Here is a 57005-nt window from a genome sequence, read left to right as displayed (position 1 = left end):
TGTGGACCTGGCCGGCCGGAGACAGGTGCACGGAAGGGGACATCGCGCGGGCCTTCGCATCCGTCCAGCCACAGGTCGCCGCGCCAGGACCGACCGCCGACGGCCCCTTTTCCCTCGGGCGGTCGATCCGAGCGGGTCTCGTCGGGACGGCGGCGTGCACGATCGTCACTGGCGAACCGAGGGCTGAACTGCTCAGTGCTCTGCGGGACTCGGCGCTGCCCATGCGGCTCACCCTAGTGAGTATCGGGCCGCACCGACCGGCAGAACCCGTGGTGCGGTGGGTGCGAGCGCGGGGCGCCTCCCTCATCCACGCCGTCGACGCACGCGGGGCGATCGCCCAGTGGACGATGAGGATGGAGGCGTCTCGATGAGTAGATCCTCATTCCGTCGGCTGCCCGCGCTAGTCCTGGCGACCGTGGCCTCCGGCTTCGTCTTCGGTGCAGCTTTTCCGTACGAGGCCTTGGCCGCTCCCGTTCTGGTCGCCGCTGTCGTACCCGCATCGGCCGTAGCTGTCCTCCGGCGACTGCGACCGGCATGGGGGCCGGAGGTCGATCTGCCCCTGTTAGCCGTCCTGGGATGCATGGTGGGCACCGCACTGCTCTTCCATGACGTCCTGACCGCGCAGGGACTTCTGCGAGCAGCACGGGAGGCCGCGTCGGCCGAAGCCGGTGTGTGGTCTCGACTCGGTGTCAGCCTTCCGGCCTCCGCTGACGCAGACGCCCTGGTCGCCCCCTTCTCGCTGACCTGGGCCGTCACCGTGGCAGCCGTGGAACTGCGCCTACGGGCCGAGGCGGGCGCTCTGGCCCTGCTGCCGCCAACGGGAGCGATGGTCGTCGGCATGCTGATGTGCGCGCCGCAGACCGCAGGTGGGACCGTTCCGGCGATCGTCTTCGCTATCGCCGTCGCGGCCGACCTTGCGAAGTCTGACGGCGACCGCCTATCAAGGGGCTCGCAGCAGCGATGGGGAACGGCTACGCTCGCCACCGGATGCGTGGTCCTGGCGACAACGCTCCTCACCAGTTCCTCCTGGCTCACTGAGCGGCTGCCCTACGACATCGTCCGCCGCACCGGGGGAACCGCGCCGAGTGCCCTTGACCCGCTGGCCCAGGCGGCGGCCTGGGCGTCCCGACCGCGCGAGACCCTGTTCCGTGCAACCGGCGCCGCTCCGACCACCTGGGTACTGGCCGACCTTGACCGTTACGACGGAGTCGCGTGGCAACCCTCGGGCCGATTCGTCTCCGCGGCCTCCCTCTCCTATCTGTCGGAAAGCAGACCCGCCGCGTCCGACGTGAGCGCCACCGATGTACGCGTTGAGGGGATGACGGGACCGTACCTCCCCTTGCCGAAACACGCGGTGTCCGTCGAAGGCGTGCCCGTGACCGTCAGCAGGCACGACGGCACGGTTCTGGCGCAGCATCCTCTGCGGCGGGGGAGCCGCTATCGGGCCAGCGTGCCGCGTCAGCCGGACGACCCGAACAACCTGGACGACGTCCTGGTCCCCGACCTTTCCGATCCGACCACCCTGGCTGTCCCGGTTAACGTTCCCGCCGACCTGGCCAAGCTGGTCAGCGTCAGCACCTCGGCGCTGCCCTCCTCGGCGACGTCCTACCAGCGGGTGGGTGCGCTCGCTCGCCGTCTCACTTCGCACTACACCTACCGCACGGGCGAGGCGGCGGACCAAACGCTCGGCGGAGCCGCTCGACTGCTCGCCACCGGACAGGGCTCGGCGGCGGCCTTCGCCACCGTCTTCGCACTGGGAGCACGCCAGTTGGGCGCGCCCACCAGGGTCGCCGTCGGCTTCACCGCCGGCAGCGGACATCGAGACGGCTCCCGCTCCTTCACCGGGGCGGATGTCGAAGTATGGGGAGAAGTACGCTTCGTGGGGCTCGGCTGGTTGCCGTTCGACATCCTGCCCCGGCCGACCACCGGTCCTGCCGCGGCTGTTCCGCTACCCACGCGTCGGCCACCCAGCCCGACAGCCACCCCGACCGCCACTTCCAGCCCCAGTCGGCTGCCCTCGCCCACGGCCCTGCCCATCCCGCCGTATCCCACCCCCACCGGCGTCACCGGACAGCCCGAGCGGAACACCGTGTCCTGGACGGCCTTGCTGACGGTCCTCGGCGTCGCCACTCTGACGGCTGTCGCCTGGCCGCTCGTGTTCGCCCCCCGCCTCCGCAGACGCCGGGCCAGACGACGCCCCACCCCCGCCGGACGTGTCGAGGGCGCTTGGGAGGTGACCACAGCCCAGCTCGCCAGGCGGCGGCTGCTCGCCCGCCGGGCACCCCGTCTGCCCCAGTACCTCGCGGACGCTCTGCGCCCGGAGGCACAGGAAGCGCTGGCGCCGCAACTCACGGCACTGGGAGTGCTGACGACGCAGGCCCGCTACGGCGAACCCGACGCCGACGAAGCCCAGCGCCATCCCTACTGGCCCCGGATGTCCGATGCCGACGCCGACGGGGCCTGGCAGCTGGAGGCGGAGATCACCGACCGCTGCCGCGCACTGGTCCGACAAACCCGTGCCCGGGCGCTACGGCGTCTGTTGCGCCGGGCGACGGATCCGCGGACTCACGTAATGGACAAGCAACGACAAGGAGGCCCGCGGTGACGGACCCGATCGGTGTGCTCGCTGCAGCACGGGCCCACGCCCTTCTGATCGGCTGCGGCACTTACGAAGCGGAAGGCTGGCCGCCGGTCAAGGCCGCCGAGCCGACCGTGCGCGACTTGCAGTCGGTACTGCGCCGCCGCTGCGGCATGGCGGCGGACGCCGTCACCACGCTGCTCGACCCCGAAGACCCCGAGACACTGCTCGCCGCTGTGGACGAGGCCGTCCGGAAAGCGAAGGGAGGCGTATTTCTGCTGTACTTCGTCGGTCACGCTGCATCGGGCGACAACGGACGGCTACGGCTGATGACCAAACGGTCAGCGCCTCCGAACTCGTTCGGCCCTCCGGCACACTACTCGCAGGTCACATTCGAACATGTGGTGGACGTTGTCAGATGGGGTGACCCGCAGCCGAGAGCCCTGATAGCGATCCTCGATTGTTGCGATGCCAACCGGGGAGCAAGGGATTTCGACGGGATGGAGTCGTACTACCTCCTTGCCGCCGCCACCACGGACAAGCGTGCGCTGGCACCACCGGACCAGGAACACACCGCCTTTGGCGGCCGGATCATCGACCTGCTGGAGCGCGGAACCCCCGAGTTCGGACCGACCGTCAGACTCGACACCTTCGGCGACACCCTGCGCAGAACGACCCCTCTCGGGATGCCGACGCCCAGTGTCAGCGGACCCGCGGGATACCTGGTGCTGGCCCCCAACCCGCACAGCGAGGCGCTGGAACAGGAGAGGCGCTCGGCAGGCAGCAGCGTGATTCCGAGCGGGGTGTGTCCCTACCCCGGACTGGCGGCCTTCACCGAGCAGGAAAGCGAATGGTTTTACGGCCGCGGCGACTACGCCGACGCGCTGGCCTTCAACCTCACCCCGATCACCACCCCTCGCCTGCCGCTGATCCTCAACGGCCCCTCGGGATCAGGCAAGTCGTCCTTCATCCGTGCGGGGCTGCTGCCCAGACTGGCCGACCTGCCGCCGGAGGGGGCGGCGACCTCGCGAGTAGCCGCCGTGCTGGAGCCCTCGACACCACGTCCGCTGCACGGCCTTGCACGTCACCTCGCCGAACTGGGACACGGCATCGACATCGCCGACATCGAGTCGCGGCTGCGCTCCGGAGAACAAGGCGTACGGTCGGTCGCCAGAGAGGTGATGACGAGCAACGCCACCCCCGACGGGCCCTTTCCCGAACTGCTCGTGATCGTCGACCAGTTCGAGAAGACCTTCGATCCGGACACCGAGCCGGGTGAGCGTGCGGCCTTCATCGCCGCTCTGTGCACCCTGGCACGAACCGACATCTCCCCTGAGCGGCGTCCCGTTCAAGGAGATCCGGACAGGGACAACACACGCGTACGAGTGCTGCTCGCCGTCCAGTCGGAGTTCGCCGCCCTGCTCACGGATTCCGACGACAGCCTCCGGCACGCCTTGGCGGTGAACCAGCACATCCTGCCGCCATTCAACGACTCGGACGTGTGGCAGGCGGTGGTCAGACCTGCCGAGATGGAGGGTGTCTCGCCGGATGACGACTTCGTCGCCCGTATCTGCGCCGACTTCGCCGCTGCGGCCCAGCCGCCCTACGCCGACGCAACCTCCGACCTGACGCCGTCCCGCCTGCTGCCTCACCTGGCACAGGCGTTGCGGGTCACCTGGGACCGGTCGCCGGCCGGTCGTCTGACCCTGGAGGCGTACCAGAGCTGCGGCAGGCTCATGGGTGTTATCCAGCAAACCGCCGATGAGTGCTTTCGCGAGCTTGACGAGTCCGCTCGGGACGTCGCGCGGGTGTTGCTGCTCAGCCTGGTGAACCACAGCGGGCAGCGGCCGTTCGACCTGAAGACCATCCCGAAGGAGACCCTGCTCGACGGTGCGGCCGGCGCCGTCGAGCCGCCCGATCACGACCTGGCGGCCCGCACCTTCGAGACGCTCAGGAAGCATCTGCTGGTCGTGGACAACGCGTCCGGTGTGTCCTTGGCACATCTGATCCTGCTCACTGCATGGCCGCAAATGATCGAATGGGTGCGGGAGGACCGCGAGTGGCAGATCGTCCGAGAACGTATCCAGGACCAGGCCGCGCGATGGCGCGCTGCCGGTTCGAGCCACCGGCACTTCACACCGGACATCTTTCTGCCCGACGACTTTGCCGAGGCCGTCCGCAGACGGGGCAGGAGCGGCCTTTCGCCCAGTGACTGGGAATACCTCAAGGCCACCATGGCCTGGTGGACCAGGCAGGCGCGCCGCCGTCGCCTTTTCGAGGGCATACACCGGTTCAGCGCCGTCGTGGCCGTCCTCGCATTGCTGGCGGGAGGGGCGGGGCTCGCTTACGGACGTCATCAGCGTGCTACTGCCCAGCAGGCTCAATCCGATCACACCGCCGACAGGCTGGTGTCGGCGGTGAACTCGGTGTGGGCGGACCATCCCGACCTCGCTGCGCGGCTCGCTGCCACGGCCTATCACACGGCACCCGGTCCGCAGACCTGGAACGCCCTGCTGCACACAGCGGTCGAGGTTCGCCCCACCAGCGTCTCCGACGGCCTTACCAGCCATTTGTCCGGCGCACAGGTCGGCATCAGCGACCAGTGGATCGCTACCGCAGGACCCAGCGGGGCCATCGCGGTTGCCGCCCTCAGCGACGGTCACCGGGTCGCTACCCTGCCCGCCAGCCGCGGATTCACGACGGCCCTGGCCTTCGGCCACAGTGGTGATCTGCTCGCCGGTGCGAACGCAAGCGGGGTCGTGAGGCTCTGGAACCTCGGGGCTCCCAAGGCACAGCCCCGCTCCATGGTCACCACCGCCCTGGGCGAGGTGGATCCCGACACCTCGTTCGCGCTGACGTTCGCAGCGGACGACACCCTCCTCGCGATCGGGGCCGAGACCAGCGAAAACGGTGGCACGGCGACAAAGGACGGCACTGAAGTGTGGCGGACGGACGGCGGCCCCCGACCCGCCAGGGCCGTGACGCTTCCGGGATCGTTCGCGCGATTCACCGGGGACGGGACGACTCTGGCCATCCGCGATCCGCAGGGAGCGTGGACACTGAGCTCCATCGACTCGCACGACGAAGTGATCCGCGCGTCGGACGGGCGGACCGCGAAGCCGCCGCTGAGCAGAAAATTCCCCGCGACGAGTGTCTGCTTCAGTCCCCGGGGCGGCCTGTTCGCCCAGGTCGCCGCTACCACCCGGGTCTGGGCCGCCTCCGGCGGGACGACAAGGCAGACCGCCGGTCTCGCTGCCCATGGCACATCCTGCGCCTTCTCGGAAGACGGCGGCATGCTGGCCATCTTCGGCACCGGCCTTGAACTCTGGAATCTGGACGCGCGTCATGGCGCAACGCGCACCTCCGTAGTCAGCGCTCCCACCGGCGAGATACACGGTTCCAGGACCGGGCAGTTCAGTCCCGACGGTCGTCTTCTCGCTGTGCCGGGCGCCCCGCCCCGCGTCTGGGACCTCACCGGTCTGCGACAGCCGGGTCTCGTGGCGGAGCTTCCGGTGACGTCGGTCCCGGGCCCAGTCGCCATCGACTCCTCCGGTACCATCGCCGCCGTCGGTACCCGCGGCGGCGGCGTGGACCTATGGGACATCCGTGAATCCCGTCGCCCGAAGCGCCGACCAACCCTTGCCGCTCCAGCGGGAGCCGGGTCCGTCACGGCACTGAGCTTCGCTCCCGGCAGTGAACATCTCACGGCGACCTACGCTGGCCCGCTACGCAGAACGTGGGATCTGACCGGGGGCATCGCCATCCCCGCACCCACTCCCACCACGCCTCTCGACCCAGGCGTCGCCTCCGCCTCCGGTACCCACGGCCATCTGACGGTGACAAGTGACGGCCCAACCGTCACGCTCGCCAGTGGTCCGGATGGCAGCACTGTCACCCTCACAGTGACCCCCGAACCCGGGGCGAACGTCTCCGCCCTGGCTCTCAACCAGGACGACACCGTCCTAGCCGTCGGCAACGACCAAGGAGGTGTCACGCTCATCCAGCTCGACGGCCACTCCGCGCCGGCGACCGCGATCGACCTACCATCCAGGGCGGCTCGCATCACCGGAATCGCCTTTGGGCCGGGAGACAAGCTCCTGGTCGCGGCCGAAGACGGTACGGCCCTGCTCTCCGACCTGACCCCGGCCTCGCTCATCGACCGAGTTTGCGCGGCCCCGCTGACTCCACAGGTCGCCGCACTGTGGCCGCACTATGCCCATGGATCCGCGGAATCGGCCTGCCACAAAACCTGATGGCCCCTCATCACCAGCACTGGAGAACAGACATGAACTTTCTGATCGAGCAACTCAAGGATGACTCCGACGACTTGCGTCATCTGCGGCGCACCCTCGGAAAGGAGTCCGTGGTCGACAGAGTGGACGAGGTCCGGGCACCCGTCCCCGAAGGCGCTTTGGGCGGTGAACTCACCGGTCTCCTCGTCCACGTCGCACCCGAAGTCTGCACCATGCTCACCAGCGTCCTGGTCGGCTGGCTGCACATGCGGCGCGGGCGGCTGCGCCTCACGTTCAAGAAGCAGAGCGACGGCTCGGCTGTCGTGATTCTCGACAGCAGGAGCTTGCCGAAGGAAACCACCGCTGCTGTGCAGACGTTCCTGACCACGGTGCAGAAGGCGACTGAGTCGACAGACCCCGCCGCCGTCACCGGGGATTCGAGTCAGCAGCCCGGACCTGCCGCTTGATCGCGCGAGGTCGGTCACACCTAAAACCTGCGTCACTGGGACCTCTAGCAACCGCCACACACCGGCCACGCGAGCCCTTCCGGGAACCGTCCCGCAGCACCCGCTGACCCACGCATCAGCTCACCTGACTGAGGTAGCTGTGGGGGGCAGGTACGGCTCCAGCCCTTTCAAACGGGTGGCGTAGTCGGGGTGTGACGCCAGCCCCTGGCCGAGCCGGTCCCGGGCGGTGCCGGCACGGGGCAGTGACTTGGCGGCTGCGTGTTGCTGCTGTTCTTCATGATGCAGTCGCGTCAGGAGCTGGGTCAGGGCCGGGCCGAACCCGAGGTGGGCCGCGTAGCGGTCGGCGCGCAGCTCGGCCCGCCGCCCCGTGTAAGCGAGGGCGTACGGGACAACAAGCATGATCACAGGAAGGCCGTAGGACACCAGGGCCAGGCTAAGGAGCAGTGAGCCGAACATCGCCAGGACCAGCCCCATGCCGATGAAGCCGAACACGCGGGCCATCAGGAACACGACCCTCGCCACAGCACGGGTGATACGCCAGACGATGCGACTGGGCAGGGCGTACCAGTAGCCGAGCAGCGAGGCCCAGGCGTGACCGCCGATGTGATGACCCAGCTCGTGCGCCAGGACGGCGGCCAGCTCATGGGAAGGCAGCTGTTTGATGGCGAAGCGGGTCACGCACACGAGGTGGCTGGCGGTAGCGATCCCGTTGGCGAGGTCGCTGTTCTCCACCCATAGTTCGTAGCTTGCTTGCGCCAGGCCGGCGCGGGCGAGAACCTCGCGCCACACCGGATCCAGGCGGGCCAGCTCTTGCGGGGTGGGCTGGCGCAGCCCCATGAAGCGCCGGGCGATGGCTCTTTCCGTGGGCCGGTGGAATACCAGGGCACCGCTGGCCACCCAGAGAAGGATCACGAGGACGGCATACCGGCCCAGAAATGAGGCGGCCACACACAGGACACTGAGGCTGCACAGAAAGTTCGGCAGATACAGCAACAGCGTTCCCAGTGCCGTGACATCAGGAGGCCGGGCCGCGGAAACTGTCCCGACCCAGCGCGTCCGAACGGATCCGAAGATCACGTATCCGACGGCTGCTGCCGTGATCATCAAAGGCGTGAGCCAGATCCAGGCCGGGACGTCGTGCGGAGCCGAGACGGGCATGCGTCCCCGAGAGGCTGCACTGATGTACCGCAGGCCAGCTACGGCACCGATGCAGGTGATCACAGCTGCGACCGCGGCCGTGGTCATCAACGCGGCCCGCAGCACCTGTACACCGCGCGCGATATGCACACCCACGGTCCCCAGTCGTTTGCCCATACTTTCGGCGACCTCGTGCTGAGTGAACCCCAACGCTTTGGCCGCATAGACCGCCCTCCGCTGCTGCGTGGGCAGTTGCGCCAGCGCACGCTGCACGTCGCATACCGCGATGACCACCTCCTCCACGCTGCTGACCGCTGACGAGGCGGGTAACTCGGCCAATTGGTGGGCCCGTTCGGCACGCTCCTGGAGTTCCTGAAGCCGGTTCTTGATCACCTTGTAGAGATAGGCCCGCGGCCACACGATGCGCTGCGGACTACGGAAAGCCTCCGCGAAGGCGTCCTGGACGACATCTTCCGCATCCACGTGGGACAGCGGCGTCCCGGCTTCTCGCAGCCGTCGACCGGCATAGCCGACCATCTCCCCGTAGTACCGCTCGTACACGGCCTCCAGAGCCAAGTCCTCCACCGGCTCAGACATCACGCCCCCGCCCCCTCTGCCCAGACCCGCGCCGGCCGAGCCTGGCCCGAACCACTTCTGCCTCCCCGTAGGCGCGAATCCGCTGTGCTGCCGCATGATTGCGATCCGCCACGCTGCGCAATAGCTCAACGACACTCGGCAGCAGGAAGCCCAGCACCACCAGTACCAGAGTCGTAAGATCCATTTCTCCCCCTTCGTGCCACGGCCTGCCTGCCCCCGCCTTGAGAGCAGCCGTCACACCTGGAGAGGGATCAACTCCGGATTCTCTTTACTCGGCTGAGAAAATCTCTGGCCGTACGCCCTGCTGATCGTTGCTGCGGCGCTCGCCGTATCGATCTTTAGGGGTCGTTTTCTCCCGTTGATTTGTACTAGTATGCGGGCTTCATCGGGTGATGTCGGTTCGCGCCATGGCCAGGTGAATCATGGCTTCGGAGCGAAGCGGGTGGGTTTCGTAGTCGCGGACCAGGCGCGGTGCAGCATGAGCCAGCCGTAGGTCCGCTCCACGGCCCAGCGTTTCGGGATCGGGGTGAATCCCCTGTTCCCGCGGGCGCGTGGGCATTCTTGAGGTCGATGCCGAGGGCCGCGGCGTGCTCGACGATGCTCTCCAACCGGGCTGTCGCCATCCGCTTCGGGATAGGGGACCGGCGCCTCGACGAGGTTCGTAAGCGGATCGGACTGCCCTCGTACATGCGCGGCTGGCGTTCGGCCTTCAGCTCCTGGGAGCAGGCGTTCGACAAGCAGTCCCGGAGGGGGCGTGCCGCGCTCCCGACCCGGGTACCGCAATGACATGCGGACGTGGGGGAACCGCGCAGGGGGCTGGTGGTTGCTCGTCTTGGTCGCCGTCGGTGTGTCGGGCGTTTCCTGGCTGGCTCGGCTGCTGCCGGGTGTGGTGGGCGGTGCCATGGTCGCCGTCGCCGCGACGGTCGGCGCTGCGCTGTCGCAGCGCGGGCAACGGCTCATAGAGGAGACACCCCGGCACCGCTCCGACGCCGGGGACGGACTACGACGGGACCGGCGGGGCCGGCTTCCCCGCATCCGCGACATCGATGACCTGCTCTCGATAGGTGTCCACCCTGCCGCCCCGGCGGATGACGGGCACGCGGTCGGCTCACGCGTGCCTCCCTTCGTACGTCGGGACCGCAGCGCCGAGCTGGAGGAGGCGCTGCGCAGGGAGCGCTTCGTGCTGGTCGTCGGCGAATCCACGGCCGGCAAATCACGGGCGGCGTTCGAGGCGGCGCGAGCGGTCTTTCCCAGAGCCGCCCTCGTCCTGCCCGACCCCACTGAGCCGGCTCTGCGAGCCGCCGCGGCCGCGGTCCGGGGCGAGAGCCACTCGGTCGTGTGGCTGGACGACCTGGAGCGCTACCTCGGCGCAGGCGGCCTTTCCCTGCACCTGCTGGAGCGACTCGCTCCGCCGGGCTCCATGGTCCTCTCGACGATCAGGGCACAGGAACGGGCCCGTTACCTGGAGGCACAGGACTCGACCCGGAACTCCGGTTCGAACAGGTGGACACGGCCGGACGTCCTGGCTCTCATGCACGAAATCCGGCTCGACAGGCAGTGGCACAGGGAAGAGATCGCACGAGCCCGGCAGTTCGGCGACGACCGTCGCCTGGCGCGCGCTGTCGACAGCTCCGAGCTCTACGGCGTCGCCGAGTTCCTCGCTGCCGGTCCCCAACTGCTGACGGCCTGGCAGGACGCCTGGGCGCCCGAGGGACCACACGTCCGCGGCGCGGCCCTCGTCAGCGCGGCGGTGGAGGCACGCCGGGCAGGCTGGAGCGGACCACTCCCGGTCGCACTGCTACGCGACCTGCACGAGCGGCACCTCTCCGCGCGCGGCGGGGTCAGACTGCGGCCCGAGAGCTGGGAAGAGGCCCTGGAGTGGGCGACCAGACCGCTCCACGCCACGAGCGGGCTACTCATTCCCCAGGACCCGGACACATACTCCGTGTTCGACTATCTGCCGGACGCCGTGGACGTCCCGGTCCTCGACGACACCTGGGCCCGGCTAATCGAGGCGGCGGAGCCTGAGGTGTGCGTGGACATCGGGTGGTCGGCGATCACGCACGCGAGGCGTGCGGCCGCCCAGGCGGCCTTTCGGAAGGCGCTGGACAACGGGCTTCTGGCCGCCGCGATCGGAGTGGCGCAGATCCATGGCAGCGTGTGGCGGCTGCGGGAGGCCCGCGACGCGCTGCGTACGACACTCCGCTCGGCCCCGGCCGACACCAACCCCGAGGCCTTGTTCGACCTGCGGTCAGCTCTGGTCTACTGGACCGGCATAGACGGCTGCAATGAGGAGGCATTGGAGCTGGCCACCGAACTGCACGAGGAGTGTCGCCTGAGGTACGGGGCCGACCACCCGGAGACCATTCTCGCTGCTCTCCGCGTCACACGAGGGATGGTCCACACAGGCCGCCCCGCTGAGGCGCTGAGCCTGGCTCTCGACACCCAGGAGTGTTCTCTGCGCACCCTCGGTGCGACGCACCCCGTCACCCTCGGATGCAGGTTCGAGGTCGCCGTCGGCACTCAGGAGTGCGGGCGGACGGCCGAGGCGGCCTGGCTCTGGGGCGAGTTGGCCGACGACGCGACCAGGCTGCTGGGCCCGCACAACGGATTCACCGTCGATGCACGCTGGAACCAGTCCGACGCGGTGTTCAAGACCGGCGACACCTCGCGGGCACTGCGCCTTCTCGCCGGCGTCATCGACAGGCGGATCGCCACCTACGGCGCTGACCATCCGCGCGCCTTCGCCGCCCGCCTCGAGTACACGGGCCTCACCGGAAGGTCCGGCAGGCGGGATGAGGCTCTGGCCCTCCTGGCCCCTCTCGTCCAGGAAACCAGCCGAGCACTGGGTCCCGACCACGAACTCGCCCTCGCAGCCCGCCACCAAGAGGCTCTTTGGTCGGATGCCGATTTCCGGATGTTGCTGCCCGACTGCGAGCGCGCCCTGCGACCGAATCACCCGCTGACCGAGGACTGCCGCGCCCGCTGTGCCCAGCCGGACCGGCCTGTCTGGTACTACGAACCACCCTCCTGGTGACCGCTCACGACGACCTGGCGACGGCTACTGGGCGGCCAGGAATCGGTCCAGCTGTACTCGATCGTGTACCGGGCGCGGACAGCTTGGCCGGACGCCCCCCGAGTGGGTGCTGTGAGAGTCGCCGGGGGAGAAACTGCCGCTGTTCTGGCGGGGCGGGCTGGCCGCTGGCATCGACGAAGACCTCTCCATGCCCGGGCGGGCGGCAACGGTGGCCGAGATCCTGCCGCCCTGGTGGACGGCTTCCGATGGTGGGGACCACCCCCGCAGGCGCGGGGAGCACGCGATGTTCCCACGACCCACTGACAGCGGGTCGGGACCACCCCCGCAGGCGCGGGGAGCACCTGTACGAGCGGCACTGGTGGGAGCCCGGCACGGGACCACCCCCGCAGGCGCGGGGAGCACTGCACGGCGGCGACGACCTGGTCGGTGTCGACGGGACCACCCCCGCAGGCGCGGGGAGCACGCCGAGGGGGAGGGGGAGTCGTTCACCACCCTGGGACCACCCCCGCAGGCGCGGGGAGCACGACGGCGAGCAGGACACCGGCTTCGCGGACGCAGGACCACCCCCGCAGGCGCGGGGAGCACTCACCGGCTACCTGCAGATGGTGTTCCCGGCGGGGACCACCCCCGCAGGCGCGGGGAGCACAGCCACCGATGAACAGCACTGGCGAGCCGCATGGGACCACCCCCGCAGGCGCGGGGAGCACGACAAGTCCCGCCACGGCGGCGGCAGTGAGCCGGGACCACCCCCGCAGGCGCGGGGAGCACCTGATCGACGCCTTCGCCCGGCTGGCGAACATGGGACCACCCCCGCAGGCGCGGGGAGCACAGGTCCAGCTCGTGCAGGACCTCGCCCTGGCCGGGACCACCCCCGCAGGCGCGGGGAGCACGGGCCGATCGCGCGCTGGGTGCTGCGGGAGCTGGGACCACCCCCGCAGGCGCGGGGAGCACGCGTTGGGGCACGAGGGTGTGTCGACGTTGTAGGGACCACCCCCGCAGGCGCGGGGAGCACAGGCTCACGTACACGCCCGGCTCGCTCTGGAAGGGACCACCCCCGCAGGCGCGGGGAGCACCACTCGGACCCGCGGTGGCAGTGGCGGCGCGAGGGACCACCCCCGCAGGCGCGGGGAGCACCTGATAGGGGGCAGCATGAAAGGGGGGTCAGAGGGACCACCCCCGCAGGCGCGGGGAGCACCGATCCTGCCGCCGGGAGGACCTGGAGAAGGCGGGACCACCCCCGCAGGCGCGGGGAGCACCGACGCCCACTCCTGCTGCGGATCCTCGCCTGGGGACCACCCCCGCAGGCGCGGGGAGCACTTCATGGCGCCGGCGCCCTGCCGGTTGGCATCGGGACCACCCCCGCAGGCGCGGGGAGCACCCGGAGCCGTGGCGGCCACCGAAGCGGATGACGGGACCACCCCCGCAGGCGCGGGGAGCCCACTTGATGACCTGCTGTTTTGTCATGGAGGCAGGTTATTCTGAAGCAGTTTAGCCAAATCCGACAAAGCAGGAATATAGGGTATTGCGCACCTCAACTGTTGCCGTAGCGCCGTCGCTTGGATGCGTTACTCCAGCCTTTTCGTGGAGCGCTCGCGTCATGTGAGGAGCCTTGAGTGTTCGGGCGGCGAATCAGGGTCAGGCCTTCGTGGTCGATCGGGTGCCAGGCATGGTCATGGCTGCGGAAAGTGAAGCCCTGTTCGTTGTTCGTCGTGTGCGCGAGGAGGGCGCGGCCTTGGTGGGTGTATTGCTGGACCTCGTCCCAGAGCAGGTCGCGGATCCGGGCGGACGGATTGCCGATGAAGACGCCAGCGGAGATCTCAAGGAGCCAGCGTGTGAGAAAGCCCCGCAGGCCGGGCGGGCAGTTGGTGAGGACGATGACGGTCACCAGGAGAGCTCCACGTCGTCGTAGGCTTGATGATCACCGGTTTGGTCGCCGTAGTTGCGGCCGGCGACGACGGTGTGGCCACTGTCGCTCTGAAGGGTGACAACGTCGAGGTCGGCGCCCCTCGTTCCCGCCGATGACGCCTGTGGTAGCAGTAGACGTTTGATGTCGTTGACGCAGCGGTCGAGCAGGGAGGTCTCGTTGATGCGGTCCCGCAGGGCCCGGCGGGTGCGCGGGCCGATGTCTTCCGCGTCCTCGGCGGCGACGTCGAAGGCGAGTGGGATGCCGATCTCCGTCTTGTACAAGTCGGCGATGTCTAGGACGAAGGACAGTTCGTGTCCGGAGTGGACGAAACCGAGCGCTGGACTGCAGCCGAGAGAGGCAACGACCGCGTGGGCGATGCCGTACATGCACTGGGCGGCGGCGGTGACGGCCTGATTGACCGGGTCGCCGCTGGTGAAATCGCCTGGGGTGTAGCGGCGGCCGCGCCAGGGAACGCCGGTGCGGGCGGACTGGGCCCGGTAACAGTCCTTGAGGCGGCTGCCTTCGCGTCCGAGGAGTTCCTGGCGAGTGAGGCCGGCGGGGTCCTCGTCGGGGAAGCGCAGTCGGTACATGGCACGGGCGACAGCAAGTCTGTTGCGGGTGTTGGCCCACTGCAAGGCTTGTGCTTCGGCTAGCGCGGAAGAGCGGGTCAGGGCGCGGCCGCCGGCGTAGTAGCGCACGCCCTGTTCCCCGACCCAGCAGACGGCGGCGCCGGTTTCGCCGAGGACGCTCATCGCCTGATGGGTGATGCGGGTGCCGGGTCCAAGGAGGAGAGTGCCGATGGTCGCTGACGGAATATGGGTGGTGCCGTCGGCATCCTCGGCAGTGATGGCGTTGGCGTCGCGGTGTACGGTGCACCGCTCGAGGTAGACGAAGGACAGCCGTTCGCCGGTGCGGGTGAGCTGGCGTGGGCTGAGCGCGGTGCGCCGGGAGACTGTGGTCACCGTCTCACCTCGCCGTGCCGAGTGGTGCGAGGGTGAGCAGGCCGCAGCCATACGCCTTGGCCTTGCCGATTCCCTGGGTCAGGGCGCGGCGCAGTAGTTGTGGGTCGGTGATCTCCAGGCGGCCGTCGAAGGTGACGGTGACCAGGCTGACGGGTGCCCGGCGGCCGCCCTGAGGGGCGGTGCTGCGGGACTTGTCGAAGGCGAGGTTGCGTTTGTCGCGGACGGTCAGCTCGTACCGGTCGCCGGAGTGTGGGTGCTTGGTGCGGGTGGTGCCGCTGGGAAGCAGTCGTTGGTCGTCTGCTTTTTCCAGTACGCGGAAGCCGCAGGTTTCCTGACGTTTGAGGAGCCAGCCCATCTGGTGCACCGGTGTGAGATGTGCGGTGCGCTTGGTCGGTTCGTCGTCCTTGCGGCGGGCGTGGTGGACGGGGTTGGCGGTGAGGCGGAACGCCCACCGGTCACCGGTGGTGAGCCGGTCGAGGAGTGGGCCGTAGGGGCGGCTCTGCCAGCCTGGTTCGTCCGGGTGGGCGGCAGCTGCGGCGGGCCAGCCGGCTTGTTCAACGAGATGGGTGAGGTCGGGCCGGTCGGGGCTGACGAGGTACAGCATCACTTCGGCGCGGCTGGTGTGGTCCAGCCGCCACAGCACTCGTGGGCCGCCTGCGGGGGGTGTGTCTGTAGGCAGCAGTGTCGGGAAAGACGACATGACGGCGGCGTGCATGGCCTGTGGTGAGGACAGCAGGCGGCGGGCACCGGAGCGCGCGGTGTTCACGCGGAAGCGGGTGAGAAACATCAGGCGCTCTCTTCGTCCAGGGCGTCGAACGGGTCATGCCGGGGCAGCTGCCGGGTGGACGGGTGGGGGATGCGCACGCTGTAGCTGACCTGGGTGCGCAGAGTGTGGCGTCGGTGTTCGGCGGCGAAGCTGAGCGGCTGGTCGCGCAGGGTGTCCGCGCTGTTCTGCTCGGATGCGTCCGCCTCGCGTAGCACGGTCAGTTCGACCTGGTTGTGGCCGCGGTGCTGCCTGCGGTACCACGGCGAGGCCTGCCACGGTTCCTCGCGCAGAGCGTCTTGCAGACCGGTGTTCTCGTGGAGGTGGAGCTCGATGGGGAGGGAGGGCGGGCAGGATCGGCGGCCGAGGAACGGTGCGTAGACCGGGGCGCGTAGCGCTGCCTGCAGTTCGGCCAGCAGCCGGTGGTCGCCTTCGAGGGCGGCGACGAACACGGCGTCGGCGAGGTAGAAACGTTCGGACAGGGGCATGGATTTGCCGGTGACGCCGTGGTGGGCGGTCTGGAAGTCCCGTACGCGGGTGCCGGGCTGGTCGATGCGGACGCCGAACCGCAGGGCGGCCAGTGGCTTCAGCTTGTCGTCGTCGCCGCGTTCGATGCCGGCTGCGGCGGCGAGCATACCGATGACGCCGCTCTTGGTGGGGGCGGATTCAGTGGTGCGGCGGGCGAAGCGGGCGGAGGCCCCCCAGGACTGCAGGGGGCCCGCGAGGCGGAGGGTCAGCACGCTCATGCGGGCTTCTCCAGGCGCTCGGCGACGGCCTGGCCGACGGCGCTGAGGAGTTCGCCGAGGTTTTGCGACTCGGCGCCGATGCCTGCGAGTTTGTGGGTGTTCGGGCCGACCCGCAGCACCCAGGTGCGCGTGGATTCCTCGTCTCCGTACGCTCGCTCGATGTCGGGGATGTACTCGGCCAGGCGCTCGGAGGCCTCACGTACGTAGCCGCCCGTCTCCCCGCGCACCGGGTCCTCGAAGGCGGCGACAAAGCTGACGGGCCGGGTGGTTCGCAGCTTGACGATCACGGCATCGGGCAGCGTGTGGTGCCCGAAGGTGTTGATCTTGCCGGTGGGCAGGGAGGCGACGAAGCCGTGGACGAAGGCCTCCACAGCCCGGCGGACCGGATCGGTGCGCGGCTCGTCGTCGCGCAGGCCCTGTCCGAGGTTGGCGGCGAGCTGGTGAACGCCAAGAGCGGCGTAGCGGTACAGGGTGGCGGAGTTGAAGTCGACGGTGCCGATCATGCCGGCGCCCGTCTCTGCGTCGGTGTTCTCGTCGTCGACGGCCGTGTAGTAGTCGGATTCGTTGTCCACGCGGTGGACGCTGATGGCGTGAGCGACCTGGACAGCGGCGTCGACGTTGATGTCGGCGTCGTCGGCCACCATGCGGCCGAACAGGGCGATGTCGACGGAGTGGAGGGTGTCCGCGATCTGCTTGGCCCGGCCCTTGTTGTCCTTGTCCTTGAGATACGCCGTGATGTCGGATGCGCCCTCGACGGCGAGGCGGGCCAGGCCGTCGAGTTGGCGGGAGCTGAGAAACACCAGGTACCTGGACTCGGGTGCCGGTTCCGGCTCACCGTCCTTGGCCGCGGCCGCCTTTCGCTTGGGAACCTCGGTCTTCAACCCCGTGGCCTTCACGGTCTCGTCCGCGATGCGCAGCGCGGTCTCATCGGTGAGGGAGGGATCGAGGGCAGTGATCCGGTCGGCGACCGCCTCCACGATCTTCTTGGTCCGTACGCCGAGCTCGCTCGCGTCCAGCAGGTGTTCTTCCTTGAAGTACGTACGGGTGGCTCGTTTCCATGCCTGGCTGGAGACGCGGGCGCGCGGCACCCCTCCGTACACCGCGGTCTTCGGCGCGCCGGTGTCATCACGGTTGAGGTTGCTGGGCGGGACGGTCTGCAGGGCGTGTACGTCGAGGAAGATGCGGTTCACGAGGCGTCCTTGTCGTTTTCCGTGGTGCCGGTCGTGCCGGCGGTGTCGGAGCTGGTGGTGGGGGACTGACCGACGGCGGGCTTGTCGTGCCAGGCGTGGAAGGAACGGCCCCACTCCCTGCGGACGGTGTCCGCGCCGCCGGGCCACTGCCAGGTATAGAGCTGTCCGGCGAGTTGCGCGTGATCGAGTTCGATGTCCTGGCGGCGCAGCAGAACGACGATGTCGCGCAGGCGCTGGGCAAGAACGGGCAGGTCGGGTGCGGTGCCGGCCCGGACCAGGCGTTTGCGTACCGGTTCGTCGATCTCGCCCGGCTTCATCAGCCGGCGCACCGAGGCTCCCAGGCCCCGGGGACGGCCTGGCCGGTCGGCCTGATACATGCCCGCGCGGCGGGACTGCTGGTGCAGCGCGTAAAGGGTGAGCGCGACGTGCAGGGCGTCCTCGGCCCGGATCAGTTCGCTCTCGCTCAGCAACCGGGCACCGTCCGTTGTCTCGTGAAGGGGGCCGATGTCGATCAGCGCCCACAGGTCGGGCAGCTGCCCGACCTCCCGGCCGGCGCCGCGCCGGAGCCGGGCGAGAGCCGCGACGGCATGAGGCTGATCATCAAGGTGGCCCCGTTGCAGGACGGCGATGTGGTCGGCGGCGAGCCGGGCGACGCGTGCGCGTGGGGTGGCAGGTGCGGTGACAGTGGTCATGCGGGTGCCTTCACGGTGGTTTCGGGTGCCGGGCTTGCGTCCGCATCCGGCGGCGTGTCAGGGGCATCAGGGCGCCCCAGGCCCTTGTGCAGAGCGGCGCGGAACCACTTGCCGGCGAGAGCGGAGGTGAACCACTCGGTGCCGTGCTTGAGTTGGACGATCCGCCCCTGCCAAGCCGCGTCCCCGGCCGCGGCCATCAGCCGGTCGCCGACCTTGAGGACGATCCCGTACACCTGCTGCTGCCAGTCGGTGCGCTTGGCATAAGGGTCGTCGGTGTCGGCGAGGTGTGCGAGCCAGGTGCGGTACGGGGCCTCGAGGAGACCGTAGGCGAGATCCCGTGCGCTGGAGCGGGGTCCATCCGTCTCGGTGCCAGCCGCGCGGGCCAGGTTGGCGGCGAGGTCACCGAGTGCGTTGACCGCGAGGTCGGCGTCGCCGACCGCCGCGACGGCCTGCTCGGCATAGCGCCGGTCCTGCTCATGAAGCAGCACAACGGCCATGGCCACGTGGTCGTCGACGACCTCGTCGATCACCGACTGCTGCGTGCCGTAGCGTGCGCCGATGATCCGGGCCCGGACGAGGAAGCCGCGTTCCAGTTCTCCCTCCGTCACCAGGCGGGCCACCCACTCCAAGATCCCTGGCCGCAGGTGGGCGGCAGGCTCCGAACCTTGGGCCGTGCCAGCCTCGTTGGCGACCAGGGCCCCCAGCCCTCGCCATGCGGAACGCTCAGGAGCGTGCTCGCGTGGCAGGTAGACCGGACTCTTGCGGAGTTTTGCCTCCTGAGGCTTGCTGCGCCGCCAGGCGGTCATCGGCTCCCGGTGCTGACGGTCGCGAGCGGTGAGTGGGTCACCGTAGCCCAGGACGACGCCGTGCACGCCGATCTCGTCGAAGTGGAGCCGCAAGCGCCGTGTCTGCCAGGTGTACAGGTCGCGCACACCGGTCGGGGCGCGCTCGGCGCCGCCTGGGCCACACGGCTCTCTGCGCCATGCCGGCGCGTCCGCCTCGTCGATCACCAGGTTCGGCGTGTCGGCCGCCACCAGGTTCAGCAACAACGTCTCACGCAGGGTGCGGCCCTCGACGAAGACGCCACCGAGGTTCCCGGCCCAGCCGACACCGAGCGGGTAGACCTTGCCTCCCTTGACACGCTTGTCACCCTCCGCCCCCGTCTTGATGCCGGAGGTGTCATAGGCATGCGCGTGGACGACCCAACGGGCTGCCTCGGCAAACGTGAGCCGCTCCACAGTGGGCATGCGGGCGGTGAAGAACGGTTCTCCATTGGGAACGTCGGCCACGATCCGGTTGAGGGAGAACACCTCGTCCTTCGCCGTGTGCAGACCTGCGGTCTGGAAGAACGGAGCTTTGGCATCCAGCAGATCGAACCGTCCTCGGTGCGCCTCAAGGTAGGCCCCGACCGGCGCGAAGCAGGTCTCGTCCGCCCACAACTCCGCCCACGCCTCGATGTCCTGCGGTCCGTTGAGCGCATCGTGTGCGACCGCGAGCAGCAGACGGATCAGGGCGAAGTCCTGGGTGGGCAGGTCACCAACGATGCTCCGCAGGTCGTGCACCTGCTCGAACACCTGGCGCAGCGACAGCTCGTCCTGGCCACCGTCCCTCCTGAGCACGGGGATCCACGGCCGGGCAGTGAGGTCGAACGACAGCACGCCGCCGCTGTTGTTCTGGTCGGTTTCAGGCACGGGTCACCTCAAGACCGTTACTGGGGCTGTACCGGAGGCAGAAGCCTGCCAGGCGGGTCTGACACTGCTCGTCGAGCGCGAGGATGAGCTGGCCGGCAAGCCAGTGACTGTCTTTCACCTGCCAGGCGGGGATATAGAACTTCTCTAGCTCATCGATCGCCCGGTCTATGACGTCGGCGTAACTGAACTGAATCGGCAGTCGCAGTCCGCAGCTTGCAGCGGTTCGGGACGCGAGTGCGGTTGGTACCTGGTCCGTAGGCAGGGGCAGCCCGGCGCGGGGACGGCCCTTGCGGTCGGGTGTGAGCCATGGCACCGTGGCGAGGGCGCCATCGGCGCGCCGCTGTACGACCAGGACCTCCAGACTCTCCCGGCTGTCGCGGACCTGGGCCCGACCCTGGCGGGTGTCGTCCGCGTCGCCGACCCCCGCTGCGACCCAGCCGAACAGTGGCCGGCCTGGGCGGGCGGCAGCATCCAGCCGGAACGTCGCGGCCCGCTCGGCCTGGTCCGCACGATGCTCCTCATAGCGCGCACGGGCGGTTTCCAGCGCATCCGCCCAACCGACCGGGCCCACGGGCTCATCGGCGTATGCGCGCTGCACCAGTGGACTGATGTCCGCCGGCAGCCTTACGGGCCGCTGCTGGCCGCCGTCGAGGTGCGGCAGCAGGACGGCAGCGGAGCGCAGCAACGCGTACGCCCCGTAGACCGCGAGCGACCCGCGCATCGGCGCGGGCACGGGAGCGCTCCAGTCGGCTCCCGATACCAGGCAGCGTGCCTGGCGCAGCCGCTCTGGCCGGCCGGTCTGTTCCTCTCCGCCGCGCAGGTGCCGGTGCAGGCGTCCCATGCGCTGCAGCATGAGGTCAACGGGGGCGAGGTCGGTGACCAGCAGGTCGAAGTCGACATCTAAGGACTGCTCGGCGACCTGGCTGGCGACGACGATGTGCGCTGCTTGCGGCCGGTCGGCCTTGCCTGGCCGCCCGAAGCTTTTCAGGAGGCTTGCGTCCTTGGCGGCACGGTCGACATCGATGAAACATGAGTGGGCGACGGTGACGTTCGCCTCACCGAACCTCTCCCGCAGTGCCGCCGCTGCTTCGAGAACACGGCGCACCGTGTTGCGTACGACGAGGGCGCAGCCGCCTCCGGCCAGTTCCGTCTCCAGTCGGTCAGCGAGGACATCCACGTTGTCGTCGAGCCGCTCCAACTCGACGTCCGTGCCGCGGGTCGAGGCCGCAGGGTGCCGCATGACCGGCTCACCCCCAGGCATGACTGCTGTCAGAAGGGGATACTCGTCGGCCTGCGCAACAGCGTCGAAGGAGGCTGCGGCCTCGCCGGTGGCCTTCCCCGCGTACGCCTCCGTCAGTTCCCTTCGCCGGCTGGCCGGCAGCGTCGCGGACAGCACCACGACTGGCACCCGGTAAGCACCCAGCCATGACAGCACCCGGTCGAGATAGACGCTCATGTACGTGTCATAGGCGTGCGCCTCGTCGATGACGACGACCTTCCCGGCGATCGCGAGGTGACGCAACGCCAGGTGCCTGCTCTTGAGCCCGGCGAACAGCAGCTGATCGACCGTGCCCGCGACGAACGACGACAGCATGGCCTTCTTCCGCCCCCGCAGCCAGGTGTGGGCGACGAGTTCGGCGGCAGCAAAGCGGTTCCGGCTCGTCGGCCGCCACTCGCGCTCGTCGGATCCGTCCACGTCGACCGCGGCGATCCGCTGGCCCTTGCCCATGAGATCGGCGAAGTCGTCATTGAGGGCAGCTTTGGAGTGGGCCAACTGCACCGAGTAGCGAATCCCCTCGGGAGCCGGCAGACGGTCGAGCCAGTCCAGCAGACGGGGGAACATCGCGTTGCCGGTAGCCATCGTCGGCAACGCGAAGAACACACCGCCCGCCCCGAATCGCGAGGCAAGAACCTCTACGGCGGCGAGCGCGGCCTCGGTTTTGCCCTCTCCCATCGGCGCCTCGATCACCATCAGCCCTGGCTCGTCCATGCCCCGGGCCAGTTCGACGGCCGCCTCCTGTACCGGCCGGACCTTCGCCTGCGATGGAAGGTCGAACCGGGAGGCGAACAGCTCCTGCACATTCCCCACTGGTTGCTTGGCATGCCACGGGCCCGGCAGGTCCAGTCCGCGCCATGCGGCCGCGATGCGCTCTGGGCCCGTGCGCGGTACGTCCTCGGGAAAGTAGGGAAAGAGGTCGGGATTGCTGGCGATCCAGTCGGAGACGATGACCAGCGCAGAAAGCAGCACCTGCACTGGTTGCGGCAGCTTCACGCCCTGCCAGGCCGACAGACACTCCCGTATGCCGAACTCGTCCGCGCACGCGTCGAGCAACTCCTCCTGCACCCGCTTCCACAGCGCCCGGCTTGAACCGTGCGTGCGCAGCAGATGAGGGTGACCGTCGAGCGCCTGGATTTGTCCGTGCTCGGGCGGCACCCCGTGGTGCCCGCCCACCGCCACCGTGAACTGCCCAGCCTGCTTGACCGTCCAGCCGTGCCGCTCCTGCAGCCACTCCTCCAGCAGGATCTGCCCGGCCAGCCCATGCGGAGCGAGCCGCCGGTCTGCGCCCATCGCCTGCCGCGAGCGCATATCCAACCCATGGCCACGCATGACCTGCGCCAATTGCTCGACCTGGCAGGCGAACGCGGGCGTCGCCTTCCCGATGTCGTGCACACCGGCCAGCCACACCGCCAGCCGGCGCGCACCCGCCTCCCCACCAGGCAGCGCGCTGGCGATCAGCCTCCGCACGGTCAGCGGTAACCATTCGTCCCATAACCGCCCGGCCACGGCGGCACTGTCCTCCATATGCCGCCACAACGGCAGCCACCCGTCAGAATCACGCTCGTGCTTGGCCCATACGCTCAACGCTGGCCTGCCCAACCGGGCGTGTAGCCCCGACGGGGCGTCCCCCTCGCCTGTCATGCCAGATACCTACAGGACGTAGAGGAAGAGGGAAGCCAATATGAAGAAAGCGGAGAGGGCCTATCGTCAGTCGAGACCACTTCACAGACGCCGGTCAAGATCCCGAGTGAGTCCTCGATCGACCGCCACGGCAGGAACTTGAGGGGCGATAAGTGCCTTTCGCCGGATTTTCTGAAACTCGTAAAATTGACGGCACTTGCTTCGTAAAGCCGCAGGTCACGCAGTCTGCTCCCCGCACCCGCGGGGATGGTCCCCCGCCCCGCCCCGGCACCACCCGCCCCAAGGACTGCTCCCCGCACCCGCGGGGATGGTCCCCCTCCCCACCCGACGGCCCTGTGAACACCCGTCTGCTCCCCGCACCCGCGGGGATGGTCCCATCACCCGCGGCGGCAAGGTCAGCAGCGGCACCTGCTCCCCGCACCCGCGGGGATGGTCCCCAAAAGGTCAAGCCGGACAACACCTTCCGCTACTGCTCCCCGCACCCGCGGGGATGGTCCCCAGGCGTCTGACGCGACGATCGGCACGATGACCTGCTCCCCGCACCCGCGGGGATGGTCCCTTCACGTGATAGACGGCGTTGGCGTCCAGCTGCTGCTCCCCGCACCCGCGGGGATGGTCCCTGGACGAGGCCGACGACGACGGCGACGAGTACCTGCTCCCCGCACCCGCGGGGATGGTCCCCACGCCGGGAGCTCGTCGACTTGAGCGGGCGTCTGCTCCCCGCACCCGCGGGGATGGTCCCCACATCACCACCACGACAGGGCAGTGACGCCACTGCTCCCCGCACCCGCGGGGATGGTCCCTCGGTCAAGTACCAGATCCGCGGCGGACGCCGCTGCTCCCCGCACCCGCGGGGATGGTCCCTCGACGCCATCAGCCAACTCCCCGCCCACCTCCTGCTCCCCGCACCCGCGGGGATGGTCCCAACGTCATCGCCCTGCCATCCGGCCAGCAACTCTGCTCCCCGCACCCGCGGGGATGGTCCCCTGTAGCGACCCGGCGGTTCCGCCCTGATCCGCTGCTCCCCGCACCCGCGGGGATGGTCCCGCCTCCTCCGGTGCCACCCCGACCGTGGGCCACTGCTCCCCGCACCCGCGGGGATGGTCCCGCGCATAACGTGTGTTGCGCGCTCCGGCGGGGCTGCTCCCCGCACCCGCGGGGATGGTCCCTGCATGGTCCCTCCCCTCGAATGCGGTCGGATCTGCTCCCCGCACCCGCGGGGATGGTCCCGAGGTGACGGACAGTCTATCCGTCGTCAAGGTCTGCTCCCCGCACCCGCGGGGATGGTCCCGTGACCGCACTCAAAGCATGGATGGCAGCCGACTGCTCCCCGCACCCGCGGGGATGGTCCCTGGGCGAGTTCGAACGCGGTCCGTACGGCGGCCTGCTCCCCGCACCCGCGGGGATGGTCCCTTCACCCTGGCCGCGCAGACCGCGACGGGCCTCTGCTCCCCGCACCCGCGGGGATGGTCCCAGTTCCGGTGTCCGCATCGGCCTGGCCACCAACTGCTCCCCGCACCCGCGGGGATGGTCCCCAGACGGCTGCCGCCCCCTCCGGCCCGTACTTCTGCTCCCCGCACCCGCGGGGATGGTCCCGCCGCGAAGCTGCAAGGCTCGGCGCAACAAGCCTGCTCCCCGCACCCGCGGGGATGGTCCCAGTCCCTCCCCGAGGGTCGATGCGGTCTGCCTCTGCTCCCCGCACCCGCGGGGATGGTCCCGACTGCAGAAGCCCCGCCTCCTGCACGGATATCTGCTCCCCGCACCCGCGGGGATGGTCCCAGGCTGTAGCAAACGATCAACGTCCTGTGCGCCTGCTCCCCGCACCCGCGGGGATGGTCCCCGGCAGACCTACGCGGACACCGCCGCGGACTTCTGCTCCCCGCACCCGCGGGGATGGTCCCTACTCCGTGACGTCCGGCGTCTCGGTGGCGGTCTGCTCCCCGCACCCGCGGGGATGGTCCCGTCGCGAGGCACCGGCGAGTGGGGTTGAGGCCCTGCTCCCCGCACCCGCGGGGATGGTCCCTCCAACGTGCTGCCGGTGACGTTCTCCTACGACTGCTCCCCGCACCCGCGGGGATGGTCCCAACGCGAACAACGGTGCCCGCCGCGTCCGTGACTGCTCCCCGCACCCGCGGGGATGGTCCCGGTTCATCTCCTACGGCGGCGGCCCCGGCCGGCTGCTCCCCGCACCCGCGGGGATGGTCCCGGAAGACCATGAGGCCGTTATTCGAGACGCCTCTGCTCCCCGCACCCGCGGGGATGGTCCCCCCGACCATCACCCCGCCGACAAGCCCGCCCACTGCTCCCCGCACCCGCGGGGATGGTCCCGAAGTCACCGGTCTCCCTGACTCCTCCGGGGCCTGCTCCCCGCACCCGCGGGGATGGTCCCTTTCCCATGGAGGGACCGCGTGACCACCAAGTCTGCTCCCCGCACCCGCGGGGATGGTCCCGTCCCCGTTCTCGTCCCGCTCCAGCGCCAGAACTGCTCCCCGCACCCGCGGGGATGGTCCCAAGCCACAGCTCTCGTGGGAGATCGGCGCCGACTGCTCCCCGCACCCGCGGGATGGTCCCGACCAGGCCGGGGACTGCGTGGCGGTCACCTGCTGCTCCCCGCACCCGCGGGGATGGTCCCGCGAACGACTACGACGGCTTCATGGCCTCGCTCTGCTCCCCGCACCCGCGGGGATGGTCCCCAGCTGTACGAGGGCCACGCCAAGGCCCTGGTCTGCTCCCCGCACCCGCGGGGATGGTCCCGCCACCAAGTCGGCGGACGGCTCGGCCCGCACCTGCTCCCCGCACCTGCGGGGATGGTCCCAACCCCTTCCACCGCGACACCCAGTTCCTCAACTGCTCCCCGCGCCCGCGGGGATGGTCCCGGGACTCACGACGACCAGGTGGACGCGACCAGCTGCTCCCGCACCCGCGGGGATGGTCCCCGCAGCGTCTTGGCGAGCCGGCGGCCGCCGTTCTGCTCCCCGCACCCGCGGGGATGGTCCCAACGGGCACCCGCCCGCCCGCCGGATCGACCGCTGCTCCCCGCACCCGCGGGGATGGTCCCGTGGTCTTGTCGTTGCCGAACTGATAGTCCGTCTGCTCCCCGCACCTGCGGGGATGGTCCCCAGGAAGTCCGAGGTCGTCCACACGCTGCCGACTGCTCCCCGCACCCGCGGGGATGGTCCCGTGGAGAGTTCAGTCTGAACCCGTGGTGATCGCTGCTCCCCGCACCCGCGGGGATGGTCCCGGCGGCGAGTTGACCGACTTCGAGACCGTCGTCTGTTCCCCGCACCCGCGGGGATGGTCCCGCCGATGTCCTCCAGGAGGGAGCGGAATCAGCCTGCTCCCCGCACCCGCGGGGATGGTCCCGGGCCGGCGCCGAAGGATCCGAAGCGCAGGCACTGCTTCCCGCACTCGCGGGGGTGGTCCCGCGGGTTGTCCCGGTTCGCCGGGTCGGCCCAGCTGCTCCCCGCACCCGCGGGGATGGTCCAGCACGTTCCTCGCGATGAGCCACGCCACGTGCTGCTCTCCGCACCCGCGGGGATGGTCCCCTCGCCCCGATCAACCGTGCCTAACGGTCGAGTTGCTCCCCTGTCGGTGACGGCTGAAAAGTGGCCCAGTAGCGAACCCAAGCGTCGAAAGTGGGTCACGATTCACGCGTCGCCGACACTCCCCGCACCCGCGGGGATGGTCCCGGCCTCAAAACCGCGGCGGGCGAGGGCAAGATCTGCTTCCCGCACCCGCGGGGATGGTCCCCAGGTCCACAGCATGTAGGCGGCGACCAGACACTGCTCCCCGCACCCGCGGGGATGGTCCCATGGCCGTCAAGCAGCCGAACGGCCAGACCATCTGCTCCCCGCACCCGCTGGAATGGTTCCGAACCGACCGGCCGCCCGATCCACTCACCGCCATGCTGCTCGCACCCGCGGGGATGGCCCCAGCCACGTCGATGCAGGCCCGATGCCGAACCTCTGCTCCCCGCACCCGCGGGATGATCGCCTCGACTACGAGGAGGCGGCAACCGCTCTCAACTGCTCCTCGCACCGGCGGGGATGGTCCCACGCACGCCGACACGTAGAGCTTGGCGGCCGACTGCTCCCCGCACCCGCAGGGATGATCCCACGGTGCGCTCGATCACCAGCAACGGAATCCACTGCTCCCCGCACCCGCGGGGATGATTCCGGGGCGACTCACAGCGCGCAGAGCTTCCGGATCTGCTCCCCGCACCTGCGGGGATGGCCCCAGGACGATCAGGCGGGATTGGAGGTCCTGAACTGCTCCTCGCACTCGCGGGATGGTCCCGGCGTCAACGTAGAGTCTCGCGGCGGTGACGGCTGTACCCCCCGCAGTCGCGGGGATGGTCCTGTGCATAACTGGCCGCGCGCCGACACCGAGTGCTGCTCCCCGCACCCGCGGGGATGGTCCCGCGATCATGCGGACGGAGTCGTCGGTGGCTTTCTGCTCCCCGCACCCGCGGGGATTGTCCCGCGTTTTCCGCGGCGAACTCGTGGCAGCCGAACTGCTCCTCGCACGCGCGGGGATGGTCCCGAAATCGCGATCATGGCCCGCGCGGTGAGGTGCTGCTCCCCGCGCCCGCGGGGATGGTCCCCGGTTCAGGACGTACAGCTTCCAGCCGTCGATCTGCTCCCCGCACCCGCGGGGATGGTCCCCATGGACACCCGGCGGCAGGGGGTCTTCAGTGGCCTGTGGAGACGGCGGGCAGGTAGGCCAGGAACACGCTGCGGTGATACAGGTACTCAAGGACGTGCGTGTACGCCTCGTCGTCCGTGGTGAGAGCGGGTCGGGCGATGGCGACGATGCCGTGCGCGTAGCCCTGCGTGGCGTACCGGCAGGCCGCACCGAAACCGGGTCGTTGTGTGAGGGGCGGTGGCTGCACCATGTCGGCGAACGTAGGGGAGGCGACCTTCCACGCCAGCGTCACCGCGTGCGCGCGGATCAGGTCGAGATCTGCCCGGCGCTCCTCGCCGCTGTCCGCCAGGACGTAAGAGGTGATGCGTACGGAGCGGTTGGTGCGGGCGGCCCTGGCGATGATGTCGTTCATGTACTCGCGGCGCAGGATTTCTAGGCGCGCCGCCCGGGCGTCGGGTTGCAGAACAGTGGTCACCTGGCACTCCTGAGTACGGATCCGAGGAGTGTTTCGTGGGGCACCGGGCCGGGCTGGAACAGGGCGAGTTGCTCGCGCAGAGCGGCGGGCGGGACGAGTCGGTCGCCTCGGCAGGGGCGCAGCCAGTAGGGGCCGGGCGGCTCCGCAGCGGTCAATGCAGGGAGAGTGAGGGAGTAGGGTCGGCCGAGGCACATCCCGTACCGGTGCGGCTCCCATCGGTCGCTGGTGCCGGGCGGGACGAGCCAGATGTACCAGCCGCGCCCCATGTCCTCGATCACCGGGCCACAGGCGTCCGCGCGCTCGTTGCCACTGTGCTGGATGGAGTCGAGGACGCGGACGGCGCCGTAGGCGTCTGGTCCATTGGCGGTGATGACGATGTCGAAGAAGCGGCCGCCCAATGGCAGTTGGGCCGTCTGCCCGCTCTGCAGAGCCATCAGGCTGCGCACGCGGTGCGCCAGGTCGCCCATGTCGGACGCGACCTGGCCGGCGTCGACCGTGTTGGAGCTGGTGGTGAAACCGACGGGGGCTGATGCCGGTAACGGGCGGCCGACGGCGACGCCGCGGCGAGGCAACCGCGCAGCGAAGGTCACGCCTGCCCGCCTTTCGCGGGGACGACCACCTGCACGGTCTTGCCGAGCACGGTGCCGTCGTCCTGCTTCACATACCAGGAGAGACGGCCCCCGGATTCGGTGATCCGCCACAGGCCGGACTTCGTCGCTGCGTATCCCTCACTGACTTCAGCGAAGTTGAGGAACGCGGGGTCGGCGTCGTCGGCATAGATGCGCAGTTCGTGGGACTCCGGCAACACTTCCATCCGCAGGATGATGCGGTTGTCGCAGAAGGGGCTGCCGTGCCTGGCAGCGTTGTCCGCGATGTGGCTGGCCATGCGAGCTGCCACCTCGACGTCGCCGGGCCAGTGGGCCATCGTCAGCCGGGTGCGAGCCCGCAGCCGTGCGTTGGAGCCGGCGCCCTGGTCTGCCTGCAGTCGCCAGTCCCAAATGAACAGTGGTGTCGGCGGTGACGTGACCGTCTCGTCCTGTGTCGGTGGTGCGGGGGGTGGGGGCGGATTCACGGGGGACTCCCTGGTTCATGACGGGGGCTCCGTCGGCTGTCGAGCGGGTCCGCAGACGGCGGGCAGCTCGGCAGTTAGGACCTCTGAACGAGTCACTTGATGGTTACGTACAGCGAACCGCGGGAGGGGCCTCGCGGGTACGGGCCGGAAGTGGCGCGGCTGCCAAACGTGACACAAGATCGTTTTTGGGCTGGGATGCCTGGGGAAGGGCCTTTCGGCCAGTTGCCAGAAGAGATCGAGCAGTTGGGCAATAGGTTGGATGCAGCGCGGGCGTACCGCGAGTTCAGGTTGGCAAACGCGACTCAAGATCATCGGCACGGTGGGGGCGCATCATGGCGCGCAATCGCAACGAACGGTTCAATGCCTTACTCAAGGAAGCGGACTGGTCACGGGCCCCAGCGGCTAGCGCCTTCGTCCGCGTCGCGAAAGAGAACAACCTGCAGGAGTACGCCCACATCGCACGGCAGCACGTCCAGCACTGGGTGGCCGGTCACCAGCCGTCCGGGCGTGCACCCATGATCATGTGCGAGGCACTGTCCCGTTGTCTGAGGCGCGTCGTCACGCCGACCGAAGCCGGGTTCACAGCGCCCGACTCTCCAGCGCAGGGGGCGCTGGACTGGCGCGTCGATCCCGTGATCGCACTGAACGACCTGGGGAGTACCGACTTGGATCCCGACCGGCGCAGTCTGCTCCGCGGCGGTGTGTACTCGGCGGCCGCGCTCGCGCTGCCCGGAGACGGCTGGTGGCTGGAAATGGCCAAGGAGCCACCAACCGCCGACCGGAAGGCGCAGCGGGTCGGCCGCGGCGACGTGGAGAGCGTCCGCGAGATGACATTGGCCTTCTCCCGAATGGACCAGCGGCGCGGCGGCGGCCATGGCCGGACCGCTCTCGTCGAGTACCTGCGTTCCGACGTCGCCCGCTACCTGGTGAGCACCTTCCCCAGCGACCAGGTACGACGCAGCATGTACTCCGCCGCGGCGGAAGCCTCATACCTCTCCGGCTGGATGGCGTTCGACAACGGCGAACACGACCTCGCCGAGCCCTATTTCACCGTCGGGCTGAAGCTGGCTGCCCGGGCGGGAGACGCTCCGCTGTCTGGGCACATCCTGTGCGCCATGGCGCACCAGGCCCTCGACCTCGGGCTGCCGGGGAAGGCGCTGGAACTCTCCTCGGCGTCGGTGGCCGGCCAGCGCTACGTATCGGCGACCCCGCGGGAGCGGGCCCTGCTGGGCGTCGTCCATGCGCGGTGCCTCGCCGCGACTGGGCAGGAGCAGGCCGCAGCCAAGACACTGCTGCGCGCCGAAGACGACTTGCGCAGCGCGCACGACGGCATCGAGGAGCCAGACCGCACCTTCTTCTTCGGTGAGGCGTCGCTGGCTCATGAGACGGCCTGCGTGCTGCGCGACCTGAACGACCGCAAGGGCGCGGTCGGCCAGTTCGGGCGCAGCGTCCGCACCCGCGGGGCCGCCTTCAAGCGGACTCACGCCGTAACCCTCGGTTACCTTGGCGCCACCCAGATATCTGCGGGCAATGTCGAAGAGGCGTGCGCGACTTGGTCCCGGGCGCTCGACGCCATGGAGGACGGCATATATTCCGGCCGCGCCCGGCAGCGCGTGGTGGAGATGCGGCAACTGCTGTCCCCCTACAGGCGCCGCGGCATCCCGGTTGCCGCCGAGCTCGAAACCCGGGCGGCCGACTACCTGCGCACCGTAGATTGATCACGCCATCAGCATGAAGGGGAGACCATGACGCTGCAGATCGAGCCCATTGGCACGGTGGTCGGAGGCCGTACGGAGGTCGCTGACGACAACTGGGGCGGCGTCCAGTCGATCATCCGGCTCAACTCGACGTTCCCGCTGGACGTCGTGAGGGGCCTGGAGCAGTTCTCGCATCTGATCGTCACCTGGCACTTCAGTAAGGCCTCACCGGACGACGTCGCGCTGCACGCGCGCAGCCCCCGCAATGATCCGCGGTGGGAGCCCTCGGGGACTTTCGCGCACCGCAACCACCGGCGACCGAACCAGCTTGCGACGTCCTTCCCGCGGCTGCTCAAGATCGATGGGCTGGACCTGCACGTCTCCGATATGGACGCCGTGGACGGCACGCCCGTGTACGACCTAGGCCCCTACTTCCAGGAGATGGGGCCTCGCGGAGACGTACACGAACCGGAGTGGCCCGGCGACATGCTGCAGGATTACTGGGCAAAGGCGTAGGGCGCACCCACAACCCGGATCCTGCCGTGCGGGCCGCTTTGACGAAAGTGCCTTCCGCGATGCTGGCCCGCATACCGGCCTACGGCCCGGTATCCTCGGCCAGCCCGGACCACAGCCTCGCGCGCGGAACCCCCGTACAGCGGGACGGCTTTTTGCGGGTCGCCCTCACCCGCGCGGTGGGTGCGGTCGCCCCTTTTTCACAGGTCCGTCCACGGGCGAGGCTTGTCGCCAGCCAGAGGCAGCCACACGTTCTGGGAGGGACCGTGCTGCTCCAGGTCTTCCAGCACGGCGGCTCCTAGCCGGACTTCCCGGGCGAGTTCCGCTACGAGCGGGTGCTGAGCCACCATCGCCTGCAGATCGCTGATCCGGTTCTCCAGCCTGGTCCGGGAGGCACCGGTGAGCACGAAAAGCACACGTGGAAAAACCGGATACCAGCGCAGCCACGCAGGGCCTGCGGAGGCGTGCTTGCGCCGGCCGACGGGCTGGGCCTCGTACTGATAGAAGCGGGCGTACTCGATCAGCTTCGCAGCCAGCCGCTCACTCCCCATGGTGCTGCGGTCAACTTCCACGAAGGCACGCAGCTTTCGCCGATGGTCGCTCTCCACGACCGTGTAGTACATGACCGCGTCGGCCACGATCCGCTCGCCCTCACCGATGGAGTGGGACACCTCAGGGGTCCAGTCCCAGGGGCCGTGCTCATGCCCGAGCCGCCGGGCATGTGCGGCGAAGGCCAGGTGAGCGCGAACGACGGCCAGCGTGTGCGGGGTCTTCAGCGACGCCGCCGTGGCCGAGGTGATCGGGTAGGGCGGCCGCCCCCGCAGGACGGGCAGGTCGCGGGTCAGCCGTGCGCCGTCCCGGGTGAGGTACCAGGCGTTGGTACGGGTCCGGTTCGCGTCCGGCAGTACCGTGCGGTCGACGAAGCCGTCGGAGCGCAGCCTGTTCAATACACGGGACATCAGCTGGCGTGTGCCCTCCGGGCGCAGCATCGCGCGCAACTGGCTGGTGGTGGCGATGCGGTGCTGCGCGAGCCCGGCCAGCACTTGGTGGGCCAAGGGCTCAGCAGGGCTCGGGGCCGGTTTCGGCACCGGAGTGCTCCGTGCGGCGCTGCTCATGAGACGTTCCCTTCCGCGGCCGTGGCGGTCTCCTGCGGAGAATTTCGTTTGCTGCTTCAGGAAACCCGCAGGGCCCGACCGGTCCCCGGACCACGAAGCCCCGGCCATGGTCACGAAGTCGAAACAGTGTCACGGTCCGTACCGTGGTCGACATCCTCGGCCCCGACCACGAGGGGTGCCCCTATGTCTTTGGTCAGGTGAAACAGGAAACGGCAGCGCCGGGAGGAGTTTGGCGATGGCCGGTCCGCAGCAGCCAAGGGCTGCTGCGGGGCGTGGTGGCGAGCCACGCCATGCCGGCCATCGTGCGACCCCCGGCCCGCAAGGGACCAACTCCCAAAACCGGAAGCCGCGTATATGGGGCGGTGGGCGGAGGCCCGCTCGCCGCCAGGTACTACCTCTTGGACCGCTGCGCGGCCTGCTGCAGGATGCGCCGGCGCGTCCAACGCCGACGCCCGTTCTGGCGCCCGGCATTCTCGGCAGACCCGTCGGTGGTCTGCAGCAGCGGTAGGTTGCCCTGGGACAGACTGCTGGAGAAGGACCCGATGGTCTTGTACCCCAGGAGGGCGGCCGCCTGGCTTGCTCCCAGAAGCTCGTCGGGATCGCCGTCGACCGGAACGTCGGGCAGGGGCGGCACCTCCTTGGTCCCGGCTCGTCTTCCGCGGCCGGGCCGGGTGGCCATCCACGCCTGCAGGGTCTCCACCTTCCACAGCTGCCGGCGGTAGGGGTTCTCCGCCGTGCCCTTCTCTTCGACGACGTCCGGCTCGGGGAAGTAGCCGGGGCGGTCGCGCACGAAGGTCGTGACTTGGTTGCGGTTCTTGTAGCCGAGGTACCTCGAGGCCTCCGCTGCGTTCAGCAGCGTCCCCGGGGGGAGTGACGGCGGTGCGTGTTCAGCGAGCCGTGTCGGCGCCCGGTGGGCGAACCACTCGGTGACCTCGGCGTGGTCCCACAGGCGGGCGCGGCCGCGCTTGTCGACCGGCTCGGGGAACGCCTTGCCGGCCGTGTTCTCGGTGCGCTCGGTGTAGAACTGGCTGATCCGTGCGGACGTCAGACCATGTTCAGCCGCGATCTCGGCAGCGTCGGCCAGGCGAGGCTCACGGCGCGAGGTCATGGCAGAACCGTCCGCTCTGTCAGCAGTGCGCCGGCCAGCCCGGCTCACAAAGCAAATAATGGCAGAAGTTGCGGACGAGGGTCCAGCCCACGGCTTGGGGTCTTTCGCCAGCGGCAGGGCTTACGCTCCCCGCCTACTTCTCGGGGATCAAGCAGATCCCGCGGCGCGCAGCGGCTTCGGCCATCTCCGCGTACGCCATGGCGGCCGGCGTCATTTCCCACTCGACCAGGGCCAGCAGCAGGATCACCTCGTCGCGGTCCTGAGAGGCATCACAGGGCAGGCCGGCCGTCTCCGCGGCGAACTTCAGGTCCGCGGTGGCCAGTCCGCCGAGGCGCGCTGCCACCTCCCGGTGCAGATCCTGCAGCCCCTGCTGGTACAGCTCGTTCGCCTCCCGCAGGAGCAGCACCAGGGCCTCGCCGTGGCGGGCCGGTACCGCTGCAGCGAGGTCGAGGATGCGCTGGGTCGTCGTCATCGTCATCGAGTATCCCTCCCGGATGGGGTGAGTGCCGGAGTGGATGGTGGTCAGCTGCAGCCATCGCACCCAGCGGCACTGTGCAGGAGCTCGCCCGGCCCGGTACGGGCCTTGGAGTCCCACGTGGGCGGCTTACGCAAAGCGGCGTGGACGTCGCGCTCCATCCGATCGAAGTCCGCGGTCTCCTCAACCACGACGCCAGGGTCCGGGGCCTCGCGCCGGCGGGACAGCGCGATGAGCTCGGCCATGGTGTTGTTCGGGTTGAACGGCACTACGCTGACGCGTTCGACCAACGCGCACAACTCGGCGAGCCGCGGCCGACTGCAAGGCAGCAGCTGAGCATCGGCATCCCGAATTGCACTCGCCAGAGGCTTCACGTTCTTGTCCACCCGTGCGAGCTGGACGTGTCCGTCGGCCAGGCCTCATGGGCGGATGCGTCGTCGTTGCTGACCCCAGGGCGGATGATTCGCGTAAAAGTCAGCAATTCGACGATTATACTCGTCTTGGGCCAAAATCTGCATCCGAGCAGGATCGTATGATTCGCTATCCATTTTGAGTTTCAAGAATATCTGCGCTGCTCCGAGAACCAGATAGGTGACGAAGAAGAAGAGTGGCCACAGGAATATAACTGCGAAATAGACAAACCATCGTGGAGGACTGTCTTGAGCTTGGGGCATCTGCATGACGATGGTGTCGAGAAAAAACGCTCCTCCCATAGAGAGGACGGTCTTCACCTTTTGTGGAGTCCGAAGTTCACACCAGGCCCAGTTCAGCCCTAGAGTCGGCCTTCTGGGGGTGACCGGCCAACCGTTGCTGGTTGCGACGCGCACATTGTAGGTCAATCGCGGGCGCACTCTTTGTAGATAAAAGATCCCCGCCACAAGGTAGATTGGACCTAATAGCACCGCGAGTGGCGGAGCGAAGATCAAAAAGATTCGTAATCTCTGAGTAGAGCCGGTTTGCATCCACTCATAGGGGTGTTGCCTGAGAACGTCGACGGCGATGCCGATAGAGAAGAGGAACCCAACGACCTCAGCAGTTAAAACTAAGGTGGCGAGAAGACGGATCATCAGGTCGATACCCTTCGTCGTGATGCAAGCCTCGGTCCACCCTTTTGGCGCATGCGTCAGACTAGGTCTGCCCGACCCGATTAACATCGCTCTTTCGACGTATCTCTGTGTTTTACGCCGGAGCAGTGGTGATTGTGGTGCGTGTGCGGATCATGAATCGAACGTCCGAGCGGGATATTCCTCTCGAGGCGTCACCGACAGATGAGAGTCATGCCAACGAGGCGAAGGCATCGTGTAGTTCGGTGCGGCGTCCCATCGGACGGCGAGACGCTTCGACTTGCGGAGCAGGGGCGACGGTCTGTTCGACAGCATGGTCGAGCCGCCCGATCCACTGGGGGTTCCTTGTCCCAGGAACTGGGCTTCGGCTCGGGGATTGCCCGCAGGCGACGGCTGCGGGTTCTGCCCTGCGTTTCCTGTCCGCCAAACTCCATCAGCGCCGCCAGGAGCTCGGTACCGTTGGCGGCGTCTGAGCGTCGGCCGGCAGGCGCTGCCTACGCTCGCTCATCTGCGCAACGGCCACCCCTATGCCCAGTTCGCGGCCGGGTTCGGCATTGGGACCACGACCGCGTACCGGTACATCACCGAAGAGCTGTCGAGGTCCTGGCCGCGCTCGCGGCGGCCCTTGTGGAGGCCATTTGGACAGCATCATCGAAGGCGTTCGTGCTGCTGGACGGGACCCTGCTGCCGATCGACCGGGTCGCTCCTGACCGTCCCTACTACCCGGGCAAGCACTAGTAGTGCTTGGTCAGGTGCATTCGCCGGTGGCGTGTCTGTTTGATCAGGTGTGTCGTTGACCGGGTGTGCTGGGTGGGGAGTTGGCCGCGGTCCGGTGTGATCTGGAGGACTTCGCGGCGGAGATGTTCGAGCCGTTCGCGCGGGCGGATCAGCGCCGGTGGGGCGAGGTCTATCTGCGGGGACTGCTGCTGGATGGGCGGCGCAAGTCGGTGGAGCCGATGGCCGCCCGGCTGGGTGAGGACGGCAACCGGCAGGCCCTGGCCCACTTCATCACCACCAGCCCGTGGGAGGCGGCGCATGTGCGGGCCCGCCTCGCCTGGCGGATGCAGCAGGTGATCAAACCAACCGCGCTGATCATCGATGACACCGGCTTCCTCAAGGACGGGGACGCCTCGGCGTGCGTGGCCCGGCAGTACACCGGCACCGCGGGCAAGGTCACCAACTGCCAGGCCGGGGTGTCACTGCATCTGGCCTCCGACGCAGCGTCGGCGGCCGTCGACTGGCGCTTGTTCCTGCCCGAGAGCTGGGACCCCGCCTCGCCGAAGGCCGATCCGGCCAAGGTGGCCCGTCGCACCAAGTGCGGCATCCCCGAAGAGGTCGGTCATGTCGAAAAGTGGCAGCTGGCCCTGGACGTGATCGACGAGACGAGGTCGTGGGACATCGAGGTCCCCCTCGTCGTCGCCGACGGCGGCTACGGCGATGCCGCGGCCTTCCGCCTCGGCCTGGAGGAACGCGGCCTTGACTACGTGGTGGGCATCTCCACCACGACCACTGCCCAGCCGGAAGAAGCCAGGCCCCACATCCCGCCCTACGGCGGTCGCGGGCCTCGGCCGCAGCCCGTTTACCCCGAGCCGGCCCAGGCCGTGAAGAAGCTGGTCATCGAGGCCGGCAAGCGGGCCGCGAAGCCGGTGCAGTGGCGGGAAGGCTCCCGCCCGGGCAGTGGCCGCAGCGGCGTCAAGCGGATGTACTCGCGGTTCGTGGCCCTGCGGATCAGGCCCGCCGGACGCGAGATCCGCAAGAACACCGACGGACCCGAACTGCCCGTGCGCTGGCTGCTGGCCGAATGGCCCGCCACCGAGCCCGAACCCGTCCAGTTCTGGCTGTCCAACCTGCCCGCCGACACCCCGCTGGCCACCCTCGTGCGCACCGCGAAACTGCGCTGGCGCATCGAGCACGACTACCGCGAGATGAAGCAGGTCCTGGGCCTGGCCCACTTCGAGGGCCGCACCTGGCGGGGCTGGCACCACCACGTCACCCTGGTCTCCGTCGCACACGCCTTCTGCACCCTCCAGCGCATCACCCGGTCCCCAAAAGAGACGGCGTCGGCCTGAGCCTCTACAAGGTCGCCTGCGAACTGCAGCTACTCCTTGCGGTCTGGACCGGCGCCTGCCCCACCTGTCACCGCGACATACCCACAGCGACACCGACCTGACCAAGCACTACTAGAGGCACGGGATGAACGTGCAGGTCCTCGCCGATCCGGCCGGCTGCTGTGGCTCTCCCCGGCCTTGGCCGGCGCTGTTCATGATGTGCGCGCGGCCCGCGAGCACGGTGTCGTTGACGCCGTCAGCAGGCGGTGAATCGGTCCCACGCCAGAATCCGCGCGCCCTCGTCGAACAGGCCGTAGCCATCTTCAAGTCCAGGCGACTTCTCCGCAAGCTCCGGTGCTCGACCACCCGGATCACTCGCCTCATCCAGGCTGTCCTCACCCATCTGACCAGCTCAGACCGATGCTTAAAAAGTCTCATTGGCGCCATCGGAATGGGCGCTAATGCACCAAATAAAGTACAACACGGTTGAAACTTCATTTTCCATCACATCTACATACTAACCAGCTGGAAACGCTAGCAGGTCGAGGATATCTTCGGCAATTCGCAAGTGATCGAACGATGCCAAGATTTTGGCCGCGGACTGCCGATCTCGGAATCCCTTACCCAGATTTAACGCCGCACGCATTTCTCGCCTCAAATGAGCTAGAGACGGCTCCGCCCAGCGGTGCCCGGCGAAGAGACCGTACTCTCTCTCGGCCGCACGAGATACAGGGACGATGTTGTACTCCAGCAGTCGCACACTTTCTGCCTCTGCAAATTCCGTCTGCCCACCCCATCCGGTAGTGATAACGGGAACACCCAGCGCCATAGCTTCCATCACGGGGCGGGACCAACCTTCACCACGCGACGGAAGTACAAAGGCATCGGAAGATGCGTACAGATCAACGAGTTCGCGATTCCCAATATGATCTGTCAGAAGCTTCAGAGCGGGTGGATTTTCCCCACCGAACTTCCGCCGAGACTCTTCAATATCGCGCCGGATGGAATCATCTAAATTGCCACCACCATACCTAAACGGGTCGCAGCGAAGCATTAGTGAAACTCCATCCTTCTCGCTGAACTCCTCAAAGTAGGCACGCAGCAGGATATCCCACCCCTTCCTTAACTGCCAAGTAAAGACTGACAGAAAGACAAATTCATCCACCCTGATAGCTACTCTAGAGTCGTTTTTCGTCGAAGATAAGTAGACGACGTCAAGGGGCTCATGCAGCACCCTCATTTTATCGCGACTCACGCCCGCACTGGAAAATGTGTCTACGTTATGCTGAGATGGTACCCAAATCTCGTCAACCTTTCGAGAGCGATCAACCCAGGCCGCAGGCAGGGAGTCAGTCTCAAACATTGTTCGCCATATGGTTTTCCCTGCAGGAACCGAAGGAAATGGGTCGGACCATGCTGCGTGCACTATGTGAACGCGATTCATCGAATCCGTATCAACGTGACCATCCGAGAAACTCGCATACTGGCTTTCATGCCCGAGGATATCTTCACGTTGCATTGACCTAGCTGTGACCGACACCCCTTTTTCTCGCAGACCCCGCACAAGCAAGCGCCCCTCAGCCGCGTATCCAGTGGTGTCTTCGAGGGGGCCGGACCACACGATTTTTGGACGCGTCATTTCATTCCCTCATCTGCGAACGGTACGCCGCCTAATTACCTTGCTCGTTGACCCTCTCAAGTCTCCTAATCCGTCGAGCTTCCTGTAGTACCGGCTGAACCTGTGTCGGTTCAGCGTGGGTCAGGAAACTTGCCAAAGATTCCAAGTACATAATTCTCACGAAGTTCGATTTGGTGACGACTGGCAAATTCTCCACTTGAGTTAGCGCCTGCGATGCAGCTTGCAAGTCACCTTCACAACTCGCCACTTTAGCTATGAATAGTAGACGGAGTGCTCGATTGTGGTCCCCCATCTGAGAAGCTGCTTCATGGAATCGAGTTACTCTTAAGAAGTCGCTGGCACTTGCGGACCTCTGAGTCTTTTGTATAGCTTCAGCGGTCCGCTGGGTGACTTCCAGATATGCATCTGTCCTGTTACTGAAGCGCACGTTTGAGTCGTATAGGTCCTGCTGGATGTTGAGGGCTTGCCTAACCCCCGCCTCGCTATTTGCGTCTGGCACATACGTATCAAGTCTGATGAGCGTTAGTGCATTCAGAGACTCACTCAGCCTATCCGCCGCAAGCACCGGGAATGCGCTCGTTCGCAATAAATATCCGAACATCTCGGCGCCACGCTGAATCCAAGCAGAGGCCTCTCCATTACTTCCGCGCAGCCGCAAGGCTCGACCGAGGAGAAGCGAAGCCTCGGCAACAACCTGTAATTCTGCCGTTTCAGGACACCCTAACAAGCCAGCTGAGGAGATCTTCTGCACCGTCCTCCGAATTCTCCACTCGGCGGCATGCATATCCTTCCCAAAATTCAGGTGAAGGCGGGACTCTTCTAGGTGCGCTTCGATCGCCGAGAGTCGCGCTCGCCTTGTCAGACGCATTCACACTCCCAATGAACCCAACTGATCAGCAGACAAAACGAAGGTTTCTTCGATTGCATGACGTTTAATGTTGTTGAAAAGGAGACGAGCCCTGACCTCTGCGAGTGCCACGAGATGAAGCTCTGCAGCCTCCACGACCGTTGTGGACTCGTTCTGACCCAGACTGGAAATATTCCGGGTAATGGTAACCGGCTCTCGACCTGGATCAATCAGAGTCAATTCGACCCAAATATTTAACATTGCACCGGTCCCAAAATTACGTAATACAATCCCTTGAACGGTTGGGTCCGTAAAAATTGACGGCGCCGGGAAAAGGTGTGACCTGGCTTGTTCCTTGGTTAAACGGAGCGCGACTATCGATAGAAAGAAGGAGCTGAGTGCAACTGCCAGGCCGCCTAGCGAAGCAACCACATCCAGCCCGTCTGTTAGGGTTAGCGCAAGGACCCGCATATACCTCCCCGCATGCGTGAACCCCATATTTTCTAGACAGCTTTCTTACGGTAGAGGCGTTGAGGTTGCTGAGTCTCTACGCCAGGTTCCTTATTCTCTGAGTACGGAATCTGGCGTAGCTAGTACAGGCCGGGACTTGAGGAATGCCAGGAATTCACCTGCCTGAGCGTTGCCCGCTACGACAGTTCGCGCGCCCCGCCTTCGCCCTGGTCACGGCGCGGGATGGAGGACAGTTGGGCGGGTTCGCCTTCGGCTATGCCCTCTCGTCCGGGGATAGCCACTGGTGGGGCGGTGTGCTGCCCGAGTCCACGACCGACTTTCTGCAACATACGGGGTCGCGGACGTGGGTGTTCTCGCCCTGTGACGGGCGTTCGGCTGGCGGTTGAAGGAGATGCGCGCCGAGGCCGGCCTGACGCAGGGCGAACTGGCGGCTGCCGCGGGTATGAACCGCGTCTTCTGCGTGGGCGTCGAAGGCGGCCGACGCAACGTCTCCTTGGACAAGGTCTTCGCCCTTGCCCGCGCTCTGCGGGTCGACGTCGCGAAGCTCTACCTCGACCTGGACCGCTCGAGCGCCGTTCTGAATCCGCCGACGGCCTGATGTGGCAGCCATGTTCCCTGGTTACGGCCCGGCCTCAGCTGTCGTCCCCGAACAACGCGGACCAGGCCTGGAGCTCGCTCATCCAGGCCAGGAGCCTCGGGAGGTTGTTGTCGGGCCCGAAGGCGAGATAGGTGCCGTCACAGCTGGCGCAGCCGAAGGCCTGCGCCATGCGTAGCCGACGGCGAGGGACGCGGCGCCCGTCTCGGCGGCGGCCTGGTGGGCGGCGGAGTCGATGCCGTGGGCGAGCGTGGCGGTGACCGTGTGACCGGCTTCGGTGAGGGCGGCGGCGAAGTCGTGCGCACAGGTGACAGCCTGCTCGGTGGGGACCCGGTTGCCGGTTACGACGACCGCGGTGCTGCTCAGCCGCGGCAGCCGTTCGCGCCCGTGGACCCACCGACCCAGCGGGCACGCAGGCCCCAGGTCGGCGAGGGCGGTGGGCCACTCCTCGTCCGATGGGATGACGAACGAGCTGGTCAGCTCTGCCTGGGCGAGTTCCTCGCGCTGCCGGTAGGAGGAAAGGAGCCCGCTGCCGTCAGCGCGGACGCGACGGTCCCACACCTCGGCCGGCGTGTACTCCTCGAGTTCGGCAGCGAGTTGGCCGGGGGCGAAGTGGGCGGCGAGCGCGGCGCGTGCGGCTCGTTCGGGCAGGGCGCGTGCGGGCATGGATGGTCCGCCTTTCGGGCAGGGCGCGGCACCGGCAGGCGAACTGGTGCCGCGCGGGGAGGGTGAAGGGGGGATGCGGCCAGGGCAGACGGGAAGGGGAGTGCCGTCGACGGCTGCGGTGGAAGTGGCCGGGCTAGGACCAGTTGGAGGCCCGCCTCTGCTCCCACCAGGCGGGTGGGCTGCCCGGTCGCCCGGGGGCCGGGCGGGAGGCTGGCGCGGGCTGAGGCGCCGGGGGCGCGGTGACCGGGCGGGCGGCGATCGGGCTGGGCAGGCTGGTCTCGGTGTAGGCGATGCGCTTGCGCAGGCTGATGCCGAGGTCGCCGACGCTCAGATAGATGGAGTTGTCCTTGACTCCGGTGACACGGCCTTTGACCAGGACGTTGACCCCGTCGACGAGCGATTCGGCGGCATTGCTGGCGAGGTCCCGCCAGGCGGTGCAGATGTAGGGAATCGGCTCCAGGTCACGCCACTTCTGGGCGGCGGCGTCCCACTGTGTGGGGGTCTCGGTAAGGCGGAACCGGCAGACGGCGATGCCGCCTTGAGTGAATCGGACTTCCACATCACCGGTGATGGTGCCGGTCACGTGCGTGACGGACGGGGTCATGCGAACGCCTCCTATTATAAATAATAGTGTCTTTAGGTGTAGGGTCAACCCCCTGTCGGCGCTGCCCGCTGCCGGAGGGCGCGGTGGGGCGGGCGAGCCGACGGATCCAGGCCTTCCACCCGGCCAACTCCGCCGGGGCCGGCGTCGGGGTGAGGTTGTCGAAGACTGTGGCAGTCTCGATCTCCACCTGCATCGGGACCGTGCCGTCAGCCCGGACCAACTGCTCGTCGGTGGTGTCCAGATGGACGGAGACCCGTACGGCCTCCCGGTCGGCGTCGAGGTAGGCGAACACGAGGATGCCCGCGATCTCCATGCAGGGCAGGCCCTCGTCGTCAGGCCCCCGCATCGCGTGGAAGACCGCCGCGCTGTGCGCCTCCGCGCACTCCTCGGCGTCCGAGAGGCTGGGGTTTCGGGGCGCGAGCACGCAGCGGGAGATGTCAGCGTCGCACAGCGTGTAGCCCTCGATGTCCTCCCTCGACCCGTAGAAGAGATCCACGGCCGTCCGGTCGTCGGCGGGCGGACGGAAGGGGATGCCGTCCTCGCCCGCCACATCGTCCCAGACGCTGCGCACGTGCTGGGCCAGCGATGCAAGCGCGGAGGCCTCGTCGGACCAGAGCGTGACATCGTCACCGTGCCGATCCCACTGGCGCAGCACCCACGCGCGGCCTGTCACCTGCGGGGTGAGGTTCTCCTCGACGGCGAAGCTGAAGCGGCTCAGCCACGCTTTGAGGATGCCGACGGCGTCCGCCCCTGCCCATTCGCCGGTGCGCTCCTGGAGGCCGTCCATCAGGTCGGCCAGATCGTTGATGGCCCCGCCTGCGGGCGTGGCCGGGTCCGGTTTGATCGGCATGGCGGTTTCCTTCCGTGCGGAACGGGCGGTCAGGCCCCGTTCCAGAGGCCGTTGAAGAGGTCCATCGGGTGTTGCTGGTCAGGGGTGAGGGTCGCGGTGCGCAGCACGCGTCGGCGCAGGACGGGGACGTCGAGACTGATGCCGGAGGGCACATCGGGCCGGTCGGGCAGTGAGACCAACTGGTAGTTCCGGGTGTGGATCATCCAGGCCTCGTACCGGTCGGCGGGGCTGCCGATTCGGGCGGCGTGCCCCTCGTCCGTGGTGCGGGACAGGCACAGGCAGGGCGGATCGGAGCAGGGCCGTCCGGCGGGGTGGCTGGCCAGCACCGGGCTGCGACGGTAGTGCGTGCGAGTGCCGTTGAGCATCGGGCAGTGCTCGGCGGTGTACGGCAGGCACTCGGGGTGCAGCGCCGGTTCCGGGGAGCAGCCCTTGCCGACGTCGGCCGGGCGCACCAGCAGGAAGCACCGCTCGTCCAGCGGGTGTTCGCAGATCTGGCACAGGCGCCGGAGGAAGGCGTTGATGGTCTTGTCGGCGTCGAGGACACCGAAGGCGGCGTGACCGTCGTGGATCAGGGTGACGTACGGCACCATCAGCCCGCCCGACAGCGGCCGGTGGGCACAGCGTTGGGGTATCGCGTGCATGGGTTGAGATCCTTCGGATCGGAGGAGTGCCGTGGGGCCTCGGCTGCCGGATGTCAGCTGCTGGCCGGTGGAGGAGGGCCGGCGGGGCCGCCGGCCAGGAGCGCTTCCCAGTGGGCGTAGCGGCAGCTGGTCGCGTCGTGCAGGCGCAGGTGCAGCCAGTTGAGGTTGTCTCCGGCCCGGATGACGGCCTCTGCGCCGATGGCGGCGGCACGGGGGTAGATGGTGCCGTCGTGGGGGTCGACCAGGACGATGACCAGCCCTGGGCGGCGCGGCATGTGGCGGAGCGTGAAGGCGGTGTGGCTGCGGTCGTCCAGGAGCACGAGCGGAGCGCGCTGGTACTCCGCGGCGCTGAACAACGGCGACGGCAGGTGCAGGCGGGGAACCGGGCTTGACCGCAGGCCGACCGGATCGTCGTCGGTGCTGTCGCTGATCACCAGCACCGGGTCCTGCGGTCCTTCCCGGAGGGCTTGTGGTGGGGCGGACATGGCGGTGACAGGTCGCTTTCGTGAGGAGCGTGGCCCGGAAGAGGCCTCGGGAAAGGGGGAGTTGACGGCCTGCGGGCGGGGCGGCCGGCGGGGCGCTCCGCCCGCAGGCGTTCGCTCAGCCGAGTGGGTAGAGCACCAGCGCGGGGAGGGCGGTGTCGGGGATGCTGTCCCCGTACAGCGCGCGCAAGGACGGGTCCGCCTTGAGCTGCTCCGGCAGCGGGAAGATGTCGCCGACGAGCTCGCTGAGGGTTGGTGCGTACCGCGAGTGGCTGTAGGTGGAGAACGGGGAGAACAGGTTCCCCTCGGCGTCCCGGGACAGTACGACGAGCGTGTCTCCGGGCAAGCCCTTCCAGTCCTCGCGGACCAGATGGCGCAGCACGGCGAGGGTCAGGGGGCGGTCGGGGGCCTCGCCGTCCGGGTCAGGGGACGGGGCCTGTTGCTGGTCGGTCATGACGGTCTTTCACGTGTGGACCGGACTGGGAGGCGTCCGGCCGGTTGATCGGTCGGAGTGCGGGCGCTGCCTCGTTGCTGGGGCGGCGCCGCGCGGGGCCCGTCAGTCGTCGATCTCGTCCAGGCAGGAGACGGGGATGCCGCTGCCCGGGATGCGGAAGCGCTTGGTGTCCTCGGGGATGCGGTACTTGGTGTTGCGCGGGTCGCGGCGCAGGATGCGGGTGGACTCCTCGTCCAGCAGGAAGCCTGCGCGGCTGCCGGTGCGGTTGCGCTTCTGCACGGTGCCGGTGAGACCGCGCAGCAGGGCCGGGCGCAGCGACTCGTGGATGCGGGCCCGGCGACCGGCGACGAGTCCGGCGGACGCCTGCTTGTCGATCGCGCTGAGCCGCAGTGCGGAGGCCTCCTGGATCTGCGCGACCTGGATCGCATTCGGGAGGTTGCCTATGAAGTCGAGGACTTCGTCCATGGTGACGGTCATGCTGGTTCGCCTCTCTGTGACGCGGGGGTGGGGAACCGGCCGGGCACCGGGCCCGGCCGGGGCTTGCGGGGAGGTTCGGTCAGGCGGTGTCGGGCCGGTGGCGGGCGACCGCCTCGTCCTCGACCTCGGACAGCCGGTAGCTGCCGTTGTCGTCCTGGCCGAGCGCTTCGAGGAGCAGCAGGTAGCGGGCCTGCCGCGCGTTGAGGTTCGCCCACGTCTTGGGCTCGCGGATGTCGTGCTCGCAGGCGGCGGCGACGTGCGCGAACAGCGCGTTGACGACGCGTGCCTTGGGCAGCTGCACCGCTGTCTCTGTCAGGTCCGCGTGCTCAGGCTCCTGGACGCCCAGAAAGCGGGCGACGGTCTCGGACTCGTGCTTGTCGGTCCAGGAGCTGTAGAAGTACGGGACGGTGAGCACGATCTCCTGCGCGAAGACGCGGGCGGCATCCGGCAGAGTCTTCTGGCGCACGAGCCGGGCGACGAAGTCCTGGCGGGGACCGGCGGCGGCCTTCCACGCCCGGTTGCAGGCGATGACCTTGCGGCGCTCCTCCGCCCGCTGCTCGTCCTCCTGCGTCCTGGGCTTCTTCGGCTGCGGACGGACCTTGTGACCGTGCGCGGCCGGGTCGGAGCAATGCCACACGGGCTGGTGCTCGTCGTCGAGCCGGGCACTGTGGCCGGGGCAGTTCTTGTGGTTGTCCTCGGTGAGCGGGTTGCCCAGCCCGGTGGTCAGCTCGGCCAGCGGTTTGGACGTGTCCTTCTGCCCCCAGCTGGGCCGCCCCAGCAGCGGGATGTTTGCCTTCTTGAGGTCCTCCTCGGCCTTCGTCCGGGCGTCGGCGTCGGCCTGCTCGGCCTTGAGCAGTGCCATCTCCTGGTCCCAGTGGCCGCGCCCGCCGTTGCCCTCCTCGTGGTCGCGCTTCAGCGCGTGCAGCAGACGGCGCTCCGCGCCGGGCACGTGCTCGACTTCGGCGAGCTGTGCGGTCTGCTCCAGGTCCATGCCTCCGGCCGTTGCCCGGCGGAGGGTGGCGTCGTCGAGCTTCTGCGCCGCCTTGGCATGCTTGGCGGCGTTGCGGCCGACGCCGAGAGCCCTGGTGGCCTGGCGCCGTTCGACGTCGCTCATGTCGATCAGGGACAGCTCCTGCGACCTCAGGATGTCGCGCTCGCTCATCCCCTCGCGGTGCTTGTTCTCGACCAGGGACAGGAACCGGGTCCAGCCGTCCCGGCCGACCAGGTCGTCCCGCACGTGCGCCTTGATCCTGCGTACCGGGCGGCCCTCCTGTTGGGCGGTGTCGTTGGCGATCTTCTGTGCCTGCGCGCGCCGCCAGCCCTTGAATGCGCCGTACGTGCCGTCGGGCCGGGGCCGGACGCTGATGGTCTCTTCGACACCGATCTCCTTGACGGAGGCGATCAGCTCATCGTCAGGTTCGGTATCGGTTTCGCGGGCGTTCTGCTCGTCGCGCACCACCTGCGCCGGGTCGAGCAGGACGATCTGCGGCGCGTCTTCCTCCTCGGGTGTGATGGGTTCGGTGGGCTGGGTCGAGACGGCGGTGGCCATGGGGCTCTCCTTCTCCTTGCCTGTTCGGCGAATTGGGGCGGTTGGGGTGTCGCCCCCTCGCTTCAAATGCAATATTAGTGTTTTCTGTGGTGAGTGCTAGGCCTCGATCGCGGCCGTCGGGCTGACGGTCAGCTCGCGTACCACGTCCTCGGCGGCCGCGTGGGTGGCGTGGCTGCTGAGGGCATACCCGTGGAGCTGGTCCACGACCTGGTGACGTCCGTCGTGCTCAGTAGCGGCGTACCGGACGGACTGCTGCGGCTGTGTGCGGCGCCGGGGCATGGCGGAACTCCCTCTGTGCGCGAGGCGGGATGCGGCGGTGGAGGCCGGCCGGGCGGCGGTCACCTCCTGGGTAGCGGCCTGTAGGAGGAAAAGGCGTAGTGGCCCAGATCGCGCAGCATGCCGGCGGTGTCATCCATGGCCGCGGGGCCGTGATCGGCCTCGCGGGTGTACGCCTCGATCTCGTCGTTCCAGACGAACTCCTGGGCGGCAAGGGACTGTTCGGTGGCGGAATTGAGGTCGTCGGAGGACCGCGGCGCGGCGACGAGTCCGTGAGCGGGGTCGGGCGCGACGAGGAACATCGGGCTCCTTCCGTGTGGGCCGCCTGGTCGGGGCGGCCCACGGCCGGGGCGGGCGGCTGGTCAGCGGGTGACGGTGACGGTGTAGTCGGCGTCCAGGACGGCGAGCGCGGCACGGATGGACGCGCGGGTCTCCGCGCTCGGGGCCGAGTGGGGGAAGTCCAGGGCGAGCACCGCGTCGTCCAGGTCGTCATCGGTCATCGGCAGCGCGTATCCGCTGCGGTAGAGGGCGACGGCGGTCGCGGTGGCGACACGGACGCGGTTGTAGGCGATGGCCTCCCCGGCCGTGATTTCGGTGCCGAGCGCCTCGCGCGCGGTGGGCGGCAGTTCCGCGATCCCGGCGGAGAACCGGCGGGCGGGAGTGCGGAGACGTGCCGGTCGCAGGGCGCGGCGCAGCGTTCGAAGCATGGCAACTCCTGAGGGCTGGAGGGGGGAAGGGGACCGGCACCTGGTGAATGAAGCGGGGGGCGCCCCCCGTCTTACAACTAATATTAGTGTAAGTCGGGGGAGTGTGAACCCACCCCTGACCTGCGCAAACGAGGAGGCACGCAGTGTCCGCGTGCAGGTCAGAGCTGCGGTGCGTAAGCGGCCAGGGACTTCGGCGCCGCCCTGGTGTAGATGCCTTCCAGGCCCGACGGAGCGATCAGGCCCCAGGTGAAGGTGGCGGTGTCGACCTGGAACTGCCCGCGCTGGCGGTGCGGAGGGGCGAGGCGCGCAGGACGCCGACGCCGTAGGCCTCCAGCGTGCCGTCGAGCAGCGCGTCGCGCTGCTCCCCGGTGACGCCCGGTCCGTTGATCTGCGCTTCTTACTCCCGTGAGGCCTGGGCGAACGCGGCCAGCATGGCTATCACGGAGCTGGGGCGCCCTGACGCTTCGGCTTGTACCCCTCCGCCGGACGCGCCAACGAGCACGGTGACGCTGTCGACCTGGACGGGGCCGTGCCCGCCGGGTGGCCTGGTGTCGTGCTGTCAGATGATCCGGGTACGCCGGCACTGCTCCTTGATGCGGGCTCCGGGGAGTGCGCCGGCCACGGCTTCGGCGACGGCGCGGCGGCAGCTCTCCTCCGCCTGCTGACGGGCGGTGAGCTCGGCGGCCTGCTGCGCGGCCTCGGCGTGCAGCGGATACAGCCGCCGGGTGATCTCGCGGGCCACGTGCTGGGCGCTGCGGGCGGTGACCCCGATCGACGGTGCGATCATCTTGGTCTCGTCCGGCAGGGCGGCGTGGATCTTCAGGCGGTCCGGGTGGCGGTCGTCGGGCTGGGTCAGGCGCAGGGCGCGGCCGTCTCCGTCGACGATGAGCCGTCCCAAACCGCGGTGGTAGTCGGTGAGGTCGGCTGTCCGGCAGTGCGTGCCCAGCTCTCGCGCCACGTCGTCGGCGAAGGCGTCGAACTGCGCCTGCGTGGTCAACTTGCTTGTCATGGCGGCCTTTTCACTCCTTCGGATGGCTGGTGGGCGTGGTCGGCGCGGGGCTCTTCGCGTCCTGGTCGCGGAGCTCGGCGTCACGGCGGGCGTCCTCGGCGGTGTAACCGGTGCCGCACCAGGAGCGGCAGAGCTGGCCTGGGGGTGCACCGCATGTCTCGCACCGGTCGTCGAAGTCCTCCGGGCGCCACGGCCGAAGCTTGCCGCTCACGGTTTCAGTTCCCGGATGTGGTCGGCCAGGGGCCGGGCAGACAGTACGGGGCTCTGGTGGGGCGGGGCGGCACGGACGGCATGCCACACGTTCGACGGCTGCCACGGGTCGAAGTCGATCGGGGCGGCGCGCTGCGCGACGTGCTCGGCACAGCTGCGCAGGACGGCGGTGAGTATCGCTTCCGTCTTCTCCGACGGTGGATGATCAACGGCGGTCGAGAGCGGATATCCCGAGACCTGGAGGCGGTCGGTGTCGTCGCGGTAGAGGGTCAGGCTGCCGCGGTAGCCGGTGCGGCCGCGGGCGAGCCGCGGGAGGTCCTCGTCGGGGGTGGTGGTCTTGAAGGCGTTCAGGGGGCCGAGACAGGCGGGTTCAGCGGTGAACTGATCCCAGCGGTGGGGGCCGGCGGTGGAGTGCACGGGGCCGGCGGGCGTGTTGATGGTCAGGATCGGGCTGGTCATGGGCTGCGACTCCCCTCGGGACTCGACGGGGTGGGCTGAGGGGGCTGCCACCTCGCGCTCGCCGAAGGGGAGGGTGCGGGCGCGGCGCGGGGCGGCAGTCGGCCAGTGGCGCGCGTTACTCCTTCGGCGGCTTGTGTCGGCGGAGGTTGCCCCGGTCGGTCAGGCTGGGTCGGCGGCCGCAGGGGCAGTCCGCGTAGCGGCGTCCGTGCAGGTGGAAGAACTTCGGGCCGGTGTTCTTGGCGTTGACGGCCCGGATGGTGCCGGGGACCGGCTTGGTGTTGGTGCAGTAGCCGTCCGGCGTAAGGGCGGGTTTGTCGCTCATGAGCGCTCCTTCGCGGCCTCGTGGGGGTGGCGCAGTACGGGGGCGTGACAGACCACGTGCGGCGCGGCGTCGTCTGGAGGGGCGTGCAGGTTGCGGCCCATGGCGGACGCCGTGGCGGCGTCATCGGGCCGGGGGAGCTCAGGCATACGGGGCCTCCTCGTCGGAGTCGAGGAGCTGGATGAGAACGGGGGCGGGGTAGACCTCGCGCTCTACGGCGGCCACGTCGGGACACGGAATGACGGCGGCCTGGAGGCCGTCCGTGTCCATGGGGTGCAGCCACCCGTCACGTACAAACCAGCCGCACGCGCGGGGGTTCGGCTCGGCGGCCGTGGTCGCGATCAGGACGGCGCTACGCATCGTGCTGCCCTCCAGCGCGAACACCAGCAGCATGCGAAAGGCACAGAACTCGTCTTCGTCCAGGACGGCCAGGCGCAGCGGCTCCATGCCGATCGAGAGATCGGTTCGGCCCGTGACGAACGCGTTGTCGGTCCGCTCGGCAACGAGGTTCAGCGTGTGCTCACCGTCTCCGAGTGCCTGGAACACGGCGGAAAGGGCGGTCAGGGTGCGGCTCATGGCGGCTGCGATGGCGTCGTCTCCGGGGCGGGTGAGTTCCGGGCGTGCAGACATGAGGACTCCTTGCGGGGCGGTGAGCACCGGCGACCGGCGCACGTGCTGTGTGGCGCGGCGGGGTCTTTCTGGGCGCGCGGTCTGCTCCGCAGACGCGTCGCGCTGCCGCTACGCGGCAGAGAGCGGGGCGGGCGCGCTCCGCGCTTCCTCGCGGGGTGGTGAGTGCTCCGCGCTCTGGGGCCGGTTGGGCCCGTGCGGGCCGGGCTGGGGGAGTTCGCCCGGCCCGCACGGGGGTCTGTCAGCCGTGTGCGGCGGCGGCCGTCAGGGCGGGCAGGGCGAGTGCTTCCAGGGCGGCGGCCTGGTCGGCGTCCGTAAGGGTCTGCGCGGTCGACGTGACGGCCTGCATCACGCCCCCGGCCGTCATCTGACCGCCCCGCACGAAGTGCGCAAGGATCATGTCCTTGGCCTCGGCGCCGATGCTGAGCGTCTTGGTGACGTGCTCGATCACCTTCGTCGGCTCCTCCAGAGCTTTCCCGGCGGCTGCCTCCACCTGGCGCACCTTGGCCTCGACGTACTCCCGTGACAGGAAGTGGCGCACCGCGTCGGCGGTCTTGGACGTGATCAGCTCCAACGTCTTGCGCTGGGTCTGCCCGGACCAGGACACCACCCCCTCGTCCTGCCTGCCTCCGAGGTGTACGGCGCGCATGACGTCCTTGGTCTCGGTCAGACCGTTGCGGCACACCTGGACAACCGCGCGCGGGGTGATGGTGTACGCCCCGGAGCCAACTTCGCTGTTGGTGATGACGAACCCGGCCGAGATCATCGGGAGTTCGTCGCCGCTGCGCCCGTCGAACGGGGACCGGTAGCCGCGCAGCAAATTGCGCGCCTGGATGGCGACGGCTTCGGACTCGACGCGCACGTACATGCGCCGGTCGGTCAGGTCGCACCCCGTGACGCGGGTGGGGTGGCCGGACTGCTTCACCCCGTCCAGGGCGGCCAGCAGCATGTCGAAGTTGTCCATCAGCTTGTAGGAGTCGCTGAGCAGCGCGCGGGCCACGCCCTCGGCCGGCGGCATGCCGGGGCCGCTGTCACCCCGGAGCGCCCGGAGCATGAACTTACGGCTCGGCTCCTCGCGCAGCCACGCGTTCACGTTCTCGTCCAGCAGCGGGACGTTCTCGGCGCGCATGCGGCGAAGGTAGGCGAGCGGGATACGGAGCTTGTCCGCGATTCCCTCGTCGGCCACGGCGGTGGGCCGGTAGATGCCGTCAACGTCCGTGACACCATCCTCGGTGATCAGAGACTCCACGCCCTCGACGTGCACGTTTCCCTCACGGAAGCGCAGCGCGGACGCGGAGACGACTACGTCCATCTTGCGCTCGTTCTGGTCCTCCAGGATGCGCACCAGGTCGGCCAGTTCGGCGTTTCGTGCACTGGTGGGGGCCACGTTCGTGGCGCGCTCGGCGAACTGCTGAGTCATGCGGTGTTCTCCCCTTCTTGTTGGCTTCTGCGGTTCGGGGGGCGGAGCCACCGCCCCCCGAACAACTGCAATATTAGTGTCTATCGGGCGGGTGTGAACCCACCCCTGACCAGCACACTCACCCCATGGCGCGGAAAACCGGCAACGGCGTCAGGCTCATGCGACGCACACCCGTGACCACCGTCACCGGCACCGCGCCGCGCATCTCGCACAGGTCGTAACGCATCTCGGGCTCCCCGCCGAACGGGTCGGCGTACGCGTGGATCCCGCACACCCACAACGTGCCGTGACGCTGAGTCACGCTGCCGTGATAATCGACCTGCTGCCACAGCACGGGCCCGGGGTACGCCGGAGGCGACACCCGCGCCACCACCTCAGCGAACGCTCGCGTGACGGTCTCGCGGTCGACCGGGACACCCGCCACGGCTGGGGCGGTGTGCCCCGTACGCACCCCCATCGCCCAACCCAGCACGAAGAACGGCACCACCGCTTCCAACTGCTCCTCAGACACCCCCAAGGCGTCCGGTGCGCTCACGCTGCGCGCCAACTCCCGCAGCGCGTAACCGGCCTGCTCGCCCTCGGCCTGCGTCACCGGCTCGCCAGTCGGGCTGATCGTCTGCGTCTCTTCCATGATCCCTCCAGTCGGCGCCCGGGGACTGCGCCCCGGGCACCCTCGGCTTTGGGAGCCGTGGTCAGCCACTCCGCCTTTTCCCCTAGCGGCCGAACATGGCCACGATGTGTTCGGACCAGTGGTAGTGCTCGAAGAATGCGAGAGGCACGAGGGCGAACAGACCGGCCAACAGGTAGTCATCGACCTTGGCCGACGTGCGGTAGGCCGCGTGGCTGACGCTCTTGCGCCACGTGATCTCTACCGTGATCTCGCACTCGAAAGCGCCGGGGTGGAATTCGCGGTGAATCCGCCCCAACTTCCCTCCGGGACGCGACGCGTGCACGTGGTGCACTCCGTCCGGACGCGGGGCGATCCTCTCGTACTTCCACGCCTGCCCGGCTGCTGCACCCGTCTGCACGCGCAGGGTGCGGCCCACCTGGATTTCCTCGCCGGTCACACACGAAACGAGCTTCATGATCGGTTCTCCCCTTTTTCCGATCACGTGGTGTGCGGCCCCCCGGGGGAAACAGCCGAAGTCTTCGGCTGTTTCCCCCGGAGAATTCTGCGGATTACTTCAGAAACCCGCGAGAACTAAGGAATTCAGCCGTGATGTGCGCAACTCCGCGCGGCTTGTAGATCTGCGGGAAGTGGCGCATCTCGACTTCAGTGCGCCCGGTCTCATCCGGCTCCGGCAGCTGGTGAACCAGCCGATAGGGACGGTCACCCGTGGGCATTTCCAGCACCACGGGGCCCACCTTGGTGTCGAAGCGAATTCCCGTGTAATTCGCGTCGGAGTCGTGCACGATGCTTGCGTTTGCCCTCTGGCAGATCAGGGGCAGGAAGTTTGCGACCGTGCGCGCCTGAATTGCCAGGCTGTTCATGGGGGCGTCCTTACCGCCGCGCACCCGGCGGACGATCCCGTCAGAGATCTGGATCTCCACGTGTCTTCCCCTTCGTTGGACTTCTGCGGTTCGCGGGGGTCGCCTCCCCCGCAACCCAAATATTAGTGTCTTGGACGCTCGAATGGAACCCCCGTTGCGCTACGGGTTGCGCTACATGTTGCGCCTGATGTTGCGTCAGACGTTGCGGTGGAGGTTGCGCGGCCTGGCGGCCGGCCTCCACATCACCCCTGCTCACACGCTTTTCCAGCCCGGTACGCCTGCTGACATCCCCTCTGCTGCCACTTGTTCCGCGCCGCTTGACGGATGGTGAGGAATGGGGGCGGGGGCGTGGTTGGGCGGCTGCCTCAGGGATCGGGGCGGCCTGTGAGCTGTCTGCGCGTCGGCTCCGCCGCCGCGCTGTGCGTTCTCATCTGTGTTGCGGTTGAGAGATCGCTTTGACCTGCGATGCTGCAGATTACTGAGAGACGCTCCGGGAGCTTCGTTGAGGCCGATCAGGCTTCGACCTGTGGTACCGCAAATCTGATGAGAAACCAGCAGTTGTGTTGAGAATCCTGGTAGCGGCAAGCGGGGTGTCCGACCGGCTAGCGTCGGCGGCGTGACAGCGCACGCCGTATCCGGCTCTCCGGTCCCCGCCCGGCTGACACTGCTCATGGCCGCCTACCAGGAGTTGGACCGGTGCGCGCCGGGCCAGGAGGCGGCGCGCGGGCGGCGGTTCAACGCGTTCCTGGCCGAGGTGCTGCGCTGGGGCGGCCTGCGGGACGTTGTCAGTGACCAGCGCGGGCTGGAAGGCCGGGATGAGACCGATGTGTCGTTCATGCTCGGCTACACCCCCTACATCCTCGAGGCCAAGTGGCAGCACGCACCGGTCGATGCCGGCGCGCGGTCGAAGATCAAGGAGAGGCTGGAGGGGCGGCCGCCGGGTGTCCGTCCCGTTCTGGTGTCCATGTCCGGCTTCACCGAAGCGGTGCGCAAGTGGGCGGACTTCCATGCGGGTGTGGTGTTGCTGGATCGCTCGCATGTCGAGGCCATGGTGTCCGGGCTGATCAGCGCAGAGGTTCTCTTCTACCGGCATCTGGCCGTCACCAGCCGGCGTGGCGGTTCGTACGTGCCGTTGGCGGACCTGCTGCCGGAACCGGAGGTGGGGCCGCCGCCGTCATTCCTGCAGTCCCCGGCTCACGGCATCGACGGATTCCCGGCGATTCCCGAGCCGGGCGTCACAGTCACACATGTGCTGACCGCCAACGGTGCCTGGGCGGAAGGGGAGATCAGCGGTCTCGCGTACAGCGGTGGAAGGGGACTGCTATGGACGACGATGTCCGGCATGCTGTGCGTCGAGCCGGTAACGGGCCGCAGCTCCTGGACTGCGGGTCCCGCCTTCTGTAAAGGGCCAGCCCTCGTGACGCCTGACAGCGGCATCCTCCTGCACAGTGAAGAGGCCGTCCTTCGGATGACGGGCGATCACGTGCACGTGGTGGGCGGCGGGTTGAAGGGCCATGGTCGGCTGATGCCCGGCCCGAACGGCACCGCCTGGGCGTTCACCACCCAAGGGCCGCGGACCGCGCAAGGGTTTGGCGGGCACACGCTGACCCGGCTGGGCGACACGCTCGCCGACAGCACCTCCTATGAGGTCGACTTCGCCGGGGGAGTCCACGAGGCCGCACTGACCCGGTCCGGCACCCTCTTCCTGGCAGGCGGCGGGTGTGACGTCACGACCCGCCTTGAGGAGGGTCTGCACTGCCCCAGCGACCGGTGGGCCGACTCCGCCCCGCTCACCCCGCAAGCAGCCCTGGCCGTCGGCGAGCACACCGTCCTGCTCGCCGGCCCGACCGGGCAGGGCATGGAGAAGTCCCTCGTCGCCGTCGATACCCGTAGCCACCGCTCGACACTGCTGCTGCGGTTGCCGAACACCACCTACATCACCGGCCTGGCCGCCGCCGGTGAGGACACCGTCTACCTGCTCACCGACATCCGCGGCAACGGCCAGGCCCCGCGCCCCCACCTGCTGCACGTCACCCTCCCGGCCTCCGCCCGCCCGTAAGTCGTCGCGCGCTGCCCTCGCATGTGTGACGCGTGCCTTATGACGCACGGTCACCGGCTCCCGGCCCGCCTGCTGCACGGCAAGCTCCGCCGCCCAGGCGACCACGACAGGACCTGCCGCCCCGCAGCTCGACGCGTTCGCCTGTCCCCGGGGGCAGTTCCGGCCGGTCGTCAGGGCGCCGGTATGCACCTGCGGACGGCGTGAAGGTCTGTGTCCTGGCGGGCTGGTCGGCGATGAATGCGGCTGTTGCTGTTGTTGGCGGAGAGTCGAGCGTTATTGTGTGTTTTCGCTGCGCTCCGAGATCAGTCGGGTGCGCGGCGGGTTGAGCGAAGATCGACTGCGACAAAGAGGTCGCAGACGGGGGGACCGTGTGAGCGATGAGTCTTCACGGCTGTGGTCGGATGAGCCGACACGCTTGGATCTGCTGTCCTTCGACGCCGTGGCCAAGACCGTGGTCCAGGCCGTGCTCGACGACGCACTCGACCCGGTGACGGTGGGTATCTCGGGTGCCTGGGGAAGCGGCAAGACCACGGTGCTGCGCCTGATCGAGGACGCGCTTGCCCCGCAGCCCCCCGAGACGGACGCGACCGTTCTCGTGATCAGCACGGATCCGTGGCGCTACGACCCCGGCGTCGGCGCCAAGGAGACCCTGATCAGTGAGGTGCTGGCCGCCGTCGCCGCCGAACTCGCCCGAAGAGAAGAACCAGGCCAGACCCCCAGCCGCACCAGGGCACTGCTGAGCAGGCTGAGACAACGGGTCGACTGGGCGAAGGCCCTGCAGGTGGCGGCCAGGACATCGCTGACCCTGCAACTGCCGTCCGCCGACGACCTCACCAGCCTGGTCAACACCGAGCCGGACAACCAGGACAGCGGCGCAACAGAACCACTGTCCCGCGGACTTGAGGAGTTCCGTACCGAGTTCAGCACCCTGATGGAGTCTCCGGAACTCGGCCATCTCAGGCGGGTGGTCGTGCTGGTCGACGACCTCGACCGCTGCCTGCCCGACACGGTCGTGGACACACTGGAGACGATCCGGCTGTTTCTGGCCGTACCGAAGATGGCGTTCGTCGTCGCCGCAGACGAGCACCGGGTGGCCGATGCCTTGCGGGTGCGCTTCCCCGATCCCGGCAACGGACAGCAAGCCGGCCACGAGCGGTACGCCGAGGAGCCCGCCAGCCTCTACCTGCACAAGATCGTGCAGACCACGGTGCCGCTGCCCACCCTGAGCCGCTTCGACACCGAGGCGTTCCTCGTCCTGCTACAACTCTCCCAGCGCCTGTCCGATCAAGACCTCACCCCCTACATCGACGCCTGCGTACGCCTGCGGCGGGAGAAGGGCCTGCTGGACAACCTGGCTGCGGCCGTGAACGGCAACGACATCTCTGCCGAGCTCGCCTTTGCCTCGCGGATGACTCCCATCCTCTACGAGAAGCTGCACGGCAGCCCCCGCCGCATCAAACGGTTCCTCAACGACCTGCGGGTACGGCAGTCCATCGCCGACCATCGCGGCATCGTGCTCGAACCGGAGATCGTCGCCAAGCTCATGGTGCTGGAGAAGCTCCTGCCTGACGCGTTCACCACCGTGCTGGGCTGGCTGGCGCGCGGTGAACTGCGCTCACGCCTGACCAAACTGGAAGCAGCCGCCGGCCGGCCCGCCTACGACCCCACCCCCGATGCCGCCGGGCCCTCGGACGAAGAGCCGGCCTCGGTGTCCGAGGAACAGGAGACCGAGCCGACGGCCTTCGACGACGAACTGATCCGATGGGCCAAACTCCCCCCAGGCCTCGCCACCGTGGACCTGGCCCCGTATCTGTACCTGGCGGCAGCGTTCTCCGGCGAACAGCTCCTCGACACGGGCCTGCCGGGCAGGCTGCGCGACATCGCGGCCAACCTGCTGTCCACGGTGCGTCTTGACCAACGCCGAGTGACCGACGCCGACATCGCCGCACTCGGTGAGGACGACGCCCTGAGCCTGATCGAGTACCTCGCCCGGGCAGGCCGGGACCGCCCGGCCGAGCAGACCG

The 57005-nt window shown here is 68.4% G+C and carries 50 protein-coding genes, 4 pseudogenes and 4 CRISPR repeat arrays (2 of these 58 cut by a window edge); of the genes and pseudogenes, 14 read left to right on the top strand and 40 right to left on the bottom strand.

Features of this window, described 5'->3' with window-relative positions; all coding sequences use genetic code 11:
- The 4 genes in view from ACQF4J_RS47130 to ACQF4J_RS47115 are tightly spaced (at most 32 nt apart) and all read left to right on the top strand, a layout consistent with a single transcriptional unit that may run on beyond the window.
- Window positions 1–371 carry the final stretch of a DUF58 domain-containing protein gene (locus tag ACQF4J_RS47130; protein ID WP_427168809.1) on the top strand. 835 nt of this gene lie to the left of the window's left edge, so the window shows 371 of its 1206 coding nt (coding positions 836–1206); its start codon lies off the left edge, out of view; its stop codon occupies window positions 369–371.
- The gene (locus ACQF4J_RS47125; protein WP_427168808.1) at window positions 368–2605 is read left to right on the top strand and encodes a transglutaminaseTgpA domain-containing protein; all 2238 of its coding nucleotides are present in this window, start codon (window positions 368–370) and stop codon (window positions 2603–2605) included. The genes ACQF4J_RS47130 and ACQF4J_RS47125 overlap by 4 nt, the downstream gene beginning before the upstream one ends.
- Complete coding sequence (locus ACQF4J_RS47120; protein ID WP_427168807.1) at window positions 2602–6831, top strand: hypothetical protein; 4230 nt, start codon at window positions 2602–2604, stop codon at window positions 6829–6831. Before ACQF4J_RS47125 ends, ACQF4J_RS47120 begins: the two co-directional genes overlap by 4 nt.
- Window positions 6832–6863: 32 nt before the next feature.
- Window positions 6864–7277: an effector-associated constant component EACC1 gene (locus tag ACQF4J_RS47115; RefSeq protein WP_427168806.1), complete on the top strand. Its 414-nt coding sequence runs from the start codon at window positions 6864–6866 to the stop codon at window positions 7275–7277.
- Between the two features lie 120 nt (window positions 7278–7397).
- On the opposite strand, the gene ACQF4J_RS47110 is transcribed toward ACQF4J_RS47115, so the two are convergent.
- Both ACQF4J_RS47110 and ACQF4J_RS47105 read right to left on the bottom strand, forming a co-directional pair.
- On the bottom strand, window positions 7398–9011 hold the full coding sequence (locus ACQF4J_RS47110; RefSeq protein ID WP_427168805.1) for a sigma-70 family RNA polymerase sigma factor: 1614 nt from the start codon (window positions 9009–9011) through the stop codon (window positions 7398–7400).
- 382 nt (window positions 9012–9393) lie between these two features.
- Window positions 9394–9613, bottom strand: a pseudogene (locus ACQF4J_RS47105) (IS5 family transposase); the annotation flags it as partial.
- Between ACQF4J_RS47105 and ACQF4J_RS47100 the strand changes: the two are divergent.
- Both ACQF4J_RS47100 and ACQF4J_RS47095 read left to right on the top strand, forming a co-directional pair.
- Window positions 9582–9797 (top strand): hypothetical protein, encoded by a 216-nt coding sequence (locus ACQF4J_RS47100; protein ID WP_427169019.1) that lies wholly within the window; start codon window positions 9582–9584, stop codon window positions 9795–9797. The pseudogene ACQF4J_RS47105 and the gene ACQF4J_RS47100 sit on opposite strands and share 32 nt — an antisense overlap.
- 37 nt (window positions 9798–9834) lie before the next feature.
- Window positions 9835–12048, top strand: coding sequence for a tetratricopeptide repeat protein (locus tag ACQF4J_RS47095; protein WP_427168804.1), 2214 nt, complete (start codon window positions 9835–9837; stop codon window positions 12046–12048).
- A 251-nt stretch (window positions 12049–12299) separates the two neighbouring features.
- Window positions 12300–13487: a CRISPR direct-repeat array (repeat unit 29 nt; unit sequence GGGACCACCCCCGCAGGCGCGGGGAGCAC).
- Between the two features lie 92 nt (window positions 13488–13579).
- Here the strand turns inward: ACQF4J_RS47095 and cas2e are convergent.
- The 11 genes from cas2e to ACQF4J_RS47040 form a co-directional block, all read right to left on the bottom strand.
- Window positions 13580–13933: a type I-E CRISPR-associated endoribonuclease Cas2e gene (gene cas2e / locus ACQF4J_RS47090; protein ID WP_427168803.1), complete on the bottom strand. Its 354-nt coding sequence runs from the start codon at window positions 13931–13933 to the stop codon at window positions 13580–13582.
- Entirely contained in the window at window positions 13930–14916 is a 987-nt protein-coding gene (gene cas1e / locus ACQF4J_RS47085; RefSeq protein WP_427168802.1) for a type I-E CRISPR-associated endonuclease Cas1e, read from the bottom strand. The genes cas2e and cas1e overlap by 4 nt, the downstream gene beginning before the upstream one ends.
- A 4-nt stretch (window positions 14917–14920) precedes the next feature.
- Entirely contained in the window at window positions 14921–15703 is a 783-nt protein-coding gene (gene cas6e / locus ACQF4J_RS47080) for a type I-E CRISPR-associated protein Cas6/Cse3/CasE (RefSeq protein ID WP_351584727.1), read from the bottom strand.
- On the bottom strand, window positions 15703–16425 hold the full coding sequence (gene cas5e / locus ACQF4J_RS47075) for a type I-E CRISPR-associated protein Cas5/CasD (RefSeq protein ID WP_427168801.1): 723 nt from the start codon (window positions 16423–16425) through the stop codon (window positions 15703–15705). The genes cas6e and cas5e overlap by 1 nt, the downstream gene beginning before the upstream one ends.
- Window positions 16422–17615 carry a type I-E CRISPR-associated protein Cas7/Cse4/CasC gene (gene cas7e / locus ACQF4J_RS47070; protein WP_351584731.1) on the bottom strand — a complete coding sequence of 398 codons (1194 nt, stop codon included), beginning with the start codon at window positions 17613–17615 and terminating at the stop codon, window positions 16422–16424. Before cas7e ends, cas5e begins: the two co-directional genes overlap by 4 nt.
- Window positions 17612–18307, bottom strand: coding sequence for a type I-E CRISPR-associated protein Cse2/CasB (gene casB / locus ACQF4J_RS47065; protein WP_427168800.1), 696 nt, complete (start codon window positions 18305–18307; stop codon window positions 17612–17614). Before casB ends, cas7e begins: the two co-directional genes overlap by 4 nt.
- The gene (gene casA / locus ACQF4J_RS47060; RefSeq protein WP_427168799.1) at window positions 18304–19998 is read right to left on the bottom strand and encodes a type I-E CRISPR-associated protein Cse1/CasA; all 1695 of its coding nucleotides are present in this window, start codon (window positions 19996–19998) and stop codon (window positions 18304–18306) included. The genes casB and casA overlap by 4 nt, the downstream gene beginning before the upstream one ends.
- The gene (cas3, locus tag ACQF4J_RS47055; protein ID WP_427168798.1) at window positions 19991–22918 is read right to left on the bottom strand and encodes a CRISPR-associated helicase Cas3'; all 2928 of its coding nucleotides are present in this window, start codon (window positions 22916–22918) and stop codon (window positions 19991–19993) included. The genes casA and cas3 overlap by 8 nt, the downstream gene beginning before the upstream one ends.
- Before the next feature lie 225 nt (window positions 22919–23143).
- Window positions 23144–25429: a CRISPR direct-repeat array (repeat unit 29 nt; unit sequence CTGCTCCCCGCACCCGCGGGGATGGTCCC).
- Between the two features lie 456 nt (window positions 25430–25885).
- Window positions 25886–26463: a CRISPR direct-repeat array (repeat unit 29 nt; unit sequence CTGCTCCCCGCACCCGCGGGGATGGTCCC).
- An 845-nt stretch (window positions 26464–27308) separates the two neighbouring features.
- A CRISPR array of direct repeats spans window positions 27309–27582; the repeat unit is 29 nt; unit sequence CTGCTCCCCGCACCCGCGGGGATGGTCCC.
- Window positions 27583–27608: 26 nt separating this feature from the next.
- Window positions 27609–28037, bottom strand: a complete 429-nt coding sequence (locus ACQF4J_RS47050; protein WP_427168797.1) for a hypothetical protein — start codon at window positions 28035–28037, stop codon at window positions 27609–27611.
- Complete coding sequence (locus tag ACQF4J_RS47045) at window positions 28034–28627, bottom strand: hypothetical protein (RefSeq protein WP_427168796.1); 594 nt, start codon at window positions 28625–28627, stop codon at window positions 28034–28036. Before ACQF4J_RS47045 ends, ACQF4J_RS47050 begins: the two co-directional genes overlap by 4 nt.
- Complete coding sequence (locus ACQF4J_RS47040) at window positions 28624–28923, bottom strand: hypothetical protein (protein WP_427168795.1); 300 nt, start codon at window positions 28921–28923, stop codon at window positions 28624–28626. Before ACQF4J_RS47040 ends, ACQF4J_RS47045 begins: the two co-directional genes overlap by 4 nt.
- Window positions 28924–29441: 518 nt before the next feature.
- Here ACQF4J_RS47040 and ACQF4J_RS47035 point away from each other — a divergent pair.
- Both ACQF4J_RS47035 and ACQF4J_RS47030 read left to right on the top strand, forming a co-directional pair.
- Window positions 29442–30827 carry a Tat pathway signal protein gene (locus ACQF4J_RS47035; protein WP_427168793.1) on the top strand — a complete coding sequence of 462 codons (1386 nt, stop codon included), beginning with the start codon at window positions 29442–29444 and terminating at the stop codon, window positions 30825–30827.
- Window positions 30828–30854: 27 nt separating this feature from the next.
- Window positions 30855–31322 (top strand): SAM-dependent methyltransferase, encoded by a 468-nt coding sequence (locus ACQF4J_RS47030; RefSeq protein ID WP_427168792.1) that lies wholly within the window; start codon window positions 30855–30857, stop codon window positions 31320–31322.
- 197 nt (window positions 31323–31519) lie between these two features.
- Here the strand turns inward: ACQF4J_RS47030 and ACQF4J_RS47025 are convergent, their stop codons facing one another.
- The 5 genes from ACQF4J_RS47025 to ACQF4J_RS47005 all read right to left on the bottom strand — a co-directional run bounded on the left by ACQF4J_RS47025 (window position 31520) and on the right by ACQF4J_RS47005 (window position 35084).
- Window positions 31520–32434, bottom strand: coding sequence for a replication-relaxation family protein (locus tag ACQF4J_RS47025; protein WP_427168791.1), 915 nt, complete (start codon window positions 32432–32434; stop codon window positions 31520–31522).
- Window positions 32435–32825: 391 nt separating this feature from the next.
- Complete coding sequence (locus tag ACQF4J_RS47020; RefSeq protein WP_427168789.1) at window positions 32826–33542, bottom strand: hypothetical protein; 717 nt, start codon at window positions 33540–33542, stop codon at window positions 32826–32828.
- A 133-nt stretch (window positions 33543–33675) separates the two neighbouring features.
- Window positions 33676–34083 (bottom strand): hypothetical protein, encoded by a 408-nt coding sequence (locus ACQF4J_RS47015; protein WP_427168788.1) that lies wholly within the window; start codon window positions 34081–34083, stop codon window positions 33676–33678.
- Window positions 34065–34403, bottom strand: coding sequence for a hypothetical protein (locus ACQF4J_RS47010; protein WP_427168787.1), 339 nt, complete (start codon window positions 34401–34403; stop codon window positions 34065–34067). The genes ACQF4J_RS47015 and ACQF4J_RS47010 overlap by 19 nt, the downstream gene beginning before the upstream one ends.
- Window positions 34404–34436: 33 nt before the next feature.
- On the bottom strand, window positions 34437–35084 hold the full coding sequence (locus tag ACQF4J_RS47005; protein ID WP_427168786.1) for a hypothetical protein: 648 nt from the start codon (window positions 35082–35084) through the stop codon (window positions 34437–34439).
- A gap of 404 nt (window positions 35085–35488) precedes the next feature.
- Between ACQF4J_RS47005 and ACQF4J_RS47000 the strand changes: the two are divergent.
- From ACQF4J_RS47000 to ACQF4J_RS46990, 3 genes and pseudogenes are all read left to right on the top strand, one after another.
- Window positions 35489–35816 (top strand): annotated as a pseudogene (locus tag ACQF4J_RS47000) (transposase family protein); the annotation flags it as partial.
- Between the two features lie 68 nt (window positions 35817–35884).
- On the top strand, window positions 35885–37150 hold the full coding sequence (locus ACQF4J_RS46995; RefSeq protein ID WP_427168785.1) for an IS701 family transposase: 1266 nt from the start codon (window positions 35885–35887) through the stop codon (window positions 37148–37150).
- A gap of 115 nt (window positions 37151–37265) precedes the next feature.
- Window positions 37266–37619 (top strand): annotated as a pseudogene (locus tag ACQF4J_RS46990) (hypothetical protein); the annotation flags it as partial.
- A 27-nt stretch (window positions 37620–37646) separates the two neighbouring features.
- On the opposite strand, the gene ACQF4J_RS46985 reads toward ACQF4J_RS46990, so the two are convergent.
- Window positions 37647–38294, bottom strand: coding sequence for a glycosyltransferase (locus ACQF4J_RS46985; protein WP_427168784.1), 648 nt, complete (start codon window positions 38292–38294; stop codon window positions 37647–37649).
- A 2171-nt stretch (window positions 38295–40465) separates the two neighbouring features.
- Between ACQF4J_RS46985 and ACQF4J_RS46980 the strand changes: the two are divergent.
- Window positions 40466–40684: pseudogene (locus ACQF4J_RS46980) on the top strand (helix-turn-helix domain-containing protein); the annotation flags it as partial.
- Window positions 40685–40762: 78 nt separating this feature from the next.
- Here the strand turns inward: ACQF4J_RS46980 and ACQF4J_RS46975 are convergent.
- The 21 genes from ACQF4J_RS46975 to ACQF4J_RS46875 all read right to left on the bottom strand — a co-directional run bounded on the left by ACQF4J_RS46975 (window position 40763) and on the right by ACQF4J_RS46875 (window position 52982).
- Window positions 40763–41347, bottom strand: a complete 585-nt coding sequence (locus tag ACQF4J_RS46975) for a DNA-processing protein DprA (protein WP_427168783.1) — start codon at window positions 41345–41347, stop codon at window positions 40763–40765.
- Between the two features lie 133 nt (window positions 41348–41480).
- Complete coding sequence (locus tag ACQF4J_RS46970; protein ID WP_427168782.1) at window positions 41481–41951, bottom strand: single-stranded DNA-binding protein; 471 nt, start codon at window positions 41949–41951, stop codon at window positions 41481–41483.
- Complete coding sequence (locus tag ACQF4J_RS46965) at window positions 41908–42801, bottom strand: hypothetical protein (protein WP_427168781.1); 894 nt, start codon at window positions 42799–42801, stop codon at window positions 41908–41910. The genes ACQF4J_RS46970 and ACQF4J_RS46965 overlap by 44 nt, the downstream gene beginning before the upstream one ends.
- A gap of 29 nt (window positions 42802–42830) precedes the next feature.
- Complete coding sequence (locus tag ACQF4J_RS46960) at window positions 42831–43442, bottom strand: cell envelope biogenesis protein OmpA (RefSeq protein WP_427168780.1); 612 nt, start codon at window positions 43440–43442, stop codon at window positions 42831–42833.
- Between the two features lie 53 nt (window positions 43443–43495).
- Entirely contained in the window at window positions 43496–43882 is a 387-nt protein-coding gene (locus ACQF4J_RS46955; RefSeq protein ID WP_427168779.1) for a hypothetical protein, read from the bottom strand.
- A gap of 160 nt (window positions 43883–44042) precedes the next feature.
- Window positions 44043–44378 carry a hypothetical protein gene (locus ACQF4J_RS46950; protein ID WP_427168778.1) on the bottom strand — a complete coding sequence of 112 codons (336 nt, stop codon included), beginning with the start codon at window positions 44376–44378 and terminating at the stop codon, window positions 44043–44045.
- A gap of 102 nt (window positions 44379–44480) precedes the next feature.
- Window positions 44481–44855: a hypothetical protein gene (locus tag ACQF4J_RS46945; protein WP_427168776.1), complete on the bottom strand. Its 375-nt coding sequence runs from the start codon at window positions 44853–44855 to the stop codon at window positions 44481–44483.
- 79 nt (window positions 44856–44934) lie between these two features.
- A complete protein-coding gene (locus ACQF4J_RS46940) occupies window positions 44935–46404 on the bottom strand; it encodes a ParB/RepB/Spo0J family partition protein (protein WP_427168775.1) in 1470 nt (489 codons plus the stop codon).
- 96 nt (window positions 46405–46500) lie between these two features.
- Complete coding sequence (locus ACQF4J_RS46935; protein ID WP_427168774.1) at window positions 46501–46683, bottom strand: hypothetical protein; 183 nt, start codon at window positions 46681–46683, stop codon at window positions 46501–46503.
- 59 nt (window positions 46684–46742) lie between these two features.
- Complete coding sequence (locus ACQF4J_RS46930; RefSeq protein WP_427168772.1) at window positions 46743–46982, bottom strand: hypothetical protein; 240 nt, start codon at window positions 46980–46982, stop codon at window positions 46743–46745.
- A gap of 60 nt (window positions 46983–47042) precedes the next feature.
- Entirely contained in the window at window positions 47043–47387 is a 345-nt protein-coding gene (locus tag ACQF4J_RS46925; protein WP_427168771.1) for a hypothetical protein, read from the bottom strand.
- Window positions 47388–47946: 559 nt separating this feature from the next.
- Complete coding sequence (locus ACQF4J_RS46920) at window positions 47947–48396, bottom strand: hypothetical protein (RefSeq protein WP_427168770.1); 450 nt, start codon at window positions 48394–48396, stop codon at window positions 47947–47949.
- 10 nt (window positions 48397–48406) lie between these two features.
- Window positions 48407–48607, bottom strand: coding sequence for a hypothetical protein (locus ACQF4J_RS46915; RefSeq protein WP_427168769.1), 201 nt, complete (start codon window positions 48605–48607; stop codon window positions 48407–48409).
- Complete coding sequence (locus ACQF4J_RS46910) at window positions 48604–49065, bottom strand: hypothetical protein (RefSeq protein ID WP_427168768.1); 462 nt, start codon at window positions 49063–49065, stop codon at window positions 48604–48606. Before ACQF4J_RS46910 ends, ACQF4J_RS46915 begins: the two co-directional genes overlap by 4 nt.
- Window positions 49066–49180: 115 nt before the next feature.
- A complete protein-coding gene (locus tag ACQF4J_RS46905; RefSeq protein WP_427168767.1) occupies window positions 49181–49387 on the bottom strand; it encodes a hypothetical protein in 207 nt (68 codons plus the stop codon).
- Window positions 49384–49533 carry a hypothetical protein gene (locus tag ACQF4J_RS46900; protein WP_427168766.1) on the bottom strand — a complete coding sequence of 50 codons (150 nt, stop codon included), beginning with the start codon at window positions 49531–49533 and terminating at the stop codon, window positions 49384–49386. Before ACQF4J_RS46900 ends, ACQF4J_RS46905 begins: the two co-directional genes overlap by 4 nt.
- Window positions 49526–50014 carry a hypothetical protein gene (locus tag ACQF4J_RS46895; protein WP_427168765.1) on the bottom strand — a complete coding sequence of 163 codons (489 nt, stop codon included), beginning with the start codon at window positions 50012–50014 and terminating at the stop codon, window positions 49526–49528. The genes ACQF4J_RS46900 and ACQF4J_RS46895 overlap by 8 nt, the downstream gene beginning before the upstream one ends.
- A 238-nt stretch (window positions 50015–50252) precedes the next feature.
- The gene (locus ACQF4J_RS46890) at window positions 50253–51431 is read right to left on the bottom strand and encodes a DUF932 domain-containing protein (RefSeq protein WP_427168763.1); all 1179 of its coding nucleotides are present in this window, start codon (window positions 51429–51431) and stop codon (window positions 50253–50255) included.
- A 118-nt stretch (window positions 51432–51549) separates the two neighbouring features.
- Window positions 51550–52062, bottom strand: coding sequence for a hypothetical protein (locus tag ACQF4J_RS46885; protein ID WP_427168762.1), 513 nt, complete (start codon window positions 52060–52062; stop codon window positions 51550–51552).
- Window positions 52063–52144: 82 nt separating this feature from the next.
- The gene (locus tag ACQF4J_RS46880; protein ID WP_427168761.1) at window positions 52145–52516 is read right to left on the bottom strand and encodes a hypothetical protein; all 372 of its coding nucleotides are present in this window, start codon (window positions 52514–52516) and stop codon (window positions 52145–52147) included.
- 94 nt (window positions 52517–52610) lie between these two features.
- Window positions 52611–52982: a hypothetical protein gene (locus ACQF4J_RS46875; protein ID WP_351584369.1), complete on the bottom strand. Its 372-nt coding sequence runs from the start codon at window positions 52980–52982 to the stop codon at window positions 52611–52613.
- Between the two features lie 556 nt (window positions 52983–53538).
- On the opposite strand from ACQF4J_RS46875, the gene ACQF4J_RS46870 reads away from it, so the two are divergent.
- Window positions 53539–54981 (top strand): hypothetical protein, encoded by a 1443-nt coding sequence (locus ACQF4J_RS46870; protein ID WP_427168760.1) that lies wholly within the window; start codon window positions 53539–53541, stop codon window positions 54979–54981.
- Between the two features lie 415 nt (window positions 54982–55396).
- Window positions 55397–57005, top strand: partial view of a KAP family P-loop NTPase fold protein gene (locus ACQF4J_RS46865; protein WP_217367972.1) — the 5' portion only. Its footprint extends 239 nt past the window's final position; only the first 1609 of its 1848 coding nucleotides appear in the window; its start codon is at window positions 55397–55399; its stop codon lies beyond the right edge, outside the window.

It is taken from the genome of Streptomyces sp. C1-1 (genome assembly GCF_050214755.1).
In the GTDB taxonomy this organism is placed as follows: Bacteria; Actinomycetota; Actinomycetes; order Streptomycetales; family Streptomycetaceae; genus Streptomyces.
This window is presented reverse-complemented; position numbering and strand designations above follow the sequence as displayed.

Excerpts from the sequence above, each read along its gene's own strand:
- ACQF4J_RS47125 (WP_427168808.1), top strand. The coding sequence starts at position 368 with ATGAGTAGATCCTCATTCCGTCGGCTGCCCGCGCTAGTCCTGGCGACC.
- ACQF4J_RS47115 (WP_427168806.1), top strand. The coding sequence starts at position 6,864 with ATGAACTTTCTGATCGAGCAACTCAAGGATGACTCCGACGACTTGCGT.
- ACQF4J_RS47110 (WP_427168805.1), bottom strand. The coding sequence starts at position 9,011 with ATGTCTGAGCCGGTGGAGGACTTGGCTCTGGAGGCCGTGTACGAGCGG.
- ACQF4J_RS47100 (WP_427169019.1), top strand. The coding sequence starts at position 9,582 with ATGCCGAGGGCCGCGGCGTGCTCGACGATGCTCTCCAACCGGGCTGTC.
- cas6e (WP_351584727.1), bottom strand. The coding sequence starts at position 15,703 with ATGTTTCTCACCCGCTTCCGCGTGAACACCGCGCGCTCCGGTGCCCGC.
- cas5e (WP_427168801.1), bottom strand. The coding sequence starts at position 16,425 with ATGAGCGTGCTGACCCTCCGCCTCGCGGGCCCCCTGCAGTCCTGGGGG.
- casB (WP_427168800.1), bottom strand. The coding sequence starts at position 18,307 with ATGACCACTGTCACCGCACCTGCCACCCCACGCGCACGCGTCGCCCGG.
- cas3 (WP_427168798.1), bottom strand. The coding sequence starts at position 22,918 with ATGACAGGCGAGGGGGACGCCCCGTCGGGGCTACACGCCCGGTTGGGC.
- ACQF4J_RS47040 (WP_427168795.1), bottom strand. The coding sequence starts at position 28,923 with ATGGCCAGCCACATCGCGGACAACGCTGCCAGGCACGGCAGCCCCTTC.
- ACQF4J_RS47035 (WP_427168793.1), top strand. The coding sequence starts at position 29,442 with ATGGCGCGCAATCGCAACGAACGGTTCAATGCCTTACTCAAGGAAGCG.
- ACQF4J_RS47030 (WP_427168792.1), top strand. The coding sequence starts at position 30,855 with ATGACGCTGCAGATCGAGCCCATTGGCACGGTGGTCGGAGGCCGTACG.
- ACQF4J_RS47025 (WP_427168791.1), bottom strand. The coding sequence starts at position 32,434 with ATGAGCAGCGCCGCACGGAGCACTCCGGTGCCGAAACCGGCCCCGAGC.
- ACQF4J_RS47020 (WP_427168789.1), bottom strand. The coding sequence starts at position 33,542 with ATGACCTCGCGCCGTGAGCCTCGCCTGGCCGACGCTGCCGAGATCGCG.
- ACQF4J_RS47005 (WP_427168786.1), bottom strand. The coding sequence starts at position 35,084 with ATGATCCGTCTTCTCGCCACCTTAGTTTTAACTGCTGAGGTCGTTGGG.
- ACQF4J_RS46975 (WP_427168783.1), bottom strand. The coding sequence starts at position 41,347 with ATGCCCGCACGCGCCCTGCCCGAACGAGCCGCACGCGCCGCGCTCGCC.
- ACQF4J_RS46970 (WP_427168782.1), bottom strand. The coding sequence starts at position 41,951 with ATGACCCCGTCCGTCACGCACGTGACCGGCACCATCACCGGTGATGTG.
- ACQF4J_RS46965 (WP_427168781.1), bottom strand. The coding sequence starts at position 42,801 with ATGCCGATCAAACCGGACCCGGCCACGCCCGCAGGCGGGGCCATCAAC.
- ACQF4J_RS46960 (WP_427168780.1), bottom strand. The coding sequence starts at position 43,442 with ATGCACGCGATACCCCAACGCTGTGCCCACCGGCCGCTGTCGGGCGGG.
- ACQF4J_RS46950 (WP_427168778.1), bottom strand. The coding sequence starts at position 44,378 with ATGACCGACCAGCAACAGGCCCCGTCCCCTGACCCGGACGGCGAGGCC.
- ACQF4J_RS46945 (WP_427168776.1), bottom strand. The coding sequence starts at position 44,855 with ATGACCGTCACCATGGACGAAGTCCTCGACTTCATAGGCAACCTCCCG.
- ACQF4J_RS46940 (WP_427168775.1), bottom strand. The coding sequence starts at position 46,404 with ATGGCCACCGCCGTCTCGACCCAGCCCACCGAACCCATCACACCCGAG.
- ACQF4J_RS46935 (WP_427168774.1), bottom strand. The coding sequence starts at position 46,683 with ATGCCCCGGCGCCGCACACAGCCGCAGCAGTCCGTCCGGTACGCCGCT.
- ACQF4J_RS46930 (WP_427168772.1), bottom strand. The coding sequence starts at position 46,982 with ATGTTCCTCGTCGCGCCCGACCCCGCTCACGGACTCGTCGCCGCGCCG.
- ACQF4J_RS46925 (WP_427168771.1), bottom strand. The coding sequence starts at position 47,387 with ATGCTTCGAACGCTGCGCCGCGCCCTGCGACCGGCACGTCTCCGCACT.
- ACQF4J_RS46920 (WP_427168770.1), bottom strand. The coding sequence starts at position 48,396 with ATGACAAGCAAGTTGACCACGCAGGCGCAGTTCGACGCCTTCGCCGAC.
- ACQF4J_RS46910 (WP_427168768.1), bottom strand. The coding sequence starts at position 49,065 with ATGACCAGCCCGATCCTGACCATCAACACGCCCGCCGGCCCCGTGCAC.
- ACQF4J_RS46905 (WP_427168767.1), bottom strand. The coding sequence starts at position 49,387 with ATGAGCGACAAACCCGCCCTTACGCCGGACGGCTACTGCACCAACACC.
- ACQF4J_RS46900 (WP_427168766.1), bottom strand. The coding sequence starts at position 49,533 with ATGCCTGAGCTCCCCCGGCCCGATGACGCCGCCACGGCGTCCGCCATG.
- ACQF4J_RS46895 (WP_427168765.1), bottom strand. The coding sequence starts at position 50,014 with ATGTCTGCACGCCCGGAACTCACCCGCCCCGGAGACGACGCCATCGCA.
- ACQF4J_RS46890 (WP_427168763.1), bottom strand. The coding sequence starts at position 51,431 with ATGACTCAGCAGTTCGCCGAGCGCGCCACGAACGTGGCCCCCACCAGT.
- ACQF4J_RS46885 (WP_427168762.1), bottom strand. The coding sequence starts at position 52,062 with ATGGAAGAGACGCAGACGATCAGCCCGACTGGCGAGCCGGTGACGCAG.
- ACQF4J_RS46880 (WP_427168761.1), bottom strand. The coding sequence starts at position 52,516 with ATGAAGCTCGTTTCGTGTGTGACCGGCGAGGAAATCCAGGTGGGCCGC.